At 62.4% G+C, this 57671-nt stretch carries 50 protein-coding genes and 3 pseudogenes; 25 read left to right on the top strand and 28 right to left on the bottom strand.

Features of this window, described 5'->3' with window-relative positions; translation table 11 throughout:
* Positions 1-162 precede the first annotated feature (162 nt).
* Genes K7B09_RS11825 through K7B09_RS11810 form a run of 4 tightly spaced genes read left to right on the top strand, consistent with a single transcriptional unit; the run spans position 163 to position 4615 of the window.
* On the top strand, positions 163-1398 hold the full coding sequence (locus K7B09_RS11825; RefSeq protein ID WP_223629668.1) for an efflux RND transporter periplasmic adaptor subunit: 1236 nt from the start codon (positions 163-165) through the stop codon (positions 1396-1398).
* 26 nt (positions 1399-1424) lie between these two features.
* On the top strand, positions 1425-2114 hold the full coding sequence (locus K7B09_RS11820; protein ID WP_223629667.1) for an ABC transporter ATP-binding protein: 690 nt from the start codon (positions 1425-1427) through the stop codon (positions 2112-2114).
* A 14-nt stretch (positions 2115-2128) separates the two neighbouring features.
* Positions 2129-3286: an ABC transporter permease gene (locus K7B09_RS11815; protein ID WP_223629666.1), complete on the top strand. Its 1158-nt coding sequence runs from the start codon at positions 2129-2131 to the stop codon at positions 3284-3286.
* 21 nt (positions 3287-3307) lie between these two features.
* Positions 3308-4615 carry an ABC transporter permease gene (locus tag K7B09_RS11810; protein ID WP_223629665.1) on the top strand — a complete coding sequence of 436 codons (1308 nt, stop codon included), beginning with the start codon at positions 3308-3310 and terminating at the stop codon, positions 4613-4615.
* A 33-nt stretch (positions 4616-4648) separates the two neighbouring features.
* Here K7B09_RS11810 and rarD read toward each other — a convergent pair whose 3' ends face one another.
* The 11 genes from rarD to trxA all read right to left on the bottom strand — a co-directional run bounded on the left by rarD (position 4649) and on the right by trxA (position 16939).
* A complete protein-coding gene (gene rarD, locus K7B09_RS11805) occupies positions 4649-5557 on the bottom strand; it encodes an EamA family transporter RarD (protein WP_223629664.1) in 909 nt (302 codons plus the stop codon).
* Positions 5558-5570: 13 nt separating this feature from the next.
* Complete coding sequence (gene yedA, locus K7B09_RS11800) at positions 5571-6479, bottom strand: drug/metabolite exporter YedA (RefSeq protein ID WP_223629663.1); 909 nt, start codon at positions 6477-6479, stop codon at positions 5571-5573.
* Between the two features lie 81 nt (positions 6480-6560).
* On the bottom strand, positions 6561-8744 hold the full coding sequence (locus K7B09_RS11795; protein ID WP_223629662.1) for a carboxy terminal-processing peptidase: 2184 nt from the start codon (positions 8742-8744) through the stop codon (positions 6561-6563).
* Between the two features lie 213 nt (positions 8745-8957).
* Positions 8958-9947 carry a lipoyl synthase gene (gene lipA / locus K7B09_RS11790; RefSeq protein ID WP_223629661.1) on the bottom strand — a complete coding sequence of 330 codons (990 nt, stop codon included), beginning with the start codon at positions 9945-9947 and terminating at the stop codon, positions 8958-8960.
* Positions 9948-9978: 31 nt separating this feature from the next.
* Positions 9979-10650, bottom strand: a complete 672-nt coding sequence (gene lipB / locus K7B09_RS11785) for a lipoyl(octanoyl) transferase LipB (RefSeq protein ID WP_223629660.1) — start codon at positions 10648-10650, stop codon at positions 9979-9981.
* Entirely contained in the window at positions 10638-10916 is a 279-nt protein-coding gene (locus K7B09_RS11780) for a DUF493 family protein (RefSeq protein ID WP_223629659.1), read from the bottom strand. The genes lipB and K7B09_RS11780 overlap by 13 nt, the downstream gene beginning before the upstream one ends.
* Positions 10913-12118, bottom strand: a complete 1206-nt coding sequence (locus K7B09_RS11775) for a D-alanyl-D-alanine carboxypeptidase family protein (protein WP_374350022.1) — start codon at positions 12116-12118, stop codon at positions 10913-10915. Before K7B09_RS11775 ends, K7B09_RS11780 begins: the two co-directional genes overlap by 4 nt.
* A 117-nt stretch (positions 12119-12235) precedes the next feature.
* On the bottom strand, positions 12236-13435 hold the full coding sequence (locus K7B09_RS11770; protein ID WP_223629657.1) for a septal ring lytic transglycosylase RlpA family protein: 1200 nt from the start codon (positions 13433-13435) through the stop codon (positions 12236-12238).
* The gene (gene mltB, locus K7B09_RS11765; RefSeq protein WP_223629656.1) at positions 13432-14535 is read right to left on the bottom strand and encodes a lytic murein transglycosylase B; all 1104 of its coding nucleotides are present in this window, start codon (positions 14533-14535) and stop codon (positions 13432-13434) included. The genes K7B09_RS11770 and mltB overlap by 4 nt, the downstream gene beginning before the upstream one ends.
* 109 nt (positions 14536-14644) lie before the next feature.
* A complete protein-coding gene (gene rho / locus K7B09_RS11760) occupies positions 14645-16411 on the bottom strand; it encodes a transcription termination factor Rho (protein ID WP_263296843.1) in 1767 nt (588 codons plus the stop codon).
* Between the two features lie 201 nt (positions 16412-16612).
* Entirely contained in the window at positions 16613-16939 is a 327-nt protein-coding gene (gene trxA, locus K7B09_RS11755; RefSeq protein ID WP_223629655.1) for a thioredoxin, read from the bottom strand.
* Between the two features lie 238 nt (positions 16940-17177).
* Here trxA and rhlB point away from each other — a divergent pair, with 238 nt between their 5' ends.
* Positions 17178-18875 carry an ATP-dependent RNA helicase RhlB gene (rhlB, locus tag K7B09_RS11750; RefSeq protein WP_223629654.1) on the top strand — a complete coding sequence of 566 codons (1698 nt, stop codon included), beginning with the start codon at positions 17178-17180 and terminating at the stop codon, positions 18873-18875.
* Positions 18876-18934: 59 nt separating this feature from the next.
* On the opposite strand, the gene K7B09_RS11745 is transcribed toward rhlB, so the two are convergent.
* Entirely contained in the window at positions 18935-19426 is a 492-nt protein-coding gene (locus K7B09_RS11745) for a hypothetical protein (protein ID WP_223629653.1), read from the bottom strand.
* 13 nt (positions 19427-19439) lie between these two features.
* A complete protein-coding gene (locus tag K7B09_RS13345) occupies positions 19440-19589 on the bottom strand; it encodes a peptidoglycan-binding domain-containing protein (RefSeq protein ID WP_223629652.1) in 150 nt (49 codons plus the stop codon).
* A gap of 283 nt (positions 19590-19872) precedes the next feature.
* Here K7B09_RS13345 and K7B09_RS11735 point away from each other — a divergent pair, with 283 nt between their 5' ends.
* Genes K7B09_RS11735 through K7B09_RS11725 form a run of 3 tightly spaced genes read left to right on the top strand, consistent with a single transcriptional unit; the run spans position 19873 to position 22340 of the window.
* On the top strand, positions 19873-20562 hold the full coding sequence (locus K7B09_RS11735; RefSeq protein WP_223629651.1) for a cell division ATP-binding protein FtsE: 690 nt from the start codon (positions 19873-19875) through the stop codon (positions 20560-20562).
* Positions 20555-21508 (top strand): permease-like cell division protein FtsX, encoded by a 954-nt coding sequence (gene ftsX / locus K7B09_RS11730; protein WP_223629650.1) that lies wholly within the window; start codon positions 20555-20557, stop codon positions 21506-21508. Before K7B09_RS11735 ends, ftsX begins: the two co-directional genes overlap by 8 nt.
* Before the next feature lies 1 nt (position 21509).
* Positions 21510-22340, top strand: coding sequence for a response regulator (locus K7B09_RS11725; protein ID WP_223629649.1), 831 nt, complete (start codon positions 21510-21512; stop codon positions 22338-22340).
* A 97-nt stretch (positions 22341-22437) separates the two neighbouring features.
* Here K7B09_RS11725 and K7B09_RS11720 read toward each other — a convergent pair whose 3' ends face one another.
* A complete protein-coding gene (locus K7B09_RS11720; RefSeq protein WP_223629648.1) occupies positions 22438-24696 on the bottom strand; it encodes a carbohydrate binding family 9 domain-containing protein in 2259 nt (752 codons plus the stop codon).
* 249 nt (positions 24697-24945) lie between these two features.
* Here K7B09_RS11720 and K7B09_RS11715 point away from each other — a divergent pair, with 249 nt between their 5' ends.
* Together K7B09_RS11715 and K7B09_RS11710 are read left to right on the top strand one after the other, a co-directional pair.
* The gene (locus K7B09_RS11715) at positions 24946-26988 is read left to right on the top strand and encodes a M1 family metallopeptidase (RefSeq protein ID WP_223629647.1); all 2043 of its coding nucleotides are present in this window, start codon (positions 24946-24948) and stop codon (positions 26986-26988) included.
* A 15-nt stretch (positions 26989-27003) separates the two neighbouring features.
* Positions 27004-27972, top strand: a complete 969-nt coding sequence (locus K7B09_RS11710) for an alpha/beta fold hydrolase (RefSeq protein WP_223629646.1) — start codon at positions 27004-27006, stop codon at positions 27970-27972.
* On the opposite strand, the gene rodA is transcribed toward K7B09_RS11710, so the two are convergent.
* From rodA to K7B09_RS11685, 5 genes and pseudogenes are all read right to left on the bottom strand, one after another.
* Positions 27969-29096 (bottom strand): rod shape-determining protein RodA, encoded by a 1128-nt coding sequence (gene rodA / locus K7B09_RS11705; protein ID WP_223629645.1) that lies wholly within the window; start codon positions 29094-29096, stop codon positions 27969-27971. The genes K7B09_RS11710 and rodA overlap by 4 nt on opposite strands.
* Positions 29093-31054, bottom strand: coding sequence for a penicillin-binding protein 2 (gene mrdA / locus K7B09_RS11700; RefSeq protein ID WP_425507863.1), 1962 nt, complete (start codon positions 31052-31054; stop codon positions 29093-29095). Before mrdA ends, rodA begins: the two co-directional genes overlap by 4 nt.
* A complete protein-coding gene (gene mreD / locus K7B09_RS11695; protein ID WP_223629644.1) occupies positions 31051-31527 on the bottom strand; it encodes a rod shape-determining protein MreD in 477 nt (158 codons plus the stop codon). Before mreD ends, mrdA begins: the two co-directional genes overlap by 4 nt.
* 77 nt (positions 31528-31604) lie before the next feature.
* A pseudogene (gene mreC, locus K7B09_RS11690) lies at positions 31605-32453 on the bottom strand (rod shape-determining protein MreC); the annotation flags it as partial.
* A gap of 104 nt (positions 32454-32557) precedes the next feature.
* Positions 32558-33601 carry a rod shape-determining protein gene (locus K7B09_RS11685; protein ID WP_223629643.1) on the bottom strand — a complete coding sequence of 348 codons (1044 nt, stop codon included), beginning with the start codon at positions 33599-33601 and terminating at the stop codon, positions 32558-32560.
* A 233-nt stretch (positions 33602-33834) separates the two neighbouring features.
* Here K7B09_RS11685 and K7B09_RS11680 point away from each other — a divergent pair, with 233 nt between their 5' ends.
* On the top strand, positions 33835-34770 hold the full coding sequence (locus K7B09_RS11680) for a carbohydrate kinase family protein (RefSeq protein ID WP_223629642.1): 936 nt from the start codon (positions 33835-33837) through the stop codon (positions 34768-34770).
* Positions 34771-34831: 61 nt separating this feature from the next.
* Here K7B09_RS11680 and K7B09_RS11675 read toward each other — a convergent pair whose 3' ends face one another.
* The 3 genes from K7B09_RS11675 to K7B09_RS11665 all read right to left on the bottom strand — a co-directional run bounded on the left by K7B09_RS11675 (position 34832) and on the right by K7B09_RS11665 (position 38154).
* Positions 34832-35548, bottom strand: coding sequence for a hypothetical protein (locus K7B09_RS11675; RefSeq protein WP_223629641.1), 717 nt, complete (start codon positions 35546-35548; stop codon positions 34832-34834).
* Positions 35549-35626: 78 nt separating this feature from the next.
* Positions 35627-36433, bottom strand: coding sequence for a D-hexose-6-phosphate mutarotase (locus K7B09_RS11670; protein ID WP_223629640.1), 807 nt, complete (start codon positions 36431-36433; stop codon positions 35627-35629).
* Between the two features lie 38 nt (positions 36434-36471).
* Positions 36472-38154, bottom strand: coding sequence for a GspE/PulE family protein (locus K7B09_RS11665; protein WP_223629639.1), 1683 nt, complete (start codon positions 38152-38154; stop codon positions 36472-36474).
* A gap of 91 nt (positions 38155-38245) precedes the next feature.
* Here K7B09_RS11665 and ubiE point away from each other — a divergent pair, with 91 nt between their 5' ends.
* From ubiE to K7B09_RS13340, 6 genes and pseudogenes are all read left to right on the top strand, one after another.
* Positions 38246-39007 carry a bifunctional demethylmenaquinone methyltransferase/2-methoxy-6-polyprenyl-1,4-benzoquinol methylase UbiE gene (gene ubiE, locus K7B09_RS11660; protein ID WP_223629638.1) on the top strand — a complete coding sequence of 254 codons (762 nt, stop codon included), beginning with the start codon at positions 38246-38248 and terminating at the stop codon, positions 39005-39007.
* 3 nt (positions 39008-39010) lie between these two features.
* Complete coding sequence (locus K7B09_RS11655) at positions 39011-39193, top strand: hypothetical protein (protein WP_223629637.1); 183 nt, start codon at positions 39011-39013, stop codon at positions 39191-39193.
* The gene (ung, locus tag K7B09_RS11650; RefSeq protein ID WP_223629636.1) at positions 39193-39897 is read left to right on the top strand and encodes a uracil-DNA glycosylase; all 705 of its coding nucleotides are present in this window, start codon (positions 39193-39195) and stop codon (positions 39895-39897) included. Before K7B09_RS11655 ends, ung begins: the two co-directional genes overlap by 1 nt.
* Positions 39898-40021: 124 nt before the next feature.
* Complete coding sequence (gene rpoH / locus K7B09_RS11645) at positions 40022-40903, top strand: RNA polymerase sigma factor RpoH (RefSeq protein WP_223629635.1); 882 nt, start codon at positions 40022-40024, stop codon at positions 40901-40903.
* 159 nt (positions 40904-41062) lie between these two features.
* Positions 41063-41956: a lysozyme inhibitor LprI family protein gene (locus K7B09_RS13260; RefSeq protein ID WP_223629634.1), complete on the top strand. Its 894-nt coding sequence runs from the start codon at positions 41063-41065 to the stop codon at positions 41954-41956.
* A 146-nt stretch (positions 41957-42102) separates the two neighbouring features.
* Positions 42103-42174, top strand: a pseudogene (locus K7B09_RS13340) (zinc-ribbon domain-containing protein); the annotation flags it as partial.
* Positions 42175-42187: 13 nt separating this feature from the next.
* On the opposite strand, the gene K7B09_RS13205 reads toward K7B09_RS13340, so the two are convergent.
* Entirely contained in the window at positions 42188-42319 is a 132-nt protein-coding gene (locus K7B09_RS13205; RefSeq protein WP_263296841.1) for a hypothetical protein, read from the bottom strand.
* Between the two features lie 20 nt (positions 42320-42339).
* Here K7B09_RS13205 and K7B09_RS11630 point away from each other — a divergent pair, with 20 nt between their 5' ends.
* Together K7B09_RS11630 and K7B09_RS11625 are read left to right on the top strand one after the other, a co-directional pair.
* Complete coding sequence (locus tag K7B09_RS11630) at positions 42340-43437, top strand: hypothetical protein (protein ID WP_223629689.1); 1098 nt, start codon at positions 42340-42342, stop codon at positions 43435-43437.
* Entirely contained in the window at positions 43392-43943 is a 552-nt protein-coding gene (locus tag K7B09_RS11625; protein WP_223629633.1) for a zinc ribbon domain-containing protein, read from the top strand. The genes K7B09_RS11630 and K7B09_RS11625 overlap by 46 nt, the downstream gene beginning before the upstream one ends.
* A 38-nt stretch (positions 43944-43981) precedes the next feature.
* Here the strand turns inward: K7B09_RS11625 and K7B09_RS11620 are convergent, their stop codons facing one another.
* On the bottom strand, positions 43982-44605 hold the full coding sequence (locus K7B09_RS11620; RefSeq protein WP_425507865.1) for a trimeric intracellular cation channel family protein: 624 nt from the start codon (positions 44603-44605) through the stop codon (positions 43982-43984).
* A 26-nt stretch (positions 44606-44631) separates the two neighbouring features.
* Positions 44632-44799 (bottom strand): hypothetical protein, encoded by a 168-nt coding sequence (locus K7B09_RS11615; protein ID WP_223629631.1) that lies wholly within the window; start codon positions 44797-44799, stop codon positions 44632-44634.
* A gap of 123 nt (positions 44800-44922) precedes the next feature.
* On the opposite strand from K7B09_RS11615, the gene mgtA reads away from it, so the two are divergent.
* Positions 44923-47454 carry a magnesium-translocating P-type ATPase gene (gene mgtA, locus K7B09_RS11610; protein WP_223629630.1) on the top strand — a complete coding sequence of 844 codons (2532 nt, stop codon included), beginning with the start codon at positions 44923-44925 and terminating at the stop codon, positions 47452-47454.
* A 1-nt stretch (position 47455) separates the two neighbouring features.
* Here the strand turns inward: mgtA and K7B09_RS11605 are convergent, their stop codons facing one another.
* On the bottom strand, positions 47456-49660 hold the full coding sequence (locus K7B09_RS11605; RefSeq protein WP_223629629.1) for a primosomal protein N': 2205 nt from the start codon (positions 49658-49660) through the stop codon (positions 47456-47458).
* 445 nt (positions 49661-50105) lie between these two features.
* Here K7B09_RS11605 and K7B09_RS11600 point away from each other — a divergent pair, with 445 nt between their 5' ends.
* The gene (locus K7B09_RS11600; protein ID WP_223629628.1) at positions 50106-51470 is read left to right on the top strand and encodes an RNA polymerase sigma factor sigma-70 region 4 domain-containing protein; all 1365 of its coding nucleotides are present in this window, start codon (positions 50106-50108) and stop codon (positions 51468-51470) included.
* A 177-nt stretch (positions 51471-51647) separates the two neighbouring features.
* Here the strand turns inward: K7B09_RS11600 and K7B09_RS11595 are convergent, their stop codons facing one another.
* Positions 51648-52814, bottom strand: coding sequence for a DUF3667 domain-containing protein (locus tag K7B09_RS11595; protein ID WP_223629627.1), 1167 nt, complete (start codon positions 52812-52814; stop codon positions 51648-51650).
* A gap of 65 nt (positions 52815-52879) precedes the next feature.
* Between K7B09_RS11595 and K7B09_RS11590 the strand changes: the two genes are divergently transcribed.
* Entirely contained in the window at positions 52880-54271 is a 1392-nt protein-coding gene (locus K7B09_RS11590; RefSeq protein WP_223629626.1) for an MATE family efflux transporter, read from the top strand.
* A 73-nt stretch (positions 54272-54344) separates the two neighbouring features.
* A complete protein-coding gene (gene sppA, locus K7B09_RS11585) occupies positions 54345-56246 on the top strand; it encodes a signal peptide peptidase SppA (RefSeq protein WP_223629625.1) in 1902 nt (633 codons plus the stop codon).
* 24 nt (positions 56247-56270) lie between these two features.
* Here the strand turns inward: sppA and K7B09_RS11580 are convergent, their stop codons facing one another.
* On the bottom strand, positions 56271-56489 hold the full coding sequence (locus tag K7B09_RS11580; RefSeq protein ID WP_223629624.1) for a hypothetical protein: 219 nt from the start codon (positions 56487-56489) through the stop codon (positions 56271-56273).
* 61 nt (positions 56490-56550) lie between these two features.
* On the opposite strand from K7B09_RS11580, the gene K7B09_RS11575 reads away from it, so the two are divergent.
* Positions 56551-57330, top strand: coding sequence for an SDR family oxidoreductase (locus tag K7B09_RS11575; protein ID WP_223629623.1), 780 nt, complete (start codon positions 56551-56553; stop codon positions 57328-57330).
* Positions 57331-57423: 93 nt separating this feature from the next.
* A pseudogene (locus K7B09_RS11570) lies at positions 57424-57671 on the top strand (hypothetical protein); the annotation flags it as partial.

Below are 57671 nucleotides of genomic sequence, written 5' to 3'. Positions count from 1 at the left end.
GGTGTCATCTTCGGGTTGCACGGGCGCAATACCCATTCCCCACCGTCATCGCAATGACATGACAGTTGTCAGCGGACAACGCCCGCGATGCCGCCTACTCTGGCCACCACTTCGCCACGGGCTGCGTGCACACTGTGCGCAACTTCATCCAAGCATCGACCTATGACCAGCCACGCCGACCTGCTCAATTCACTGAAGATTGACCGCAATGCCGTGCCGCCTGCGTCCTCGCGCAAGGGTCTGTGGATAGGCGTGGCCGTGGCTGCTGCGGTGGCTGTGATTGCCGGCGGCGCATTCGTGCTGCGCGGCGGCAAGGTGATGGATGTACAGGTGACCGAGGCCACCGCGATTGGCGCCGGCGGCAGCGCCAATGCCTCGGTACTGGATGCCACCGGCTATGTGGTGGCGCGGCGCATGGCGACGGTGTCGGCCAAGGTGACCGGCAAGGTGCGCGAGATTCTGATCGAAGAAGGCCAGCACGTTGAGGCAGGCCAGGTGTTGGCGCGGCTGGATCCGGTGGATGCCAATGCGCAGCGCACGCTGTCGGCCGCGCAACTTTCGGCCGCGCAAAGTCAGAGTGCCAGCGTGCAAGCACAGCTCAAACAAGCCGAAGCCGATGCCGTGCGCTTGTCGAGTTTGGTGAAACAACAATTGGTATCGCGTGCTCAGTTTGATCAAGCCATCGCCGCACGCGACGCCCTGCGCGCACAACTGGTCACCAGCCAGCGCAATGCACAGGTGGCGCGAGATGGATTGCAGATTGCCGATAACGGCGTGGACAACACCATCGTGCGGGCACCGTTTGCCGGGGTGGTGATTGCCAAGGCTGCGCAGCCGGGCGAAATCGTGTCGCCATTGTCAGCCGGCGGCGGCTTCACCCGGACCGGGATTGGCACGATTGTGGATATGGCCTCGCTGGAAGTGGAAGTGGAGGTGGGCGAGTCATATATCGGCCGCGTACAGCCGGGCATGGCCACCGAAACCGTGCTCAATGCCTATCAGGATTGGAAAATTCCGGGCAAGGTGATTGCGATTATCCCCGCCGCCGACCGCGGCAAGGCCACGGTCAAAGTGCGGGTGGCGCTGGATGCCAAAAATGACCCGCGCATCGTCCCCGACATGGGCGCACGGGTGAGTTTCCTGGAGGCGGCCAAACCCGCGCAAGCGCAAGCCAAGCCGGGCGTGTTGGTTCCTGCCAGCGCCATCGTGCAGCGAGACAATCAGGATGTGGCGTTCGTGATCCGTGGCGAGAAGGCCGAGCGCCACACGCTGAAACTTGGCCGCACGCTGGGCGATGACCGCGAAGTGCTCAGCGGGATTGCCGGCGGTGAGCAGGTGGTGCAGTCACCGCCAGACAATCTGTCCGATGGCACCAAGGTGCGCATCGCGCAGGAATGAATTCCAATTTCAATCAGGTGAAACCCATGTCCACCCTCGTCAGTATTCGCAATCTGCACAAGACCTATCAGCGCGGGCCGGAGAAGGTCGATGTGCTGCGCGGCATTGATCTCGACATCATCCAAGGCGATTTCGTCGCCTTGATGGGCCCGTCGGGCTCAGGCAAAACCACCTTGCTCAATTTGATTGGCGGGCTGGATTCGCCAAGTTCCGGCAGCATTGAAGTGGCCGGCCAACACATCGAAACCCTGCGCGAAGGCCAACTGGCGCAGTGGCGCAGCAATCATGTGGGCTTTGTGTTCCAGTTCTACAACCTGATGCCCACCTTGAGTGCGCAAAAGAATGTGGAGTTGCCCTTGCTGCTGACCAATCTATCGGCCGCGCAGCGCAAACAAAATGCGGCCATCGCCTTGCAATTGGTGGGCCTGGCCGATCGCGCCAAACACAAACCCAATGAACTCTCTGGTGGTCAACAGCAACGCGTGGCGATTGCGCGGGCGATTGTTTCGGATCCCACCTTGTTGATTTGCGATGAGCCCACCGGCGATCTGGACCGGCAATCGGCGGAAGACATTCTGGGCTTGTTGCAAGAGCTCAACCGCACCCACGGCAAAACCATCGTCATGGTGACCCACGACCCCAAAGCCGCCGAGTACGCCACGCATACGCTGCATCTCGACAAGGGCAACCTGGTCGAACAGTCCGCGCACGCCTGAGCCGGAGACGCCGCATGAAATATTTTCATCTGATCTGGGCCGCATTGGCCCGCAGCAAAACCCGCACCTTGCTGACGCTGATGTCGGTGGTGGCGGCGTTCTTGCTGTTCGGCATGCTGGACTCGGTGCGGGTGGCGTTCAATTCCGGCGGTAGCGTGGCCGGTGCCAACCGCATGGTGACGATGTCGCGCCTATCCATCACGCAGATGCTGCCGTACAGCTTGGATGCGCAAGTGCGCGCGGTGCCGAACGTCAAGAAGGCCGCGTTTGCGGCTTGGTTTGGCGGTATCTACCGCGACCCGAAAAACTTCTTCGCCAATTTCAGTGTCAGCCCCGATTATCTGGACCTGTATCCGGAGTTCAAGTTGCCGGCGGCGCAGAAAAAAGCATGGCTGGCCGACCAACGCGGCGCGATTGTGGGTGAGGCCTTGGCCAAGCAATTTGGCTGGAAAGTGGGCGACACCATTCCCTTGCAGGCCACGATTTTCCCCACCAAGGGCAGCAATGATTGGCAGTTCACCTTGCGCGGCATCTACCACGTGGATGACCCCAAGCAAAAAGCGCAAGAGCGCGTGCTGTTTTTCCACTGGAAATATTTTGATGAAGCCAACGACTACGTGAAAGGCCGGGTGGGCTGGTGGATCGTGGAGCCGTCCAATGGCGGTAGCGCTGACCGGGTAGCCAAGGCCATCGACACATTGAGTGCCAACTCCGACCACGAAACCAAAACCCAGAGTGAAGCGGCCTTCAACCAAAGTTTTGCCAAGCAATTTGCCGATATTGGCTTGATTGTCTCGGCGATCATGGGCGCGGTGTTCTTCACCTTGTTGCTGCTCACTGGCAACACCATGGCGCAGGCCGTGCGCGAGCGCATCCCGGAATTGGCAGTACTCAAGACCATTGGCTTTTCCAACCGCAGTGTGCTGTGGCTGGTGCTGGGTGAATCGGTGCTGCTGGTGGTGCTGGGCGGCGTATTGGGCATGCTGCTGGCGGCGGTGATTGTGCCGATGGTCAGTGCGGCCAGCGGCGGCATGATCCAGCTGCCTGGCTTGCTTGGCCAGACCTGGGGCATTGGGCTGGCACTGATGGTGGGTATTGGTGTGCTGGTGGGGCTGTTGCCGGCACTGCGCGGCATGCGCTTGAACATTGTTGATGCATTGGCCGGGCGCTGAAGGCTCGAAGAGGACACGCACATGAAACGATTTTTTTCGAGTTTGTTGACCGTGCTTGCACTGGCCACCGTACTGATGATCTGGATCAAGTTGCCTTGGTTCGCTGTACTCGGCATTGCCATCGCCATTGCACTGTGGCTGTTGGCGACCCGCAGCGGGCGATTGGCGCGCGAAGCCACCAAACTCGGGATTGCCGGATTGCCGCAGCGTTGGGGCGCATCCAGCGTGATCGTGATCGGGATTGCTGGTGTGGTCGGTGTGTTGGTGGCGATGTTGGCGATGGGCGAAGGCTTCAAGGCCACGCTGGATAAAACCGGCGATGACAGCACCGCGATTTTGCTGCGCGCCGGCTCGCAGGCGGAAACCAATTCGGTGATCACACGTGATCAAACGCCGCTGATCGCCGCCCTGCCCGGCATTGTGCGTGCCGCAGATGGCAAGGCCTTGGTGTCACCGGAGTTGTCGCAGGTGGTCAATCTGGTCAGCCGCAATGATGGTGGCGATGTGAATGTGCAATTCCGTGGTGTGGGCCCGCAAGGCTGGGCGATCCGCCCGCAGATCAAGATCGTGCAGGGCCGCAAGTTCAACCCGGGCTTGCGTGAAATCGTGATTGGCAAAGGCGCGCAAACCCAGTTCCGCGATATGGAGGTGGGCAAGCAATTGAAGCTGGCCAATCAACAATGGACGATCGTGGGTGTGTTTGAGGCCAAGGATTCGCACGACTCCGAATTGTGGACCGATGCCGATGTGTTGGGCCCGTCCTATCAACGGCAAGCGTTCCAGTCGGTGACGGTGAAGCTCACGGGCAAGTCCGGCTTCAAGCAACTCAAGGCGGCATTGGCCAGTGACCCACGCTTGAAGCTGGATGTGGCCACCACCCGCGACTACTACGGCAAGCAGTCGGAAGGCTTGACCAAGCTGATCAAAATCCTGGGCAGCGTGATCGGCGCGATCATGGCCATCGGCGCCGTATTTGGCGCACTCAACAGCATGTACGCAGCGGTGGCCGGGCGCGCTCGCGAAATTGCGACCTTGCGCGCACTGGGTTTCCGTGGCCTGCCGGTGGTGACGGCAGTGATGCTGGAAACCATGCTGTTGGCGCTGTTGGGCGGGGTGTTGGGCGCGTTGATTGCGTGGCTGGTGTTCAACGGCTACACGGTCAGCACATTGGGCAACAATTTCAGCCAAGTGGTGTTCCAGTTCAAAGTCAGCCCGGAGCTGGCGTGGACCGGCCTGAAATGGGCGCTGGGCATTGGTTTGGTCGGCGGGTTGTTCCCGGCGTTGCGGGCGGCGCGGCTGCCGGTCACCGAGGCGCTGCGTGCTGCCTGATGGCACCCTCTCCTTCCCCTTGAAGGAGAGAGGTTAGCCACGCCGCCGCGAACGCCACAGCCCCTCACCGGCATACAGCGCCAGTGCGATCCAGATAAAGCCAAAGCCAATCGCACGCTCGCGGCCAAACGGTTCACCCAGCACCAGCACGCCCATCAGCAATTGCAACGTGGGCGAGATGTACTGCAGCAGGCCCACCAGCGAATATGGAATGCGCTGCACGGCGGCGGCAAATCCGATCAACGGCAGTGCGGTGAGCACACCACCGAACACCAGCAAGCCGATCACGCCGGCACCCCACGCGGGGGTTTGGCCGTGCGCCAGCAAGTGGCCCTGCCCGCTGCGTTCCGCCCACAGCAAAAACGCCAACGCGGGCAGCAACAGAAACAGGCTTTCCACCCCCAAGCCGCGCACCGGTGGTGCGCCCAGCAGTTTGCGCACCAGACCATAGCTGCCGAACGAGATGGCCAGCGCCAACGCAATCCACGGGAAGCTGCCGTAGTTGCGGGTCAGCCACAGCACACCCAGCGCGGCGATGGCCACCGCGGCCCATTGCACACGGTTCAGCCGTTCGTGCAGCACCAGCACGCCCAGCACAACGTTCAGCAACGGGTTGATGAAGTAGCCCAGCGCCGATTCCACCACGTGGCCGGCATTCACCGCCCAGATGTACAGACCCCAGTTGAATGCGATCAGTGCGCCGCTGAGCGCCAGCATGGGTGCGGCATGCGGGCGTGCCAGGGTGTCCCGCAGCCAGCTGCGGCCGTACTTGAGGCCCAGCCAACCGCACACGAACAGCGCGCTCCACACCACCCGATGCGCGATGATTTGCAGCGATGGCACCACTTTCAGCAAATGCCAGTACAGCGGCATCAGGCCCCACGCCACATAGGCCGCCACCGCGATCCAGACTCCGCGCCGGTCCAGCGTGCCCGCACTCATCACGTCGCCCACATCATGCGGCCTTGGGCGCGCGGGTTTTGGCCAGTGTGATCACCACCACGCCCAGCAAAATCACGCCCATCGCCGCCAATTCGCGGCCACCAAATTGTTCATGCGCCAAGGCCGCGCCCAACAGCACGGCAATGGCCGGGTTGACGTAGGCATAGCTGGTGGCCAATGCGGGCCGCACATGGTGCAGCAGCCAGATGTAGGCGGAAAACCCGAACAAGGATCCCATCACCACCAGATACCAGAATGCGCCGATGGCGTGGGCCGATGGCAGCTGATGGAAGCGTTCACCCACCAGCGTCCCCACCACGCACATCGCCACGCCGCCGCACAGCATTTGCCCGGCCGAGGTCATGAACGGCGAAGGCAAGTCGCGGCCTTTGCTCCAGATCGAGCCATACGACCACGCGACCGAGGCCAGCAACAGGGCCGCCAACCCCATCGGGGTGCCCGCCAGACTGCCACCGGCGCTGAGCCAAAGCACGCCCAAAAATCCGATACTCAAACCCAGCCATTCCAACCGGCTGGGCCGATGCCCGCGCAGCGCGGCAAACACCCCCATCCACAATGCTGACGACGACACGATCACCGCCGTCATCCCCGATGACACGGTTTGTTCGCCAACATTGACCAGGCCATTGCCCATCAGCAACAGCAGCACGCCCATCATCGCCACGTTGCGCCATTGCACCCGGCTGGGTGCGGGGACCCCGCGCCAGCGCAGGAAGGCGTACATCAAACTGCCGCCGACTATGAAGCGCACGCCGCCCAGCAGGAACGGCGGGAAGCCACCCTGCAGTGCAAATCGAATCGCCAGATAGGTGGAGCCCCAGATGATGTAAAGCGCGGTTAATGCGGTTGCAATTTGGGTCGAGGTGGCGGCTGATGATGCGGTTGAATGTGAGGCAGACATCGAACGTGTTCCAAACAGCGCGGGCACCAAGGTGAGCCCAAGGTGCCCGCGGATAAACGGAAGGGGTTTGCGCTTGGTGGACTAATCCGCCCAATGCCCGGCAGCGTTATGGGTCGCAGGCAGTACTTGCGCGGCCAGTTTGGCATCCTTGCCCAGCATGCCGATGGCATCGCCCAAAATGGCAGCCGATTCACGCAGTAGCGGGTCGGTTTGCTTCTTCGCCGCTTCCTCACGCGCGACTGAATCGGCGACGTTGCGCTCATCGGCCGCCAACCCATCATCGGCGCGCGACTCCAGCAGCGGGTCCTGGTTGATGCCAAGCCGCTTGCGTTCCTCGGCGCGCTGTTGCCGCTGCGCATCGAACTTGTCGCGCTCGGCGCGGCGCTCGGCTTCATTCAGCGAGATGGATTTCTTCGCCGTTTCCGCGCGGAATTTGCGCACATCATCCACCCACCATTGGTATTCCACATCTTTGGCCGAGCGTGCCTGATGCAGTGCATCCAGCTGCGCCAGCAATGGTGCGAAATTGCCGTAACGCAGATGCGATGCGGCGGCAATGCGCGTCCACGGCAGGGCATTGGGATAGGTGCTTTCGCCAAATTCGCTGGCATCCACACTGACGGGGAACGCCACATCCGGCTCCACGCCCTTGTTCTGGGTGCTGCTGCCATCCGGGCGGAAGAATTGCGCCACGGTCAATTTGACCTCGCCAAAGCGTGGCGTTTCATTGGCTGGCCAGCGATCCAGATCGACCATGGTTTGCACGGTGCCCTTGCCGAAGGTGGTTTCACCAATGATCAGGCCGCGGCCGTAATCCTTGATCGCGCCCGCCACGATTTCCGAGGCCGAGGCCGACCCACGATTGACCAACACCGCCAGCGGCCCGTCCCACGCCACACCGGCATCCTGGTCGTATTGCACGTTGACCTTGCCACCGGATTCGCGCACCTGCACCACCGGGCCCTTGTCGATGAACAATCCGGTGAGCTCCACCGCTTCGCTCAATGAACCACCGCCATTGCCGCGCAAGTCCAGCACCACACCATCGACCTTCTGGGCGCGGAAGTCGGCCAGCATCTTGGCCACATCGCGGGTGGCCGAGGCATAGGTTTTATCGCCACGCCGACGGGCTTCAAAGTCCTGATAGAACCCGGGCAGCTTGATCACCCCAATCCGCCGCGCAGGCTGCGCGCTGGCGGCCGGCAGCACAATCGTTTCGGCCTTGGCACGCGCATCTTCCAGGCGCACTTTGGCACGCGTGATGGTGACCAGTTGCGGCTTGCTGTCCAACGGCGCTTCGGCCGGCACCACATCCAAGCGCACCTGGGTATTGGCGGCGCCGCGAATCAGCTGCACCACATCATCAATGCGCCAGCCAATGACATCTTTCACCTCGCCGCTGACACCTTGGCCCACGCCCACGATGCGATCGCCGGGCTTGAGCCTACCGCTGCGTGCCGCCGGGCCACCGGGCACCATTTCCCGCACCACCACCACATCGTCCTGACGGAACAACACCGCACCAATGCCCTCCAGCGAGTTCGACATCTGCATGTTGAAGTTTTCCGCGCTGCGCGGATTCATGTAGTCGGTATGCGGATCAATGCTGCCGGTGTAGGCATTCATGAAGCTCTGAAACACTTCATCGCCCTTCAACTGCTGCACGCTGGTCAGCAAGTTGGCGTAACGCTTGTCCAATGTCTTTCGAATCTCATCAGCCGGCTTGCCGGCCAACTTCAAGCGCAGCCAGTCGTTCTTCACCGACTGCCGCCACAGCGTATCGAGACCCGCAGCATCGGCCCATGGCGCATCCTTGCGGTCGTAAGCATAGCGTTCGTCCTTGCTGAAATCGAAATCAGCCTTGAGCTGTTTGCGCGCAAAACTGATCCGCTCGTCCACACGGCGTCGATACACATCGAAAATCGCCCATGCCGGATCCACCTGACCACTCTTGATCGCATCGTCCAGTGTGGTGGCGTATTTATCGAAACCGGCCACGTCCTGTGCGGTCAAAAACACCTTGCCCGGATCCAATGTCTTCAAGTATTCGGTCAGGATTTCGCGCGAGAGCGCATCGTCCAACGCCCGCGGGCGATAGGCGTAACGGCTGTCGGACAGCAAGCCATACACCATCCGCGCGGTGGTGGACTGGTCTTTGGTGGGGGCCGCGGACAGGGCGATATCGCCACTGCCAGCCAGCAGCGCCAGCGGCGCGGCCAATGCCAAACCAAGGGACAGGGCGAGCAGGGTGCGATTGCGCTTCATCGAAATTCCACGGCGTGGGGCCGCATGGGGGTGGTGGTGAGAATGAACGCGGTTGTGACCGCGCACCAGTGCTAGAAGTTGCACAACAGTGTTGCATCCACTGTACCTGTCGGCGTCGGCGCTGTGTGAATGCCGCGCTAGCACGCTACGGCATGCCGACATCACGCGGCTACCCTGCGCCGGGATGGCGCAGGGCCGCCGCGCGCACGCCCCTCAGGCAATCCCAGCGGCTTGGCGGTCGGCGTGGTAGCTGGAACGCACCATCGGCCCCGCAGCCACATGCGCAAAGCCCAGCGCGTGACCGTAATCGGCCAGCGCCTGAAACTCGTCGGGGGTCCAGTAACGCAGCACCGGGTGATGGTGGGCGCTGGGTTGCAGATATTGGCCGATGGTGACCATTTCCACGTCATGCGCACGCAGGTCGCGCAAGGTGGCTTGCACTTGTTCCATGGTTTCGCCCAACCCCAGCATGATTCCGGATTTGGTGGGGATACTCGGGTGCTGTGCCTTGAATTTCTGCAGCAGGGTCAATGACCATTGGTAATCGGCACCCGGGCGGACATTGCGATACAGATCGGGCACGGTTTCGATATTGTGGTTGAACACGTCCGGCGGACCCGCCGCCAGAATCTCCAGCGCCCGCTCCATGCGGCCTTTGCCGCGAAAATCCGGGGTCAGGATTTCAATCTTGGTCTCCGGCGTGAACTCGCGGATGGCCTTGATGCAATCGACAAAATGCCCGGCACCGCCATCGCGCAGATCATCACGATCGACACTGGTGACCACCACATAGCGCAGCCCCATATCCTTGACCGTTTGCGCCAGCCGCAAGGGCTCGGCCGCATCGGGCGGCTTGGGACGGCCGTGCGCCACATCGCAGAAGCTGCAACGGCGCGTGCAGACTTCACCCAGAATCATGAAGGTGGCGGTGCCGTGGCCAAAGCATTCGTGGATATTGGGGCAACTGGCTTCCTCGCACACGGTTACCAGCCGGTTTTCGCGCAATTTGGATTTCAGCGCCTGCACTGCATTGCCAGACGGAATGCGCACGCGGATCCAACTGGGTTTGCGCAGAACTGGCACATCGGCAAACTGCACCGGCGAGCGTGCGATTTTCTGATCGGCCACTTGCCGTGCACCGGGTTCTAACGAGGCTGCACCATCCACGATGGCCAGCGGAATATTGCGAGAGGGGGTGTCCATCCGGCAATTATCGCGCACATCGCCCCGGCTGTTAGTCCCGGTGTTGCGGTTCGCCCGCCAAGAGCGCAGGCAAGGTGGCCGCCATTTGCCACGTCAACCCGAATTGCTTGCCCAACTGCGCCAACAAGACCGGCTTGACGGCATCCAGACTGGAGGGCCCGCCCAGATCAGCCAGCGCCACCACTTGCAGACCGGCATAGCCGCAGGGATTGATGCGTGCAAACGGCGGCGTGCTTTCACCGGTGATGTTGAAAGCCAGCCCGTGGAAGGCGCAGCCACGACGCACGCGAATCCCCAACGCGGCGATTTTGGCGCCGTTGACATACACGCCCGGCGCGCCGGCTTGGCGCGCCGCACCGATATTCCACATGTCCAGGCTGTCAATGATGGCTTGCTCGATTTTGCACACGTACTCGCGCACCCCGATTTTCAGGCGCTTGAGATCCAGCAGCGGGTAGGCCACCAACTGCCCGGGACCGTGATAGGTCACCTGCCCGCCACGATCCACATGCAGCACCGGGATGTCGCCAGGCATCAGCACATGCTCGGGCTTGCCAGCTTGGCCGAGGGTAAAAATCGGGTCGTGCTCGGCCAACCACAGCTCGTCGGGCGTGCGGTCACTGCGGGCATCGGTGAACGCCTGCATCGCCCGCCACACCGGCGCGTAGACGTGCCGGCCCAGGTCGCGAACTACAGCGTCCACTTCACTTCAGGATGGTCGCGCAGCGCGGCGTGGGCGCGGTCGTAGTCCTCACGCGAGTTGGCGCGGAAGGAAATCCGCACCGACACGTATTTGCCATTGGCCGAATGTCGCCACGTGACATCTTCGTGCAGGACGTCAATACCGGCGGCGAGCAAGTGTTGCGGCAGGTCGGATTCCAACCGTTTGTCCGCCGCACCCATCGCCGACAACTCGAAGGTGCCGGGAAACTGGAAGCCGTGCTCGGGATTGTCCGAATGCACACTCATCCTTGCCACCACATCAGCAGGTCATGCCACAGGCGCTTGAAGAAGCCACCCTCTTCCACCGCTTCTTGCGCCACCAGGGGTGCCTGTGCAATCAGCTTGCCATCGAACATCACTTTCACCGTACCAATGCGCTGGCCTTTGGCAATCGGCGCTTGCAAGGATTTAGGCAGGTCCATGCTCGCCTTCAAATGTTCGTACTTGCCGCGCGGGGTGGACACCAGCAAGGGCTGGGTGACGCCGACCTTGACTACATCGGCCTGGCCTTTCCATAGCTTCAAGCTCTGCAGCGGCTTGCCTGCTTCATACAGCTTGTGGGTTTCATAAAACCTGAAGCCCCAATTGAGCAGCGCCTGCGCATCCACGGCGCGCTGGTTTTCGCTGCTATCACCCATCACCACGCTGATCAGTCGCTGGTCACCGCGCATCGCCGAGGCCATCAAACAATAGCCCGCACTGGAGGTGTGGCCGGTCTTGATGCCATCCACCGAGGCATCGCGCCACAACAACAAATTGCGGTTGGGTTGGGTGATCGGGCCAACCGTGAATTCCTTGATTTTGTTGTAAGCGTAGGTGGCCGGATAATCACGGATCAGCGCGCGCCCGAGCAAGGCCAAATCATGCGCGGTGGTGGTATGTCCTTCGGCTGACAAACCGGTGGGATTGACGAAGTGGGAATGCTGCATGCCAATTTTCTTGGCATAGGCATTCATCAATTGGGCGAAAGCTTCGGAACTGCCGGCCACGTGTTCGGCCAGCGCAATCGCGGCGTCATTGCCCGATTGCACCACCATGCCTTTTTCCATTTCCACCAACGGCGCGGTTTTGTTGACCTCAAAGCCGCTGTAACTGCCATCGGTGGCAGCGCCACCTTCGCGCCAAGCGTGTTCGCTCATCATCACCGGGTCGGTCGGCTTGATCTTGCCGGCGGCCATTTCCGCCGCGATGACATAGCTGGTCATCACCTTGGTGATACTGGCCGGCTCCACCTGTGCATCGACATTGTCACCGGCCAATACCTGGCCGGTGGCGGCATCCATCAGCACCCATGCTTTGCTGACTTTAGGGGCCGGGGCATCCGGGATCGGCAGTGCGTCACTCAATGCCGCCTGCCTGGCCGGCGCGGCGGTCGGTTTCGGCGTCTGCGCACTGACCCAACCTGAACCCAAAGTAATACCGGCCGTAGCCAGCGCGACAAACAACACAGAACGTGGGTGCATCAACGAAAACTCCAGAGAGCCGCGTACGCGCGGCACGAATCAATCAAGCCAACAGTTTAAGCCGCCACCTACAGCATCGGGATGACGGCGGTGTCATTCACCTTAGTTGCGCACGCGCTGCGGCTGGCCAAAGCCCAGACCCACAATACGTGCCGCAAGTTCCGCAGTGGCGGCCTCGGCCACCGGGCCAATGCGCAGCCGCCAGATCTTCTTGCCACCGATGTCCGCGTCCTGCAATTGCGCCTGCGCGATGGCCGCGGCCTGCAACAAGGACAGCGCGTGGCGGGCATTTTGCACATCGCTAAAACTGGCCACCTGCAGGGTCACTGGATTGGCGATCCGGGGGGCCACGAGCAGCTCACTGGCTGTGCCGGCGGCGTTTTCCGCCAACAGATCACGGGGCGGGGCGGTGACAGCCCCCCCCGACTGACCCGTGATTGCGCTTGGCTTGCCGGTCGCAACGCGGATCTTGCGCGCCTGCATCCAACCATCAAATTCGTCGGCGCTCATGGTGCGCCCGTCTTGGTGCATATCGAAACGGTTGCTTGGCGGCTCGGCCGCAGGTGCTGGCAAGGCGGTGAGCAATTTGTCCATCGCCGAAGGCTTGGCTGCGGCGGTCTGTGCCGTGGCATCGCTGGCATCGTCATCGGGCTGCAAGGCTTCTACCCGCACCCGTGCACTGCCCTTGCTGCGGTAACCCAGTTTGACCGCTGCGGCATAGCTGAGGTCGATCACTCGTCCCGGGTGAAACGGACCACGGTCGTTGATCCGCACGATGATCGATTTGCCGTTTTCCAAGTTGGTGACCCGCGCAAAGCTGGGCAAGGGCAACGTTTTGTGGGCCGCAGTGAAGGCGTACATGTCATACACCTCTTGGCTGGAGGTGCGGCGGCCGTGGAACTTGTTGCCGTAATACGAGGCCATGCCTTCTTCGACAAACCCGCTGTGGTCATCCAGCACGTGATAGCGCTTGCCCAACACCGCATAATCGCGATTGCCGGTACGCGCACGCGGTTCGTCACGCACTTCCGGTTCCGGGATCGCATCCACGTCCGGAATGTCAACCGGCACGCTATCGGCCACATCGGGGCGAAACAGCCCGCCAGCCACATAGTCACCGCGCTTGCTCAGGTCTTCTTGTGCAGGCGCATATGGTGAAACTTTGGGTCTGTGATGGCTTATCGACGGTGCTGGCAGCGGCACATGGGTGACAGACGCCGATTTCGATGTCGGCCCGGTGCTGACACAGGCTGCCAACACCCATGGCAAGCCCACCAGCAGCAAGCGCAGGTGCGGACTCATGCGCCGCCTGCCTCATGCCCACCGATAGCCTCGGCAAGCTGATACACCGCGGTCGCATACAGCCGCGAGATGTTATAGGTGGTGATCGCCTTGAAGTTATTGAACACCACCCAGTATTCCGGGCCAGCTTTGCCGTCCAGCGTGATCAAGGTGGCTGGTGTTGCCGCATCCCCCGTATTGGTGGTGCGATAGCCCAACTGCGACAACCCCGGTAGCGTTTGATCCAAATTCACCGCATTACCGGGATTGGCGAAGTCAGCAGCACTGGCATCACGCAGCGCCGGCTGCATCACCGGGCCACCGCGTTGCCACTTGCCTTTTTGGGCGAAGTAATTGGCCACCGAGGCGAACACATCGTCGAGATCATTGAACAAATCACGCTTGCCATCGCCATCACCATCCACCGCGTACTGACGATAGCTGGACGGCATGAATTGGCCGTAGCCCATCGCCCCGGCATAGCTGCCTTTCAAGGTGGTGATGTCGAAACCTCCTTCCTTGCCCAGCGCAAACAACTGCGCCAATTCATCGCGGAAGAACGCCTCACGCTTGTCTTCGTAGGCCACTTTCTCGGGGTTGCCGCTGCGCGGATAGGCAAACGCCAGCGTGTACAGCGCATCGATCACCAGATAGCTGCCCTTGTTGCCACCGTAGCTGGTTTCCACGCCCAGGATCGCGGTGATGATTTCCTTCGGCACCCCGTACTTGTCTTCCGCACGTTGCAGCGCTTCCCGGTTTTTTTCGAGGAACGCACGTCCACCATCAATGCGGGCTTGCTGGATGAAGATCGGACGGTAATCCCGCCACGGTTTGGCTTCCGCCGGGCGCGCCATCGCCTTGATGATGGGCTCGCGAATCTGCGCGCGCGCCAGCACCGCCTCGATGTCGGCCGCCGGGATGTTGAAGCGCTGCGCCGTGCTGCGCACGAATTCGGCGCGCGCTGCGCTGATATCGCGAACCGGCGTGACCGTGGCCACCGGTGGTACGGTGGCAGGCAATGGCGCAACCGGCGCTGCAGTCACAGGAACCGTCTTCGGCGGTGTGGCAGCACACGCAGCAAGCAGCAGCGCGGCGAATGGGGGCAATAGGCATCGGCTCATCGGCGCGAGGGTAGCACGCGATGCAAGCCGGATTGGAGTGCCCTGTTCAGGTTTATGGGCGTGACAGTGCCGATGAAGCACTGCCGCGCCATGTACCACAAGCCGCGTGTCAGCGCTTCATCGAGCCGAAGAACTCGTCGTTGGACTTGGTGTTCTTCATCTTGTCGAGCAGGAACTCCATCGCCGCGATCTCGTCCATCGGGTGCAGCAACTTGCGCAAGATCCAGATCTTCTGCAGCAGGTCGGGGTCGATCAGCAGGTCCTCGCGGCGGGTACCGGAGGCGTTGACGCCAATCGCCGGGTACACGCGCTTTTCGGTGATGCGGCGATCCAGATGCACTTCACTGTTGCCGGTGCCCTTGAACTCTTCGTAGATCACCTTGTCCATCGCGCTGCCGGTATCCACCAGCGCGGTGGCGATGATGGTCAGGCTGCCGCCTTCTTCTACATTGCGTGCGGCACCAAAAAAACGTTTGGGCCGGTGCAGTGCGTTGGCATCCACACCACCGGTCAACACCTTGCCGCTGGACGGCAGCACGTTGTTGTAGGCGCGTGCCAGACGGGTGATGGAGTCGAGCAGGATCACCACGTCCTTCTTGTGTTCGACCAAACGCTTGGCGCGCTCGATCACCATTTCCGCAACCTGCACATGGCGCGCGGCCGGCTCGTCGAAGGTGGAGGAAATCACTTCGCCGCGCACCGTGCGCTGCATCTCGGTCACTTCTTCCGGGCGCTCGTCGATCAGCAGCACGATCAGGTGCACGTCGGGATGGTTGTAGGTAATCGCGCTGGCGATCTGCTGCATCATCATCGTCTTGCCGGCCTTGGGCGGGCTCACGATCAGGGCGCGCTGGCCCTTGCCCTGCGGGGCCATCAAATCCAGGATGCGGCCGGTGATGTCCTCGCTGGAACCGTCGCCACGCTCCAGCTTGAAGCGTTTGCGCGGGAACAACGGGGTGAGGTTTTCGAACAGGGTCTTGTTCTTCGAGGCTTCGATCGGCTCGCCATTGATGGTGTCGACGATGTTCAGCGCGAAGTAGCGCTCGCCGTCCTTCGGCCAGCGGATGCGGCCGGAGACGTGGTCGCCGGTGCGCAGGTTGAAGCGGCGGATCTGCGACGGGCTGATGTAGGTGTCGTCCGGGCCGGCCAGATAGCTGGCCTCGGCCGCGCGCAGGAAGCCGAAGCCGTCCGGCAGGATCTCCAGCACGCCGTCGGCCTGCACGCCTTCGCCGTGGCGGGTCAGCACCTTCAGGATCGCGAAGATGATGTCCTGTTTGCGCGCGCGGGCCACGCCCTCGCTGATTTGCAGCTGCTCGGCAATTTCCAGCAGCTTGTGCGCGGGCATGCGCTTGAGGTCGCCCAGCGAGTAGGTGGGGAAGCCTTCCGGCACCTGCGGATTTGCGCGTGGCACAAAGGCTTCGCCATTGCCGCCGCCCTCGTCGGGCATACCGCCCTCGCGATAGCGCTCACGCTGGCGGTCGCGGCGGTTCTTGAAACGTTCACGGCGGTTATTGCGCGGGCCGCCGTCATGCTGCTGGCCGCCCTCTTGGCCGCCCTGCGCGAATTGGCTCTGGCCGGACTGGCCGAACTGGCCGGAGCCTTGCTGGCCTTGCGTGCCCGCGGCATCCCGTGGCTCGGCGTCGGTGGCAGGCGCTGCGACCACCGGGCTGGCAACCGGCGCTGGTGCTGGCGGTGCAGGTACAGAGGCCGGCGCTGCTGGCGGCGGCGCTGCTGGTGGCGGCGTTGCAGTGACGGCAGCCGGTGCGGGTGGCAGTGCGATTTCGGGCTGCTCGGGGCTGCGGGCTTTGGCCACGCGGGGTTTGCGCACGCGCTTTTCGGCGACTTCGCCGGGGGCGTCGTTGGTGGGTTCGGACAAGGGAAAAACCTCGCTTGCGTTGCAAGCGCCCACGATGCGTGGGCGGGATCAAAGGGGAGTACATCAGAAGGGGTGCGGCGCGCCGAAGTGGCCCAAAGGGCAAGCTTTCAGCGCCGGAGCGTGCTAAACGCTAGCACCCCTGCGGGGGGGCGTGCAAGTGTCGTCAAACCCGCCCCGGTCAATCGGGACGGGTGGGGTACATCAAAGTGCCTTGTCGATCAGCTGCGCCAGCTGGGCCTTGCCCACCGCGCCAATATGGGTGTTCTGCACCTGGCCATTCTTGAACACCAGCAGCATCGGGATGCTGCGCACGTGGTACTTCATTGCGGTCTGCTGGTTCTGATCCACATCCACCTTGACGATCCTGGCCTTGCCGGCGTACTCGACGGCCAGTTGATCCAGGCTGGGTGCGATCATCTTGCACGGCCCGCACCACGGAGCCCAGAAATCGACCAGCACCGGCTGGTCGGAGGCCAGCACTTGGCTGTCGAAATCGGCGTCGGTGGCATGCAAAACGGTATTGCTCATGATCTCTCCAAAGGCAAAGCGCTACGAAACAACGCGCGAGTGATAAACTTGGGGGACTTACCTTGACTTTCAAGCGCTCTTTCGAGCACTTTCAAGCGCTTTTCAAGGCAACGTGCCGGGAACGACCAGCCCCGGAGTCCTCCCGGCAGTCTGCGTGGCTGCCCTCCATTCATGCAAGTGGCACAGTGCAACGCGGCGTTCTGGACCCGTGTGCCTGCCACCTTCCGAGGCATACACCGTGTCCGATAAACCCCTGACCGACATCACTTTTTCCACTTTCGAACTGCACCCTGACCTACTGGCTGGGTTGGAAGGCGCGGGTTTCACGCGCTGCACGCCTATTCAAGCGATGACTTTACCGGTGGCACTACCCGGCGGCGACGTGGCCGGGCAGGCCCAGACCGGCACCGGTAAAACCCTGGCCTTCCTGGTCACGGTGATCAACCGCCTGCTGACCCGCCCGGCGCTGGCCGACCGCAAGCCGGAGGACCCGCGCGCGCTGATCCTGGCGCCGACCCGCGAACTGGCCATCCAGATCCACAAGGACGCGGTGAAGTTCGCCTCCGACCTCGGCCTGAAGTTTGCGCTGGTGTACGGCGGCGTGGACTACGACAAGCAGCGCGAGCTGCTGCAGGCCGGTGCCGACGTGATCATTGCCACCCCCGGCCGCCTGATCGACTACGTCAAGCAGCACAAGGTGGTCAGCCTGCACGCCTGCGAAGTGTGCGTGCTGGACGAAGCCGACCGCATGTTCGACCTTGGCTTCATCAAGGACATCCGCTTTTTGCTGCGCCGCATGCCCGAGCGCACCACCCGCCAAACCCTGCTGTTCTCGGCCACGCTCAGCCACCGCGTGCTGGAGCTGGCCTATGAACACATGAACGAGCCGCAGAAGCTGGTGGTCGAAACCGAGCACATCACCGCCGCCCGCGTGCGCCAGAAGCTGTATTACCCGGCCGACGAAGAGAAGCTGCCACTGCTGCTGGGCCTGCTGTCGCGCAGCGAAGGCGCACGCACCATGGTGTTCGTCAACACCAAGGCGTTTGTCGAGCGCGTGGCGCGCGCGCTGGAAAAGGCTGGCTACCGCGTTGGCGTGCTGTCCGGTGATGTGCCGCAGAAGAAGCGCGAATCGCTGCTGAAAAAATTCCAGGCCGGACAACTGGAAATTCTGGTGGCCACCGACGTGGCCGCGCGCGGCCTGCATATCGACGGCATCAAGTACGTCTACAACTACGACCTGCCGTTTGATGCCGAGGACTACGTGCACCGCATCGGCCGCACCGCACGCTTGGGCGAGGAAGGCGACGCGATCAGCTTTGCCTGCGAACGCTATGCGATGAGCCTGCCCGACATCGAGGCGTACATCGAACAAAAAATCCCCTCTGAACCGGTGACACAAGCGCTGCTGACTGCATTGCCGCGCCCCGAACGACCCAAGCCCGAGGCCGGTGCAGACGGCGACAGCATTGGCGAAATCTTCAAGGAAGTGCGCGAAGCCCGCGCCGCCGAGGACGCCAAGCGCGGTGGTAGCGGTCGTGGAGGCCGCAGCAACGGCAATGAACGTCCCGGTGCACGTCGTGGCAATGGCTCAGACAGTCGCGGGCCGCGCCCACCGCGCAAGCCGCGCGTAGAAGTCACCACCACCTCGCCTGCGGCACCCGCAACGGAACACGCTAACGCTAAGCCGCAAGAGAGGCCACAAGACAGCCAAGCCGAAGGCGAACGCGGCGAGCGTAAACGTCGTCGCCGGCGGCGTGGGCAGCCGCTGGACGCTGGCAATGTCGCTAGTGTGGCAGCACCGCCCACCACCACCGAGCCACGCTTCGTGCCGGCCAAATCCGCCCCCCCCACCGCCGCCGTGCGCCCTTCGCTGCTGGTGCGCATCGGCCGTGGCTTGAAATCGCTGGTGACCCGCTCACCCAACAAGCAGCACTAAAGCCTGGCATTAGATATCGCGGGGCCCCAGCAACGCAGGGGTTCCGCGGCGACGTGTGTTCAGCCCGTTATTCCACGCGCATTGACGGCAAACCCAGCAGCGGTTTGCCTGGCCGCGTCTTTCGCAGACTGGGCGGTATCGCGCAAATGCGCCACTGCGACCTCGACCACTGGCATGCAGCCCGCAATAACGCGCTGAAACCGGGCGATGACCTGCGCGGCAACCGCAGGAATGGCCGCCAGTCGCTGCAACGCAAATTTGATCGCCGTCACTGCTTGCCCAAAGATGGCGCGAAGCTGTTGACCGAAGATTCCCGCCACATCTTGTCCCGCGTGAACGGTCATTTTCACCGCACCCCGCACCCCCGCTACAAATGCATGGAATGCCGCGTTGACCATTTCATGCATTTGGCCTGCGACAGCACGCGGCAATGCAGACGCCGGGCCGGTCATCACCAACACCGGCGGCGGCACCAACTTGAACCCTTCAATGACCGCATCGGCCACGACGCCGCATAGCGATAAATCGACTACCCCGCCAGCGGCGGGCACAGGGGGCCCGACATTACCGGGCCCGCGGCAGAGCCTCCCAGTGACACCCCCAGTACTGCTGCTGTTTTTGATCCACCACACCCGTCATCACCAGCCCCATGCGCTGCTGGAATGCGCAAACCACCTGCTGGGTTTTCATCCCCAAACGGCCATCGGCAAGCACCGTGGCAACCCTACCAGCACCACATTGAGTCTTGACTGTCGCTGCGAAACACTGGGGCCTTGGCTACCTAGCTGTAACGTTGAACGCTGCATTGCGGCGCCCTGTCTTGATTAATTGTGCTGCGCACAGTGCGGCAGTGCGCGTTGCAGCACGCCGTTCAACGCGGTTGGGGCGCAATGCCGGACACCTGCGATTAACCAGTGTCGACGGCCGGCGCTAGCCGTTCCGCTGGCAACGGGCGATACTGCTATACCTTCGCCACACGCCTGAACACATCGCCACCATGCCGGTTCTGCGTTTTGACACTGTCAGCAAGACCTATCCCGGCGGCCACACTGCGTTGGCCGAGGTGAGCTTTGCGGTGGATGCCGGTGAGATGCTGTTTGTCACCGGCCATTCGGGCGCTGGCAAAAGCACGTTGTTGAAATTGATCCAGTTGGTCGAACGCCCCAGCCGCGGTGCGGTGCTGTTTGATGATCGCAACCTGCTGAAGGTGCGCAGTGGCGGCATCGCCGGACATCGCCGCCAATTGGGTGTGGTGTATCAAAACCACCAATTGCTGATGGACCGCAGCGTCGCCGACAACGTGGCGCTGCCATTGGTGCTGCGCGGAATGAAGCGCGTCGAAATCAACAAGCGGGTGCGCAGCATCCTTGACAAACTCGGCCTGGCCGCACGCGAACGGGCCCTGCCCTCGCAACTGTCAGCCGGCGAGCAGCAACGAGTGGGGATTGCGCGGGCGGTGGTCGCCGAGCCCGCCCTGCTCATTGCCGACGAACCCACCGGCAATCTGGATCCGGGTTTATCGGCCGAAATCATGGGCCTGTTTGCCTCGCTGCCCGAACGCGGCACCAGCGTGTTGGTAGCCAGCCATGATTTACGGCTGGTCAAGCACATGCGCAAACGGGTGTTGGTGCTGGACAAAGGCCGCCTGCAAGATGACATCGCACCGGAGGATCTGGTCGATGAATGAGCGCAGCACTGCCACCCATTCCAGCCGCATCGGCGCGTGGCTTGCCCATCACGGCTTCAGCCTGACCGCCAGCCTCGGCCGGATGTTGCGCACGCCGTGGGCCAGCTGTCTGACGATTGCGGTGATGGCACTGGCGCTGGCCCTGCCGCTGGGGCTGTGGCTGGTCCTGCAGAATGTGGCCACCCTGAGTGGACAGGTGGATGCCAGCCATCGCGTGACGCTGTACCTGAAACCCGGTACCGACGTCGCACAGACCCAAGCCGTAGTGCACTCCCTGCAGCAGCGTGCGGATGTGGCAAAGGTCGTAACCATCAGCCCCGAGCAAACACTGGCGGACATGCAAAAGCGCGAAGATCTGGCCGCGGCCATCGACATTCTGGGTGCGGATGCCGCTCGCGCTGCATTGCCGCCCGTGTTGCAAGTGACCCCGCGCACAGGAAATATCAGCGCGCTGATCACCACCGCACAAGCCCTGCCCGAGACCGACCGCGTGCAATTTGACGCCCAATGGCGCGGCCGCTTGCAGGCATGGCTGGCGTTTGCCCTGCGTACAGTGCAAGTCCTGGCTGTGCTGCTGGGCTTGGGCGCACTGTTGGTGGTGGGCAATACCGTGCGGCTGGATATCCAGTCGCGCCGCGAGGAGATCGGTGTGCTGCAACTTCTTGGTGCCAGTGATGGATTTGTGCGTCGCCCCTTCCTGTATCTGGGGGCGTGGTACGGGCTTGCCGCAGGCGGCTTGGCGCTGGCAATTCTGACTGCGGCACAATGGGCGCTACGGCAACCACTGGCCGATCTGGCCTCACGCTACGGCAGTCGCTTCGCATTGCAGGGGCTAGACCCATTGGCGATTGCCGCCGTACTGGTGGGGGCCAGCCTGTTAGGCTGGCTGGGGGCTGGGCTGGTCACCGGCCACCAATTGCGGCAAAACCGTCCAAGGAGGGCATGAAATGGCGGACAAGCACGATCTGCGCCATGTCGTCAGCGACGCCCCCCGGGTAATGGTGGTCGATGGCAGCAAGCTGGTACGCAAACTGATTGGCGACACTCTGCGCAAGGAGTTGCCCAGCGCCGATGTGGTGGGCTGCGCCGGATTGACCGAGGCGCGTGCCGCCCTGGCCGAGGGCAGCGTGGATCTGGTCACCACCGCACTGGTGTTGCCCGATGGTGATGGCTTGGCGCTGGCACGGGTGGTGCGCGAAGCTGCGGGCCAAGCGTATGTCCCCGTGATCGTGGTGTCCGGCAATGCGCAGGAAGCATTGGAAACCCGCGCTTTCACCGAAGATATCACCGACTACTTTGACAAATCGCTGGGGCAAGAAGCCTTGGCCGCGTTCATTCGTGGCTATGTGCAACCCGCCCCCATCGACGGTGCGCGTGTACTGTACGTGGAAGATAGCCGGGTGGTTGCGGTGGCTACCAAGCGCATGCTGGAGCGGCAATCCCTACAAGTGCTGCATGTGGTCAGCGTGGAGGAAGCGCTGGATCATTTGCACAAATACATCGGCCGCAGCGATGGTGACGTGGGTGCCGACCTGATCCTCAGCGATGTATATCTGAAAGGCCTGCTCAGTGGCCGCGATCTACTCAACCAGATTCGTGCCGCGTTCCGCTATGGCAAACGCAAATTGCCGATGGTGATGATGACCGGCGACGATAATCGCGATAACCAGGCCGCGCTATTGCGCGAGGGCGCCAATGACCTGGTGCTCAAACCCATCGAAGAACGCCTGTTGGTGACCAAGGTGCTGTTCCAGTTGCGGTTGTCGAAGTTGGGATGATGCTGTGTCGCCACGGTGGGCGCGGCCAAGGGCCGCGCCTGCGGGGCTTCGGATTTCCCGTACGGGCACGCCATGCGTGCGACCTATCGGTGCAGACTCACGGCTGCCAGCCGTAGCTCATCTTCAAAAATACGCTGCGCGTATTGCCGAACAGCTCGTGGTGGTCATCGTCCATGAACGCGCCATACGCAGCCCCTGCATACAACGCCGTGTGCGGGTTAAGTTTGTACGAATACACCACCTGCGCCGCCCAGTCGCGCGCGCGCTGGTTGACGGTATCCACATACAACGCCTGATCGCGTTGAATCTGGCTACCTTGCAAGGTCAGCCGCAGGCGTTGATGCGGATCCAATTGCCAGCTGCCGCCGGCGTTCAGCACCTTGGCGGTGAAGGCGATACCGCCATCACGGCGCATGCGCTGCAAAACCACATCCCAATTCAGTGCCACCCCGCGCCCCAGTTCGGCATTGCCGAAGACTTCCAGCATGCTGCGCCGGCCGGTTTTTTCGGCAGTCAAATCCAGCAGCGTCCCCACTTGCAGATTCATGCCCACCTGCACGTTGCCGAGTGGCCGGAAGCTGCCGCTGAAATCAGCGTAATGCTCATCAAACAACCTGCCCTTCCAAAACCGCGAGCGGGTCAATGCGTGCAGGGTCAGCCCACTTTGCATGGGTCCTTGCACGTTGACCTTGCCTTCCAATTCGCGCTCCAGCAACTGCCCATCAAAGCGATGGGTGATGTCGAAGTCGGCATAGACATTGATGCGGTTGAACGCCTTGTCATCGCGATACCAATTGTGGCCGCCGCCGAGCAGTGATTTTTCGTAGCCTACCTGGCCCATGAACCCCAAATCCGCACGGAAGCCCGGGCTGATCGCCATATGCCACGCGGTGAGATTCCAGTTGCGGTTGCTGAATGCATACTGGGCGCGCCACGCATTGCCGGACGGCGTGGCATCGTTGCCCAATTCATCCTTATAACCATCCACGATGCTGGCCGGGTATTCGGACTGGCTGTGCAAAAACTGCGCTGATGCGGTGTGCGGGCCTTGCTGCCAACGTGCATCGACCCCCGCCACGTTATTGGCATAGTCATCGCCACGGCGGAAGGTGCCGATCACACCCACGCTCAATTGCTTGTTGAAGTCATGCCGATAGCGGCCGACCACAACGCTGGCTGTTTGATCCAACTGCTCGAAGGCGGAGCCCTGCACACCCGGCACCAACAGCAAGGTGGTGGCATCACGCGCCACGATGGCACCATACGCGCCGCTACTGCTGCGGCCGGTCAGGCGCAGACCAAAATCCGGATCGGCAATCTGGCGGGTGTAGAGCACATTGAACTGGCTGCTGAAATAGTCCGCACCCTCCAGAAAGAACGGGCGCTTTTCCTGGTAGAACAGCGCAAAGCCATCATTGAAATTGAGCTGCAATTGGTCAGTTTCAACCTGTGAAAAATCCGGATTGAGGGTGGCGTTCAAGGTCATTGCCGGCGACGGTGCCCAGCTCACATCCAGCCCCGGCTCGATATTGGTTTTGCCACTGTCCCAGCGCGCACCGGCGGTATCCCGGGTTTGGGTTTTGCCCACCGTCAGCGTGGGTACCACTTCCAGATTGCGGCCCTGATGTACGCCGGCCATGCCCTCGTATTGGCCCCATTCGCATTGGAAGCATTTGGAGTCACGCGGGACTTTGTGGCTGGCCAGTTGATGGCGCTTGTCACGCGGCCAGTTGCGAAACAGCGAGATGCCCCAATGCTGATCGCTGCCACCGGCAGGAAAGCGCAGGGTGGAAAACGGAATCCTGATTTCAACGTCATATCCATCGGCGGTGCGCTGGCCAGCGCTTTGCCACATCCCGTCCCAGCTCGGGTCTTCCTGGTTGTCGGCATTGGTCTCATCGCGAATCAGATCGGCCTGTACGCCCAGTGGATTGACGATCAGTTCGTAGCCACGGCGATGGTCGTTGAAGGTATCCAGGAACACGCCCACCCAATCGTCATTGAACGCGGTATCACGATCACCCAGATGGGCACGAATCCTGGAGGGGTCGGTGTCCAGTGCATGAAAAGCGACATACAACGCGTCAGTGGTGTAGCCAATCCGTACCGTGGTCTTGACCGGTGCGGGGCTGTTGTCACCTGGCTGGATTTCATAGGCAATCTCCTGCACCAGCGCGCCTTGCCATGCGGCATCGTCGAGCTTGCCATCGATGCTGATGTCGCCTTGCAACAGTGGAATCCGCCCCCCAGCAATGGCCACTTCGGGATCGACAGCCGTCACCGCTTGGGGTGCTTTTTTTGCTTGTGCGAACGGGCAACACAACAACAAGGCAGCGGTCAGTGCATGCAGTTTCAAGCGGATTCTCCAAACCAGATCGAGTGTTCAATCGGATGCGGCGCTTGCGCGCAGGGTTGCCATGACTGATGGCAGGGGCGGCCACGCATCCGGAGTGTTTTGCGGGCATCCACACTGCGTTTGCGCCTGGCTACGGGGTAGTGCCGAAGGCGGTCATGACAACCGGCAGGGGGGCTTGCCGACAAGGCGAATGCGACGAATACCTGCCAGCGGCGATAAACTCGGCATTTCCGCTACCGGATTGTGCCCATGCGCCAGCTAATTCTCAGCGTCTCCATCACCGCCGCGCTCGGCTTGGTTGCCAGTGGCTGCCAAGGCAATCAAGCCCCGCAATCTGCAACCCAAGCACAGGCCGGGCCTGCCGCCAGCGTCGAGAGAGTGGTGGATGAGCATTCCTACGCGCAGCCAGAGAAAGTGCGCATCACCGATATCGCACTGGATCTGGCGCTGGATTTCGACAAGAAAGAACTCAGCGGCAGCGCAACCTACACGCTGGACTGGTTGGACAAAACCGCCACGCAACTGGTGTTGGACACGCGTGATCTGACCATCGCCAAAGCCGAAGCACTCGGCAGCGATGGCACATGGATGCCGCTGAAATTTGTGCTCTCGGACAAAGACAAGATCCTGGGCAGCGCACTCACCATCGAAACTCCGTCGCGCCCGGCCAAGGTGCGTGTCACCTATGTGACATCGCCCGATGCTTCTGGCCTGCAATGGCTGGCACCGGCGATGACCGAAGGCAAGCAGCAGCCGTTCATGTTCAGCCAGTCGCAGCAAATCCACGCACGTTCGTGGGTGCCGCTGCAAGACACGCCGCAGGTGCGCTTCACTTACAGCGCGCACATCACCGCGCCGAAAGACGCGATGGTGTTGATGAGCGCCGACAACGACCCCAACGCGGTGCGCGATGGCGATTACAGCTTCAAGATGCCGCAAAAGATTCCGTCGTATTTGCTGGCGATTGCGGCCGGTGATTTGGTGTTCAAGCCGATCTCCGCACGCAGCGGCGTGTGGGCGGAACCGGCGATGGTGGACAAGGCCGAGCACGAGTTTGAAGACACCGAAAAAATGATCACCACCGCGGAAGGCCTATACGGGCCGTATCGCTGGGGCCGCTATGACTTGCTGGTGCTGCCACCCACCTTCCCGTACGGCGGCATGGAAAACCCACGCCTGACCTTCGCCACGCCCACCGTGATCGTGGGGGATAAATCCCTGGTGTCGCTGGTGGCGCACGAGTTGGCGCACAGCTGGTCGGGCAATCTGGTGACGTTTGCCACCGACAAGGACAGCTGGCTCAACGAAGGCACCACCACCTATGTGCAAAGCCGCATCACCGAAGCGCTGTATGGCCGCGACATGGCCGACATGGAAGAAGTGATCGACCGCGACGAATTGAAGGCCGAATTCAAGACCCTCGACCCCAAGCTGCAACGGCTCTCGCTCAAACCCGGCACGCTGGCCGATCCGGATGACCAGTCCAGCGCGACGGTCTATACCAAGGGCGCGTGGTTCCTCGAATTTCTGGAGAAGCGTTTTGGCCGTGAGGTGTTCGATCCGTGGCTGAAAAGCTACTTCAACCACTTCTCGTTCCAGAGCATCACCACCCAGCAATTCCGCGACTATCTGAAGACTAATCTGATCGACAAACACCCGAATGTGGTGACGATGCAGGAAGTCGACCAGTGGCTGTATGAACCGGGCATTCCGGGCAATGCACCGCGGGTGGAATCAGGCAAGTTTGCCACCGTCAATGCGGCGCGGATTGCGTGGCAGGGCAGTGCCAAATTGCCCGACAAGAGCATCACCGGTGCATGGAGCACACAGGAATGGGTGCACTTTCTGGAATCGATGCCGGCTACGCTCAAGCCCGAACAGCTGACCCAACTGGATGAAGCCTATCACTTCACCGGCACGCCCAACGGCGAAATCGCGATGCGCTGGTATCCGCTGACAGAACGCAGTGGCTATACCGCGGCGCGCGAAGAAATGGGCAAGTTCATCGAACGTGTGGGCCGGCGCAAATTGATTCTGCCGATCTACAAAGCGCTGGTGGTGACGCCGGATGGATTGGCGTTTGCCGAACAAGCGTTCGCCAAGGCCAAGCCCGGCTCGCACCCGATTACCGCAGGTTCCGTGCAAACCATCCTGGACACCGCCAGACACATGCACCCGGCCGCGACGGCACCTTCTGCAGACAAACCTGCCGTGGTGGGTGGCCCGGTCAAGGCACCGATGATCGAAGACCCGGCCAAGCCACCGGTGCAGCCGGCACCTGCCAGCAAGTAAGCCGGTGTTTGCCTGATGTTGACCCTGCACGGTGGCGTCATCGCTGCCGCCGTGGCCAGCACGGTGGCGATTGCCGCCATCTTGCTGTGGCGCCAGCGCTGGTGGCTGATTCGCGCCGAATTCACGCGCCTGCGCCGCGCCGCAGGCCTTCGACGCGCAACGGTCACTGCGGCAGGGCATCGTTGGGTGTATGCCAGCCGCGAGGGCGAAGCTGGCGACGCCCTCACCGTGGTGATGCTGCACGGTTTCACCGGCAGCAAGGAAAATTGGTACCCGCTGGCGCGAGTATTGGACACCCGCTATCGCTTGCTGATCCCGGATTTACCCGGTTGGGGCGAGTCCGAGCGCAAGCCCGGTGCGGTGTACGGGTTTGCCGAACAGGCCGCGCATGTGGCTGCCTTGATCGCGGCGCTGTCACCGCAACAGCCGGTGGTTTTACTGGGGCATTCGATGGGGGGGGGCATTGCTGCGTTGGTGGCGGCGCGTTACCCGCAACAGATTGCCCGCGTGGGCCTGTTCAATGCTGCTGGCGTGCGATTTGCCGACAATCACTTTGGGCTTGCGGTGTTGGCCGGCGAGAATCCGTTTGCGGTCAGTGATGCCGCATCGTTGCGGCGCTACATCGATACCGTGTTTCATTGCGCCGATGCCAAGCCATGGATCCCGTGGCCAGCGTCGAGTGCTCTGATCCAGCAGCGCCGCAATGATGCTGATTTCGAACAGTCGGTATTGGAAAAAATCGGGCGTACCGATGACGCGATGTTGCCCGGTGCAGAGGCCTCGCAGATCCACCAACCTGCCCTGTTGCTGTGGGGGCGACAAGACGCGGTGATCGACCCCAGTGCAATGGCGATATACGCCGCACAAATCCCGCAAGCCGAACAAGTACTGCTGGACAATTGCGGGCATATGTCGATTGCGGAACACCCGCATGAAGTTGCGCTTGCGGTGACTCGCCTGATCACCACCAACAGCACAACTTAGCGATGCACCGGCCTGTGCGCGCGTAGTGCCATCACCACGCCGAAACCCAGCAATATGGTGACCGCCGATGTGCCGCCGTAGCTGATTAACGGCATCGGTACACCCACCACCGGCAACAGGCCGGAAATCATGCCGCCGTTGACCATCACATACACGAATAACGATAAACCAATCGCACCCGCCAGCATCCGCGCATAGCCATCGCGCGAATCCGCAGCGATCCACAAACACCGTCCGATCAGGAATACATACAGCGCCAGCACCACCATTACGCCAACCCAGCCAAAATCCTCGGACAATACCGAGAACGCAAAATCGGTGGTGTGCTCGGGCAGGTAATTCAGATGCGATTGGGTGCCCTGGCCCCAGCCCTTGCCGGTCATGCCGCCGCCGCCGATGGCGATTTGCGATTGCAGGATGTTCCAGCCCGCGCCCATCGGGTCGTTGTCGGGATTGCGGAAGGTCAGGATACGGTCTTGTTGATAGGGGCGCAGGAACGACAGCCATTCGATCGGTGCCAGCTTGGCAAACGCAAACCCGCCGCCGCCCAACACTGCCGCGGCTCCCCACCACCACCATGAGGTACCGGCCAGAAACAGCACAAACACGCCGGTGGCCATGATCAGCACGGCGGTGCCCAAATCCCGCTGCAACAGGGTCAAGCCTACCGGCAGTGCGATGATCGCCACCCCACCCAGCAGCACCATGAAGCGTGGCGGCAGGCGGAAACGATCGAAATGCCAGGCCAGCATCATCGGCAGGCTGAGCTTGCACAGCTCGGCTGGCTGCACATTGAAAAATCCGAGCTTGATCCAGTGATTACCGTACTTTCCGCCACCGATGAACAGCACCAGCACCATCGGCACCAACGACAATACAAAAATGGCCGGGGTGGCTTGTTTGAGCAGGTGCATGGGGACTCTGGAACTCACCCATAACGCCAGCAAGCCGACGAAATAGAACGCGCCCTGCATCGTCACGCCACGCACGGACTCATTGCTGGCGCTGTATTGGGTGGCCAAGCCAATCACCATCAAGGCCAACAACACGGCCAGCATCGGCAGGTCGAGGCTGCGGGTAAAACGCAGCAACAATTCCAACAACCATCGCAACAGGAATTTCATCGCGCAGGCTCCTCCGGTGCTGGCGGTTGGGCATCAGGGCTGCCGCGCACATTGGAAAAATCCGGTGGCGCGGTTGCAGCTGACACAACCCCCGCCTCCGGTACCGGCGGGATTGGCTTTTTACCCAGCAACCACGCATCAAACACCTTGCGTGCAATCGGCGCCGCCGTGGAAGCCCCGTAACCACCCCCTTCAATCGCCACCGCGATCGCAATGGTCGGCGCATCGGCCGGCGCAAACGCGATAAACAATGCGCGATGGCGCAGATGCATGGGCAGGTTGCGCGGATTGATGGCGGCATCTCCGCGTCGGCTGACGACCTGCGCGGTACCGGTTTTACCGGCGATCAAATAGGTCAGGCCCGGGCGGATATTGGTGGCGGTGCCCGGGCCATGCACGGTGCCGATCATGCCCTCGCGCACTGCTTGCAGATGCGCCGGGTTATTGGTCATGCGCACTGCCGGTTTCAGCGGTACCGGTTGCCACGGCGCATCGAAATCGGCGCGCATGTCTTTCACCAGATGTGGTGGCCGCAGCCAACCACTTGCCAAACCACCGGTGGCCTGTGCCAGTTGCAATGGGGTGACTTTCCAGAAGCCTTGACCGATGCCGGTGATCACCGTATCGCCGGGGTACCATTTGCCTTGCTTGGGCGCGTTTTTCGCCTTCCACTCGGGTGAGGGCAAGATTCCGCCAATTTCGCCAGCCAAATCCACGCCAGTCGGCCGGCCAAATCCGTAGTGCCCCATGTACTGGTCAACCCGGGCGATACCCATATCCAGAGCCAGTTTGTAGTAGTAGGTATTGACCGAGTCGTAAATGGATTTGCGCAAATCGGTCAAGCCGTGGCCACCCCGGTGGGAGTCGCCATAGCCACGTTTTTGTCCGGGCAGGTAGAACATGCCGGTAGATAAAATCTTGTCTTCCGGACGCCGCAGGCCACTATCCAACCCGGCCAGCCCCAGCATTGGCTTGACCGTCGAACCGGGGGCAACGCCACCTAGTACCACGCGATTGAACTGTGGCCGCGAAGGGTTGTTGTTGAGTGCTTCGAAATCTGCGTGACTGATGCCATTGACGAACAGGTTGGCGTCGAAGGTGGGCAGGCTGACCATCGCCAAGATCTCGCCGGTGCGCGGATCGACCGCCACTGCCGAGCCCTCCAACTCACCGAAGGCATCGGTCATCGCTTGCTGCAAGTCGGCGTCGATCGACAGCCGCAAATCGGTGCCGGGTGTGGCCGGTACCGTGTCCAACGTTCGCACGGTACGCCCCGCCACATTGGTTTCCAACCGCCGGTAGCCGGGCTTGCCGCGCAACTGCGCTTCGTAATAGCGCTCCAGACCGGACTTGCCAACATGGGTATATGCACCGCCGGCATCCCCCAATCCCGCCAGATCTTTTTCATCGGCGCGTCCGACATAGCCCACCACATGCGAGAACAGTGCGCCATATGGGTACACCCGCCCTAGGTACGGCACCAAATCCACACCCGGGAAGCGCCAGCGGTTGACCGCAAAGCGTGCGGCCTCGTCGTCACTGATACGCAGTTTGAGGCTGACTGGCTTGAATGGGCGCGCCGACTTGTACTCGCGCAGAAAGCGTGCTTGCTGCTCGCCATCCAGCGCTACCACACCTTGCAAACTGGCCAACAAGGCCACGCCATCCCCGGCGCGCTCGGGCACCGCATCCAACCGCCAAGTGGCGATGTTGTCGGCCAAAATGCGACCTTTGCGATCGTAGATCAAGCCACGTGCCGGGGCCACCGGCACCAATCGCAAGCGGTTGTTTTCCGATCGCGTGGCGTACAAATCGTGCTGCACCACTTGCAGATGGAAATACCAAGCACCCAATCCGGCCAGTCCCAGCAACGCTGCGACAAAACCCACCAGCGCGCGCCAGCGAAACTGCGCAGCTTCGGCGATGTGGTCTTTGATCAGGCGGGCACGGACCTTCATTGTCGACGCAGACGCAGGCTGTCCAGCAACAGATGCAGCGGCGGCCACAACAGCATGCCCAGCAGCGGTGCCAGCCAATAGGCAGGGGCTGGTTGTGGCACCCCCATCACCACATGGACCACGCCGCTGATCACGCGGTCGTTGAGCAACAGCACGCCCAGCGTCAATGCTTGCTGCGACATCGGGAAAAACCGCAGGCGTGGCCTAAACCGTTCCATGATGAAGGCCAATACCACCAGCCGCAGCGCCTGCTCGCCCAGCAATCCGCCAAACGCCAGATCTGCCAGTAGCCCGAGCCCAAATGCCACACCCAGTCCGACTCGATCAGGCACTTCCAGCAGCCAGTACGCCAGCACCAGCGCCAACCAGTACGGCCGCAACGGTTGCAACCAATCCGGCAACGGCACCACCCCCAGCAACAAGGCCAGCAACAAGCTGACCGGCAACACCCAGCCATTGCGTTGGCGGCTCATGACGCAGGGGACCGGGTCGGCTGACTCGTCGTTCTGGGCACGACCACATTGGACGCCGGCGGTTTGGGTACGCTTTGCACTGCCACCGGCTTGTAACCGCGCAATAGCAACACATCACGGCCACGATCGAGCTGGGCCGCGGGCCGCACATCGGCCCTGAGGAAGGCACGACTATCATCGGCGCGCAAGGCTTGCACAGTACCGACCATAAACCCTTGCGGAAAGCGCCCACCCAGACCCGAGGTCAACAGGACATCTCCGGTGCGCACATCCGCCGACAGCGGCACATCGGCCAATTCCAGCGCATCACTGCGGCCAGTGCCATACACCATCAAGCGCACGCCAGTACGTGCCACCATCACCGGCACGGCGTGGTCGGGATCGGTCAACAGCAGCACGGTGGCAGTAGTGGGGGTCAGCGCAATCACTTGCCCCATCAACCCGCCGGCATCAATCACTGCTTGCCCCACGCGCACACCGCTGTTGCTGCCAGCGTCCAGTATCAGGCGTTGGCGCGTGGGGTCCAGATCCAGATCCAGGACCCCTGCCAATTGCACATCCAACCGCGCACGCTCGGCGCTGTCCAACAATCCGCGCAGGCGCGCGTTTTCAGCCGCTGCGGTGCGCAATCGAGCATTGCGGGCTTCGGTCAACAACAGGGCTTGGCGCAGCCGCGCATTGTCATCGGCCAATTGCACATGGGTGACCGCGTTTTCGCGCAAGACCGTGCCAATCCGCGCCGGTTGCCCGGCCAGCCACCACAACGGCTGCACCACCGCCTCGGCTTGCACCCGCAGGCTGCGTAACCAGCCGCCGCGATGATCCAACACCATCAAGGCAGTGGCCAGAATCAGAAACACCAGCAACCGCAACACACCGGCGACTTCACCGGGACGGGCAGCAGGGGAACTGGCGGGGCTGGGCACGGTGGTGGCGTCGGTGAAAGCAGCGGTGAAAGTAGCAAGATCCGCCCACTTTTGCGGGCAACACGGATGTGCACATCACGCACGCATCCGCCCGGCGAACACGGTCACTCGGGTGCAAAGAACTCGTTGCCATGCATATCCACCAACTCCAGCGCACGCCCGCCACCGCGTGCCACGCAAGTCAGCGGGTCATCGGCGACCTGCACGTGCAGGCCGGTTTCCTCTGAAATCAGCTTGTCCACATCGCGCAGCAGTGCACCGCCACCGGTCAGCACGATGCCGCGCTCGGCCACATCGGCGCACAGCTCCGGCGGGGTCTGTTCCAGCGCCAAGCGAATCGCCGAAACAATCCCCGCGAGCGGCTCACGCAGCGCTTCCAACACTTCGTTGGAATTGATCGTGATGATCTTGGGCACGCCTTCCGCCAAATGGCGGCCAGAGATTTCCACTTCACGTACCAGCTGTTGCTGGTAAGCATTGCCCAGTTCCATCTTGACCCGCTCGGCGGTGGCATCACCAATCAGCATGCCGTGATGGCGGCGCACGTAGGCGATGATGGATTCGTCGAAACGGTCGCCACCAATGCGCACCGACTGCGAATACACGATGCCATTCAGCGCGATCACCGCCACTTCGGTGGTGCCGCCGCCGATATCCACCACCATCGAACCACGCGCTTCGGTCACCGGCATGCCGGCACCAATCGCCGCGGCCATCGGCTCCTCGATCAGGTAGACCTCGCGCGCACCGGCTTCTTCCGCCGACTCCTTGATCGCGCGGCGCTCGACCTGGGTGCTGCCGGCCGGCACGCACACCAGCACGCGCGGGCTGGGGCGCAGGAAGCGGCTCTTGTGCACCTTGCGGATGAAGTGCTTGAGCATTTCTTCGGTATAGGTGAAGTCGGCAATCACGCCGTCCTTCATTGGCCGCACCGTGGTCATATGGCCGGGCGTGCGGCCCAGCATCTGCTTGGCCTCGCTACCGACCGCCGCCACCGCGCGCGCGCCACCGCCACGGTCCTGGCGCACCGCCACCACCGAGGGTTCGTTGAGGACGATGCCCTGTCCACGCACATAGATCAGCGTGTTGGCGGTACCAAGGTCAATGGAAAGGTCACTGGAGAAATAGCCCCGGAGGAACTTGAACATGCGAATGGGTGCCGGAAAAGGAGGGGCCGCGAGGGGGAGACGCGGAGCCTGACGGTCGGAGACAGGCCCGAACCGCCGTGGAGGACAGCAAATAGTTTGCTAGCCTAACAACGCCCCCCCGTTCGGGGCAAGAAATCGTGTGCGTGCCGTTCAGCCCGGTGTCAAGCACCCAACCAATAGCGCAAGCCAGGCAGTATCATGGGCGGCCTTGCATTCGCCCTGTTGAGGCTTCGATGGCTGCCCTGATCTGTGGTTCTTTGGCCTACGACACCATCATGGTGTTCCCCGACCAGTTCAAGAACCATATCCTGCCAGACAAGGTGCATATCCTGAATGTGTCGTTCCTGGTGCCGCGCATGCGCCGCGAGTTTGGTGGCTGCGCCGGCAATATCGCCTACAACCTTAAACTACTCGGTGGCGATCCCATCCCGATGGCCACCGTCGGCGGCGATTTCGGTCCATATCGCGAATGGTTCAACGAACAGGGCATCACCCTTGCGCATGTGAAAGCCATCGACGAGCTATTCACCCCGCAGGCGTTCATCACCACCGATCTGGACAACAACCAGATCACCGCCTTTCATCCCGGCGCGATGATGCGCAGCTATGAGAATCACGTGAAGGACGTGCCGAACGTGAGCATCGGCATCGTCAGCCCCGACGGCTACGAGGGCATGTTGCAAAACGCGACGGAGTTCCACGCCGCCGGCATTCCTTTCATCTTCGATCCCGGCCAGGCGATGCCGTTGTTCAACGGTGAAGAATTGCGCAACTTCATCACCCAGGCTGACTACGTGACGGTCAACGACTACGAATCCAACTTACTGCAGGAGCGCACCGGCTGGAGCGCACAAGATATCGCCGGCAAGGTCAAGGCCTACATCGTCACGCGCGGCCCCAAAGGTGCCGAGATCCATGCCGATGGCCAACTGCACAAAGTGCCGCCAGCGCATGAACGCCGCGTCACCGACCCCACCGGCTGCGGCGATGCATTCCGTGCCGGGCTGATCTTCGGCATCGAAAAAGGCTATGACTGGATGACCATTGGCCGCCTGGGCAACCTGATGGGCGCACTCAAGGTGGAGCACCCCGGCACCCAGAACCAGCGTTTCGACTACGACGAATTTGCCGAACAATTCCGCCAGCAGTTTGGGTACGCGCTGACATAAGGCAAGCGTGGATGGAAGACATCAAGCATGCCTGATGTCTTCCGCCCCTGATTGAGCAAGCTCAATTCCACTTCGGCAGTTTTTCTGACTGCAAACCACTCACCTCAAACTGCGCGGTGCGTTTGCCCACGGCTTTGGTGGGAAATTCAATGGACAGTTGCTTGCCGGTTTTAGCGAGCTTCCACAACGCTTTGTGGTCATCAACAAACATCGCGATGGCCTCGTCGGTCTTCGGCCGTGAGCCGGGCAAGCTCACCACTTTGCCATCCAGTGTGACCTTCAATTTGCAGCCGCTATAACAGTCGAAATCACCCGCCTGCAACACCAGATAAGCGCTGCGGCCCCAGCTGGGGTGATCGCGAAAAATCAAACGAATCGGATGGGCACCACCACCATCGGTGTCCACCGGCTCTTGCGAATAAATCGCCGCCGACAGTTGGTGCCCATTGGGCTTAACCAACTCATCACCATAATCCCATAGCGCCGCCAAACGTTGCTGCTGGGCTTCGGCCTCGGCCTTGGCACGCACATCACCCAGCTGATCCTTGACCCGCGCTGCCGCATCGGTGGTGGGGTGATCGACCTGCAGGACTTCGCCATAACCCTTGGCCAAGCGCCAGTTATGTGCGGCCACCGCGTCTTCAAACTGCTTTTCCATCACCCCTGCTGCCTGTTCTTGCGCGGCTTTCTGTGCGGCGGCAGCCTTGCCGGCGGCCTCCGGATCTTCACCCTTGCAAGCACTCAGGGCCAGACACAACGCAATCGCAATGGATTTCATTGGAATTCTCTGTGCAACAAAACGGCAAGCCAGTATTTCAACACGCCCGCACATCCAGCGCACCCTGCCACCGTAATATCAACCCAGCTGCTGCCGACCTTGCCATTGCTCACCCGCCTGCAACAGCACCGGCTGCGCCGCCTGCGCGGCCTCGATGCAGACAAAACGCTGCCAGTCGCCGGCCTCCAAATCTGCAATCCCGGAGGCCAGACGCGCGCCCGGGTTCCATACCACCACATCGGTAAAACCTTGCTGTTCGATGCCAAGGCGCTGGGTGCCATCGACCAATGTGAGCGGCGCCACCACATCGCTGTAGATGCGGTCGGTTTCGTCCACAAATGCCACCGCATAATCACTTTGCCGATGCAAGGTGCCACCGTTGGCACTGTCTTCGTAGTCGCAACCTTGCAGACCTTCCACGCGCACCTGCGCGATGTCGCCCACGCCCAGATAGGTATGCAGCGCAGCGGTGAAAGCGAACGCCGTATCGCCGGTATTTTCGATTTCCAGTGTCACCGCGAGCCGTGTGGCGGTCAGGCCAATTCGCAGGCAGGCCACGAAAGGATATGGCCAATGCACATCACCATCACCGCGCAGCTCGAATACGGCCGCACCGCACTCCACACCCATGAAGCGCCACCCGCAGTTGCGGGCAAACCCGTGCTTGCGCAATGCCCCGCGCTCACCAAACTGCGGAAAGATCACTGGGATACCGCCACGAATCGCCGCCCTCCCATCGAAGACAGTACGTTTGGACAGGAACAATCGCTCTCGCCCATCGGCGGGGATCCACGACAAGACGTGCGCACCATGTAGAGCAACCAAGGCGCTGGCACCTTCCGCGTGCAGGGCAATACATTGCGTATCGAAAGCGGTGATGGGCATGGCATGCATGCTTGCCAGTGTCGCACACGGCGGCATCGTCAGTCCGCACGCACCCGCCATGCTTCGGCCAGTGCAATCGCGCCACTGCGCGCCAGGATTACCGCCGCCTGCGTGATCGGCGTCATCCCCTCCTCCATTGCAACCCGATGGATCGTATCGGCCTCTGCACCAGGGACAACCAACTCACGCAGGCGCGGGGTCATCATCAGCAACTCATACACCGCCTGCCGCCCATAGACCCCCAAACCTTCGCACTGCACGCAGCCACGCCCGCGATAAAACACCTCCGCGGCATGGATGCCCAAGGTTTCACGCATATGCGCCGACACATCTTCCACTTCACGACAATGCGGGCAGGTCAAGCGCACCAAGCGCTGCGACATCACCGCCAACAAACTGGCACGCAACAGATATGGCTCCACTCCCAGATCCAGCAAGCGGGTCACCGTGGTGGCGGCGGTATTGGTGTGCAGTGTGCTCAGGAGCAGGTGCCCGGTTAGCGCGCTTTCCACCGCGATGCCTGCGGTTTCACGATCCCGGATTTCACCGACCATGATCACATCCGGGTCGTGCCGTAAGAAATTACGCATCGCACTGGCAAAGGTGAAACCAGCCGCGCGATTGACCTGCATCTGCTGAATATCTGCAATATGAAATTCCACCGGATCTTCAATCGTCAGGATATTGATGCGTTGCTTGCGCAGCTCCAGCAGCATTGCGTAGAGCGTGGTGGATTTCCCGCAGCCGGTGGGCCCCGTGGTCAGGAACATGCCATGGCTCCGCGCCATCACATCTTCCACCCGTACCCGGTCTGCTTCTGTCAGCCCTAGCTGATCCAGATCCCATAAGCTTTGCCGGCTATCCAGCAAGCGCACCACCGCACTTTCACCAAACACCGTCGGCAAGATGGAGATGCGCAGATCCACACGGGTGCCATCGTCCAAGGTGAAGCTGGTCCGCCCATCCTGTGGGGTGCGGTGTTCGGCCAGATTCATTCCACCCAACACCTTGATTCGGCTGACTGCGGCCGGATGCAGCGCGCGCATCAGGCTGCGTACCGGCACCAATTCATCGTCGATCCTGTACAGCACATCGGTCGCATGTTCACCGGGACGCAAATGAATGTCGGAGGCACGCCGCACCACTGCATCGGCAATCAGATCGTGCACCAACCGCACCACCGGCTGCTCGCGGGCCAGACGGCGGGCTTCGGCTTCGTTGTCCGCTACCGTCGCCAGTGGGTCAAGCCCCAGCTTGCGTACGGTTTCCCGATCTTCCACTTGGTCGTAACAGCGGGCGATAGCTTCGCGAATACCACGCCCGGTGGCCACCAGCGGCAACACGTGGCGGGTGGTGGCAAACTCCACAGCCGCCAACGCTTCCGCATTGGTGGGGTCTTCCATCGCCACCGCCAACAGCCCGTTGTGCAGCCGCATTGGCACCACCCGTAAGCGGCGCGCCTGCTGCGGGGGCAACAGGGCCGCAGTGGCGGAATCCACCGCTACATCAGGCAGCCGCAGCAGCGGCAGGCCCAATCGCTGCGCATCTTGGAAGCTGCGTTCATCCGCATCTTCGCCGCTGGCCAGCCAAGTAGCCAGATCGACCCCGCCGCTCTCGACATGCGACGCAAAGTTCTTGCCGTGGATGTCCAGCAAATAGCGATCCAGTGCGGGATCATCGGCGATCAACAACGGCGCCGTGACGCTGGGTGGTGGGACCATGGGACACTCCAATGGGATGTCTTCCCATTTTGTACGTGATTACACGGGCTGTATTGATCGCCATCAATCCCGACGGTGCGATAATCCCGCCATGAACCCGCAACAGACCCCGTCCGACACCACCCACTTCGGCTTTCGCGATGTGCCGGTGGCCGAAAAACAAAAATTGGTGGCCGAGGTGTTTTCCTCGGTGGCCGGCAACTACGACTTGATGAACGATGCCATGAGTCTGGGCATCCATCGTGTGTGGAAGCGCTTCTTCGTGGCCACCTGCCAAGTGCGCAGAGGCGCACGGGTGCTGGACCTGGCCGGCGGCACCGGCGACATCGCTGCACTGCTGAAAGACCGTGTGGGCGATACCGGCGAGCTGGTATTGGGCGATATCAACGGTGACATGCTGCGCGTGGGCCGCGACCGCATGACCAACCGCGGCAATGTGCGCGGGTTTGACTATGTGCAGTGCAACGCGCAGAGCCTGCCGTTTCCGGATGCCAGTTTCGACTTGGTGACGATGGCGTTTGGCCTGCGCAACGTCACCGACAAGGACGCCGCGCTGCGCGAAATCCAGCGCGTGCTGAAAGTGGGCGGGCAGGCGCGGGTGCTGGAGTTTTCGGAGGTGCAGGCGCAGTGGTTCAAGCCAATCTACGACTTCCATTCGTTTCATGTGCTGCCCAAGCTGGGCAAGCTGTTTGCCGGTGATGCCGACAGCTATCAATATCTGGCCGAATCCATCCGCAAGCATCCGCCGCAAGCAGAATTGCAAGCGATGATGGAAGCCGCCGGCCTTGCGCGCTGCAGTTATCGCAACCTGAGCGCTGGCATCGTGGCCATTCATACCGGCTACAAGGTGTAAGCGATGGGCGAGCTGAAAAGTTTCCGCGAAAGCCGCTGGCGCTATTCGCAATTTGTCATCCTGGGTCTGATCGCAGCAGGTCTGGCGTATTGGCTTAGCCCGCTGGGTGGGTTGCTGTCGCTGGGTATCGGCGGCGCAGTCGGCATCGGGTATCTGCTGCTGGAAAAAAAACGCGGCGTGATCTGATGGCCGCGTTGCAATTGGAGCCCAGCTGGAAGGCGCGCATCGGTGACTGGTTTGCGCGCGAGGACATGCAGCAGCTCGCCCATTTCCTGCGTCAGCGCAAAGCGGCCGGAGCCACGGTGTATCCGCCCGGGCGCGACATCTTTGCCGCTTTCAATGCCACTCCGTTCAATGCGGTGAAGCTGGTCATCCTTGGGCAAGACCCTTATCACGGGCCGGGCCAGGCGCATGGGCTGTGCTTCTCGGTGCTGCCGGGTGTGCCGGTGCCGCCGTCACTGCTCAATATTTACAAGGAATTGGAGGCCAGCACCGGCTTCACCCGCCCCGATCACGGTTATCTGCTGCCGTGGGCACAGCAAGGCGTCTTGCTGCTCAATGCGGTGCTCACCGTGGAAGACGGCAAGCCCGGCAGCCATCAGGGCAAGGGTTGGGAAGGCTTCACCGACCATGTCATCGATGTGCTGAACCGTGAGCGCGACGGGCTGGTGTTTTTACTGTGGGGCAGCTACGCACAAAAGAAGGGCGCAGTGATCGACCCGCGCCGCCATCGCGTACTGAAAGCACCACACCCTTCGCCGCTATCGGCACATCGCGGGTTTCTGGGCTGCGGGCATTTTTCATCAACGAATCAATACCTTGCCCGGAATGGCCAATCCCCTATCGAATGGGCATTGCCGCCACTGGCGAACCTCGCTGCAGGCTTGTAATCGGCCTGGGCGGCCGCATATCAACTCACTGTGTCGGAAGCACCCGCATCATTCCATGAATGGAACGCAAGGGAACTCTTCAAGCAGTTAGCAGTCAAAGATGGCGACTGCTAGAATCCAAGGCATGAGGGACACCACCATGACATCCACCGCACTTGTTGCCAACAACCTGCCGATCCCCAGCGCGATCGGCTCGCTGGAAGCCTACATCAGCGGCGTGCACGAAATTCCGGTGCTCACCGCCGAAGACGAACATGCCTTGGCCGTGCGCCTGCGCGACCACAATGACATTGGCGCTGCGCAAGATTTGATCCTCTCGCACCTGCGCTTCGTGGTGCACGTGGCGCGCGGCTACAGCGGCTACGGCTTGCAGTTGGGCGACCTGATCCAGGAAGGCAATATCGGCCTGATGAAAGCAGTCAAACGCTTCGACCCGGCCGTGGGCGTGCGTTTGGTCAGCTTTGCGGTGCATTGGATTCGTGCCGAGATGCACGACTACATCATCAAGAACTGGCGGATCGTGAAAGTCGCCACCACCAAGGCGCAACGCAAGTTGTTCTTCAACCTGCGCAAGTCAAAAAAGCGCTTGGGCTGGCTCAATGCCGCCGAAGTCAGCGCCGTGGCCAAGGACTTGAACGTGTCCGAGCGCGAAGTGCTGGAGATGGAAGCGCGCCTGTCTGGCCGCGACATCGGCTTTGACGCCCCCGATGATGCCGACGACGACCACGCCCCGCCCGCCCCGGCCAATTACTTGGTTGCACACGACGCCGACCCCGCCAGCGTTTACGAATCGGCCGACAGCGAAGCCGACCAACTGGACGTGCTGCGCGAGGGCATGGCCAAACTCGACGCCCGCAGCCGCGACATCATCAAGCGCCGCTGGCTGGACGCCGACAGCAAGGTGACCCTGCAGGAATTGGCCGACGAATACGGCGTCTCCGCCGAACGCATCCGCCAGATCGAGGCCAATGCGCTGAAGAAGATGAAGGCGCTGTTCGCGGCCTGATCCGCACGCGCCCGCGTCAATCCGAACGGCCCGGCACAGCCCGGGCCGTTTGCGTATTGACAACTGGCGCGCGCTCCCGTCAACCTTCCTGAACGAAACTGGATTTTTCGTTCATGGAATCGACAACAGGGGGACAGGATGCATAGCACTACACGTTCGGTGGCCATCGCCATCGCCATGCTGGCCATGGTCGGCTGCGGAAAACAGAAAGCAGCTTGCTCGGGGACGGACGAACTCGCCGTGGTCAAGAGCATCGTCATGGACGAAGCCGAGAAATCGATCACCAAGGAAAAGCATGATGACGGCAGTGCCGTATTCAATGCCGCCTCAGCACGCGCCACGCTCAGCAAGCTCACCCTTGCATTCGAAAACGTCCGCACCGCAAAAGAAGACCCCAACAGCACCAAAGTATTTTGTGAGGGTACGATCAAGCTGGTTGTCCCGCCAGATTTGCTGCAATCTGCCGAAGAAGGCCGCAAATTGGCTGGTTTCGGAACGGTGTCCGCACTGGCCAGCACCAGCTCGATGGAGCAAGCCGCGAACGCGTTCACCAAGTCCATCGAATACAGCGCACAACCCACCGACGACGGCAAGAAGGTTTACGCCGAACTGACAGACGCCAAATCGATCGCTGATTTCATCAGCGAAATGGTGGGCTCTTCGCTACTGAAACCGATGATCGAAGCGAAGAAAATCCAGGAAGCCAAAGCCGCCGAGGCTGCCAGCCAGGCAGCCGAAGCGCAGCGTATGCAAAACGAGCAACAACAAGCACAACTAAAAGCCGAACAAGGCGCTGCCAACCTGAGCGTGGCCCAGGAGCAAAATACTCTCGCCAATCAAGCGATCAATGAACTCTGGAAGGGCCTTTCAGAAGAAGACCGCGATCGCCTACAAGGGGCGCAGCGTGCATGGATCAAGAAAAAGGACGTGGACTGCAAGGTGGAAGCAGCGGGGCGCAGCACGGATCCGACCGAGATTGAAATCTACCGCCTGAACTGCGACACCACAGCAACCAGGGCACGCATCGAGGAATTCAGGCGCGCCATGTATTGATTCAGTACCCTCAAGCAACCCAACGGCCCGGAGCGATCCGGGCCGTTGCCGTTTACGGGCGGAAATTCCCTGGGGTTTACAACCGTCTTGCTAATTGTGCATCCTGAACCGGGGATTGGATCGCAGTGATTCGGGGGGAGCTCAGGATGGCGCATGCCTTTTGCAGAAACTGCGGCAAGCAAATCGATGCCGCTGCTGCGTTCTGTACGTTTTGTGGTGCCGCGCAAGCTGTCACCTCGCCTGTAGCAGAACCTGCGCTGCCAACTCCTCCTCCAACTCCTCCTCCAACTCCTCCTCCAACTCCTCCTCCAACTCCTCCTCCAACTCCTCCTCCAACTCCTCCGATCGCGACCACTCCGGCACGCCAGCTGGATCAATATGGGTTGCCGGTAACCAAGAAATCCGTGGATGACCGCCAGCAGGCGGACATGGCGCGCGCATTGTTGCCGCGCCCGCCGTCCTTGCATTGGGCACTCGTGCTGCTGTTCACGCTGCTGTCCTGCGGAATCTTCGGTTGGGTCTGGTATTTCATCCAGGCCAGCTGGGTGAAGAAGATCGACAGAGGTAGCAATGCGACCGTTTATCTCGTCTGCGCATTGGTCGGGATGCTATTGATCGTGCCACTGGGTATCGTCAATGCGGTGGCCAACAACGGGCAACCTCGCTTGGGAACCAGTATTGCGGTGCTGCTGCTGGAACTTGCGATGGTCGTGTTCCTGTATAGCGCCTTCTTTTCGATGGCAGCCTCGCTGCGCGACAAGATGCCCAAGCATGGCGTCCGCATGCACATCGGTGGAATCACCCTGTTTTTCTTCACGGCCTTGTACCTGCAAGGCCAGTTGAGTTGGCTGGCACATTGGAAAGACACCGGGCAGAAAGCACCGTTGCCGCCGAAGGGCGTCTTCTGGGGCTTATTTGTGGCACTTTGGGGGTTGATCTTGGTGGGACTGATTTTCGTGGCCGCCCTGATCGGCATATCCTTGCCCGGTTTCAAAAAAACGCAGGACAACAGCCAGTCCACGATGCAACCTGCGGCCCTCCCGCAGGACGTGCTTCCTGCAACAAGCCCCAGCGTGGCCGACGCCGCGGCGGTGACGGGTATGGCTACCTCATCGGACGCGCCCACACAGGCGGCGGATGCGGCGGCGGTCAATCAGTACCCGGGCAATGATTCGGTAGAACTCGCACAGCAACGCGCACAGGCAGAGATCGAACAGCAACGCGAAGCTTTGCAGCTGGAGCGTGACCGTCTGGACGAACAGCGGCGACAGATGGAAGAGCGAGAGCAACAACATGCAGAAGCGGCACGGCAGCGTGAGGTCGAGCAACAACCGACTGCCGATGAACAGTACGAAAACCGCCGCAGCGAATGCTCAACCGGCTTCTTGGGCAGCGCTTGCCGCAACCGGATCCGCATGGAGGTGTGCGAGGGCCATTGGTCCAGCAACCCGCCACCTGGCTATCAGAACTGCAGGCGCTGATCGGTATGCATTTCTGCCCTGCTTGTGGTTGTGCGCTTTCCAGTGGCGGCAGGTTTTGCGCCGCCTGCGGAACCGCCCTGCATCCCCCCGTAAACGCGCAGGTCACGCACCCCGCCACTCGCGATGACGTCGATACGCCGATGCCGGGCCATGACGTGGGCGAACAGACGCTCAGGCGGATCGCCGATTACGAACGCATCTCCGGCATCCTGTGGCTGATCTTGGGGATCGTGCAGGTACTGATGATCGTCACGATCATCGTCGGCATCTGGAACATCTACGCAGCAACGACCAGGATGAAGTTGCAACCACTGATCTTGGCACGGGATTCACGCGTCCCTGCTGCGTATGAGGGAGTTGGCCAGCTGATCGTCATCGGCGTCCTGAACCTGTTGCTTGGCGGTATCATCGGCGTGGTATTCGTTGTGTTCGATTTCATCATCCGCGACATGGTGTTGAGCAACCGGCACCTATTCAACAACGCGACGAACGGCGTGCAAGCCTGATCCGTGAAGCCGGTTCACCTCGGCAACTTGTTTCGCGTTCAGCGCCCGTCTGATCCACCCGCCACCGGCAATTTCCAGCCCCGACGGATGCTCATGAAACGCAGGCCGAAGCAGGCCAAGGCACCCAGCACCATCGCTGGGTGTTGCGGCAGATGGAAGGCGGCCGCCAGTGCCACGATGCCGCTGCCGACCAGCGCCGCCATGGCATATAGCTCGGTTTGCTGCAATACCACGGGTGTACGCACCACCAGCAAGTCACGGGCGATGCCGCCACCAATGCCGGTGATGATGCCGAGCAGCATGGCTGCGAATGGCGACAGCCCGAACGCCAAGGCCTTGCCGGTGCCCAGCACCGCGAACAGCGCAAGGCCAGCGGCATCAAATAGTTGTACCGGATTGCGCAGCCGCTCGATCACGCCGTGCCAGCGGAAAGTGACCAGCCCGGCCGCCATCGCCACCACCAGGTAGCGCCAGTCGGCCAGCGAGGCGGGCGGATGCGCGCCGATCAACACATCGCGCACGATCCCGCCCGACACCGCCGCCGCGCACGCCAGCACCAGCACGCCGAACAGATCCAGCTGCTTGCGCACCGCCAGCACGCCGCCGCTGAGCGCGAACACGAAGGTGCCGATCAAGTCGAACGTGAGCAGCGCAACCTGCACCCACTCGCTATCCACGCGCATCGCACTTACCCCAGTTCCGCTGCCAGCAAGGCTTCAAGCTTGTGCTGGTCGATGGCGAATTTGCGGATCCCGCCGGTGACATCCATTGGCATGCAGCGGGCGATGGTCTCGCTGGCACCGGGATCGGCGCCCACGGCGGAATGCATGCGGAGCTGGTCGAGGCAGTTGGCCACGGTGGGTCCGTTTGTGGTGGATTGGCCCGATTGTCGCCGATGTCGCCGCCGCTGCGCGAGCGGCCTACCTGCCTGTGCATCCATCGACACGCATCGCCCGTCGGCTGGTGCCATCATGCGCGGATGGACAAGATCGCCGGCACAGTATCGCCATCCGCTGCGGGCCTGACCGGCAGCGAGGCCGCGGCGCGGCTGGCGCGCTTCGGCCCCAACGTGCTGAAACCGCACCGGCGCAGCGTCGCACTGCAGTTTCTGGCGCGCTTTGGCAACCCGCTGGTGATCGTGCTGCTGGTTGCCTGCGCGATCTCCGCCGCCACCGGGGATGCGACCAGTGCGGCCGTGATCGCGGTGATGGTGCTGCTGAGCGTGGTGCTGGACTTCGTGCAGGAGTACCGGGCCGGCCAGGCCGCGGAGCAGCTGTCGCAGCAGGTGGCGCTGAACGTGAGCGTGCTGCGCGATGGCGCGCGCGCTGAGATTCCCGCCGAGCAGCTGGTGCCCGGCGATGTCGTGTTGCTGTCGGCCGGCGACCTGGTGCCCGCCGATGCACAGGTCCTGCTGGCACAGGACTTCTTCGTCAACCAGGCGCTGCTGACCGGTGAGGCTTTCCCTGTCGAACGCCATGCCGCCACCGCGCCGGTGGATGTCGACCGCATCGACACCGAGACCGACGGCCAGGTGTTCATGGGCAGCAACGTGGTCAGCGGCTCGGCGCAGGTGCGGGTGTTGCGCACCGCCAAGGCCACCGCGATCGGGCGCATCGCCCAAGATCTGGAGAAGCGTCCGCCGCCCACCGCCTTCGAGATCGGCACGCGCCGCTTCGGGCTGCTGATCATGCGGCTGACGCTGTTGCTGGTGTTGTTCACCATCCTGGTCAACGCGATGTTCCACCGGCCCCTGCTGGAATCGTTCCTGTTCGGGGTGGCGCTGGCGGTCGGGCTGACCCCGGAGCTGCTGCCGATGATCGTGTCGGTGACGCTGTCGCGCGGCGCACTGCGCATGGCGCGCAGGCAGGTCATCGTCAAGCGCCTGTCGGCGATCCAGGACATGGGCGCGATGGACGTGTTGTGCACCGACAAGACCGGCACCCTGACCGAGGCGAGAATCCGGTTGGAGCAGCATCTGGATCCGGCCGGGAACGACAGCGCGCGGGTGCTGCGGCTGGCCTTCCTCAACAGCGCCAACGAGAGCGGCCTGAAGAGTCCGCTGGACGATGCCATCCTTGCGCACGGCGAGGTCGATGTCTCCGGCTGGCGCAAGCTGGACGAGGTGCCGTTCGACTTCGAGCGCCGGCGGGTGTCGGTACTGGTGGAGGACGCCACGCAGCGCCTGCTGATCGTCAAGGGCGCGCCGGAGGACGTGCTGCGCGTCTGCACGCAGGTGGAGGACGGTACGGATGCCGACGGATCGCCACGCACCGACGCGCTGGACGATCGCCGCCGGCAGGCCTGCACCAGCCTGCTTGATCGCCTGGCCGACCAGGGCTTCCGCGTGCTGGCGGTGGCCTGGCGCGCCGAACCGGGTGATTTCATTGACGCCACCGCCGCCGACGAAACCACGCTGGTGCTGGCGGGCTTCGTCGCCTTCCTCGACCCCCCCAAGCAAAGCGCCAAGCCAGCGCTGGCAGCGCTGGCGGCCAGCGGCGTGGCGGTCAAGATCGTCACCGGCGACAACGAGCTGGTGGCGCGCCACGTCTGCGGCGAACTGGGCCTGGCGGTCACCGGCGTGCTCACCGGCGCGCAGATCGAGGCGATGAACGATGATGCCCTGCGCGCGGGGGTGGCGAGCGTCAACCTGTTCGCGCGTGCCAACCCGCAGCAGAAGACGCGCGTGCTGCTGGCGCTCAAGGCGCGCGGGCACGTGGTCGGCTACATGGGCGACGGCATCAACGACGCGCCCTCGCTGCATGCCGCCGACGTCGGCATTTCGGTGGAAAGCGGCGTGGACGTGGCCAAGCAGGCGGCGGCGATGATCCTGATGCGCTCGGACCTGGGCGTGCTGCATGACGGCATCATCGAAGGCCGGCGGACCTTCGGCAACGTCATGAAGTACATCATGATGGCCACCAGCTCCAACTTCGGGAACATGTTCTCGATGGCCGCAGCCACGCTGTTTCTGCCGTACCTGCCGATGCTGCCGCTGCAGGTGTTGCTCAACAACTTCCTCTACGACCTGTCGGAAACGCCGCTGCCGCTGGACAACGTGGACGATGCCGACCTCGCCCGCCCGCGGCGCTGGGACATGGCCTTCATCCGCGACTTCATGGCGACCATCGGTCCGATCAGTTCGCTGTTCGACTTCCTGACGTTCTATGTGTTGCTCAAGGTGCTGGAGGCCGGCGAGCGCGAGTTCCACACCGGCTGGTTCGTAGAATCGCTGGCCACCCAGGTGCTGGTGATCTTCATCATCCGTACCCGCGGCAATCCGCTGAAAAGCCGCCCGCATCCGCTACTCGTCGCCACCTCGCTGGGCATCGTCGCGCTCGCCGCCATCCTGCCGTACACGCCGCTGGCCGCGATGCTGGGCTTGGTGCCGCTGCCGCCGGAGTTTTTCGCCATCCTCGGCGCGATGGTGGCGGCCTACCTGCTGCTGGTGGAGCTGGTGAAGCGCTGGTTCTTCCGGCGCTGGGAGCGGCGCCATCCACCAGTGGCGACCTGATTCAGTACAGATCCACCGGATCCACATCCAGCGACCAGCGCACCCGGCGCGCTTGCGGCGTGGCATACAAGACTGCAACCGCGGCCGCCAACGCCGCGTGCAGCGCGCGTCGGTGCGGTGACGACACAATCAGCTGATGCCGAACAAACCCGGCGCGGCGCGGCATCGGCGCGGGCAGTGGGCCGTGCAGTTGAATGCCATGAGGCAGCAACAACGCCTTGGCCTGTTGCAGAAACTGCAGTGGTGGCTCGGCGTGTTTGGCTTCGGCACGCAGCAATGCCAAATAGGCGAAAGGCGGAAACCCGGCGGCCTCGCGCAGCGCCAGATCTTCATCGGCAAAGGCGTGGTAGCCACCGCGTACCAAAATGTTCAGCAAGGCATGATCCGGGTGATGTGTCTGCAATAACACGGTGCCGGGTTTATCGGCACGGCCGGCACGGCCAGCCACTTGAATCAGCAACTGCGCCAATTTTTCACTGCTGCGGAAATCGGCAGAAAACAGCCCTTCATCAATCCCCACCACGACCACCAGGGTGAGGTTGGGCAAGTCATGGCCTTTGGCCAGCATTTGCGTGCCCACCAAAATGCCCGGTTGCGCGCCGAGGGTGTCGAAGTGGTGCTGCAAGGCATCGCGATGGCCGCTGCTGGCGCGGTCGATGCGGATCACCGGCACATCGGCAAAGCGCGTTTGCAATTCGGCCTCGATGCGCTCGGTGCCATTGCCCTGCGGCTGCAAGCCTAGGCTGGCGCAGTCGGGGCAGGCCGGCGGCGCGGGCTTTCGGTGCCCGCAGTGGTGGCATTGCAGGCGCTTGCCGTGCGCGTGCACGGTCATCGGCGTGGGTTTTTCCGGCGTGCTGCAGCGCGGGCAATGCGCGCTCCAGCCGCAGTCGTGGCACAGCAATACAGGTGCATACCCGCGCCGGTTGCGAAACACCAACACCTGCCCACCGGCGTCCAGTGCGCTGCGGATGGCGTGCAGGGTGTCATCCGACAACCCCGCGTGCAGCGGTCGCTTGCGTACATCCTGCACACGCACCTGCGGCGGCTGGGCTGCACCTGCGCGCTGGCGCAAACGCAGCCCGGTGAACTTGCCCGTGCGGGCGTTGTGCAAGGTCTCCAGTGATGGAGTGGCGCTACCCAGCACAATGGGAACGGCTAACGCACGCGCACGCAGCAGGGCGAAGTCGCGCGCATGGTAGCGAATGCCGTCGAACTGTTTGTAGCTGCCGTCGTGTTCTTCATCAATCACGATCAAACCGGCCTGCGGCAGCGGCACGAACACCGCCGAGCGCGTGCCCACGATCACCCGCGCCTGTCCGCTGGCGGCTTGCAGCCACACCTTGGCACGCTCGCTATCGTTCAAGCCCGAATGCAGGGCATGCACCGGCACCCCCAAGCGCGCCCGAAAGCGCGCCAGTGCTTGCGGGGTCAGGCCAATTTCCGGCACCAGCACCAAGGCCTGTTGGCCACGCGCCAAACACGCGGCAATCGCCTGCAGATAGACCTCGGTCTTGCCGCTGCCGGTCACGCCATCGAGCAAAAAAGGCGCGAAGCCCTGCGCCGCCAGAATGGCGTCAATGGCGGCCTGCTGCTCGGGATTGGGAGAAACAGAGGGGGATGCATTTTTTTCAGTTGCCGGACGCAAACCTGGCCCGGTTTCGGTATCGGCAGCAATCTCGATGCGCTCCACCAGCCCGCGTTCGCGCAGCGTGCGCAACGCTGCACGCCAGCCCGGTTGCTCGACGTCGAGACTGTCTTCATCCCGCAGCTGATCCAGCCACTGCGCCAGCGCCTTCGGCTTGCCCGCCCGCATCGACGGCAAGGCCATGTGACCCGCTTCGTTCAAGCACCAGCCGTATTGCGCAATCTCTGGCAGCGGCTCGCCACGCCGCAGCAGCGCCGGCAGCGCGGTGGCCAGCACTTCGCCCAAGGGTGCGTGCAGATACCCGGCCAGCCAGCGCAGCGAGGCCAGCAATTCGCCATGCAACAGCGGCGCGTCATCCAAACCCGCCAACACGCTTTTCAAGGCAACGCCCGGCTCGACCTGCGCATGTTCGATCACCAGGCCGCACAGCTCACGCGGCCCAAACGGCACCCGCACCCGCTGCCCCACCGCCACGGGTTTTGCATCCGCAGGCGGCAAGTAGTCGAACAGGCGCGGCAGCGGCACCGGCAGCGCCACGCGCAAGATGGGAAATGGGTGCATCGAACCAGTCTAGCGGGCTTGTGGCCCCTGCCGGGAGCAGCCGCAGTCGAGGTTGCTGCCTATTGCTCAGTCTTGCCTGACGTAAACGCGGCAACTCGTTGTTCTCTATGGGAATCCATCGTTATCCACACAAGCTGTGGATAAGTCTGTGAACTGACCACAGTCAGTGCCGCGCAAGCGCCACAGAACGTGCGCGCTGTCATCTTGGTGAAAAAAACGCCATGACCTTGGATTCCATATAAATCAATATCTTACGCGTGAAACATCGTCCGGAAAAAACGCGAACATCATGTGGAACATGCGCGAACGAGCAAATCATGCCGCTGTGCACAACTGCGATATCCACAGCCCGCATGGCTGCTTGCGGAGCCGACCATTGGCGCGCTGTCAAGCCGATATTTCACGGTATGTCCACGCTAAGATGCATCATCGCCAATGACTTGACATGACCTCCCCAGCCCCCACGCCCCCACAGTCCACGGCGATTGCTGCGTTTCTGCGCGGCCTGGAACGGCGTGCACAGCTGTTGGCGCGAGTGCAGACAGGCGACCCTGCCGCAACGCAACGGGCCCTGGCCGTCACCCAGCAGGTGTTTGCCTCGGAAGCCGAGCAATGGCCGATTGCGCAATGGCCGCTGCAGTACTGGCGGCTGCTGCTCTCGGTGCCAGCCATGGGGCAGGCCACACGGGCATCCACCAATACTCCTCTGCCAGCAATTGCCCAGCTGCCACCCGCGATCCGCGCTGCCGTGTTGCTGCATTTGGTGGTTTGCCTGGATGAATCCGAGGCCGCGGCGGCACTGGATTGCGAAGTTGCAAGCTATCAGCAGCGGATTCGCGATGCACTGCCGCGCGATGCGCACGGCCAGCCGGACATCGCGGTATGGCGGCAGTGGCGCGATGCCGTGCAGTTGGCACTGGACGTCCCGGATCCAGACGCTCAGGAAATGGTTGACGCAATGCCACAGGCACCGCCGCCCCCGGCACCGCCTCCACACGCCGCGCAGACGACCGCCAGTGCACCTTCCACCGGCACCGGCACAGCCGACCCGCCGCCGCATCCCCATCGGCACCTATTACGCTGGCTGTGGCTGGGGGTGGTCCTGGGGCTGCTGGCGCTGACGGCCACCTTCTTCCTGCATCCACGCGGGCGGGTACTGTGGAATGAATGGCACAACCGGGTGCGGGTGGAAGCACTGCCCGCTGCCGCTGCACCCAAGGCCCGCTTTGACCCCGCCGATACCGCCAACGACCCCGATCGTGCCCTGTTCGCCGCGCCGCAGGAGTTGGCGTTGGCCACCGACCTGCCCCTGCTGGCGTGGCTAAGCACACAAGCCGAACCACTACCGGAAACCACCGCCAGCGCGCCGCTGCCACATTGGAACCGCGCCAATCTGCGACAAACCGCGTGGTTGCGCGGAGTGTGGGCCGAATGGCAAGCCCTGCCCGAGTCCGAACGCGCCAGCCTGCGCACCACCGCCGCCCACTTCTTCGCCTTGCCCGCGCAGCAGCAACATACACTGCGGCAACGCTATGCAACGCAAAGTTTTGACGCGCATCGCGGCTGGCATCTGGGCCCAGTGCTGGGCCGCAACTGGCCGCGCATCGCCGCACTGTTTGCGTATATCGACCCCGGCGAACAGCAGCCCGTCGTGCACATGCTGCGCCAGGCCTCGCCGGATGACCTGGACACCCTCGCCCGTCTGGCGCAGACCACTCCACCCGAGCACCGCGCCGCGCTGCGGCAAAGCCTGCTGGCACTACCGGCGGCGCAGCGCTCGACGTGGTTGCAAGCGCAACTGCATCAATGAATCCGCGCGCAATGCCCGGCAGGCACCCGTCGACCGGCACTGAATCTGCCACCCAAACGCGCCACACCATCTTCACGCATGCGTGACGCGTGCTGATCGAAACAGGCTTGCAGCGCCTCAGCGTCGCGTCAGACATGCTGCGTGCGCAGCGCAATGCACCCGTACCCGTCAGGCCGCTTACATTTCCACCAAGCCAATCAAGGCCGCAGCGGTAACGGCGAAAGCCAGCAGCACCGAATACAGCACACCCAGCACGCCAAACTTCAGCACGGTGATCGGCCAGGCCTGGGCGTACACGCGCTTTTGCATCCACAACAAATGCACCGGCACCCACAGCAGCAACAGCGCGATCACCCAATCGAACACGCTATTGAGCCACGTGCCATCGGGTGCGAACGTTTCTGCCGGCACCGCCGCCAACAACACCAGCAACAGCGACAGGCACATGAAGGCATGGCTGTGCAGGGCCACGATCAGGTGCTCCATGTACAAGCGCCGTTGCAACAAAAATGCGCCCTTCAACATCAGCGCAAACACCGGCACCAGCACGAACAAGGTGGTGGGAATGACACTGAGCACCGCGTCCTTGAACGCGCCGGGATCACGCTTCAGGCGCTCCACGTTGTCACTGCCGCGCTTGACCTGATCGTTGAGCCAGCGGTTGCCAAATGCTGGTAGCCAGCTAATAGTGACCGGGTGCTTGTCGGCATCCCAGACTTGCCCATTGATCACCAGACCAGGCTGCGTATCGGCAGGCTTGCCGGCCTTCGACACGGCCTTGCCCGCGCTATCGGGCTTGCCTTGCAGCTCGCGAATGCGCGCATCGGCGGCCTCGCGGATGCGCTGTTCGCCGGCCTCGATGCCGACGATGCCAGCCGCCGCTGGGGTACCCGTCATCTCGCGTTTGGCTTGCGCCATCTGCGCCAATTGCGCATCGCGCGCCTGCTCGACCGCCGCCACGGTGGTGGCCTTGGCGAATACCTGCGGCGGCTCGCCCGCGCCCGCACCATCCACATGCACGGTCAACCGCGCCACAAAAAACGCCAATACCGCCAAAAAGAAAAACAGCCGGAACGGCGTGACATAGCGCACCTGCCGACCAGCAAAATACTCCAGACTCAAAAACCCCGGACGCAGATACAACGGCTTGAGCGTGCGCACAATCCGCGCATCGAAATCAAACACGCTGTCCAGCAAATCACCCAACACGCTGCCCAACGGCCGCATCAGGCCTTTGACCGGCTGCCCGCAGGCGTGGCAGTGGGGGCCATGCAAGGCCTCTTTGCAATTACGACAGACGGCCGCCACGGAGGTGTCATCGGCGGGATTGGGCGTGATATTCATTTGCATCCCGATAAAATGACAGGCCGCGCGCTGCAATGCCAGCGCCCATCGACACCTCCTTCCGCATGCCCACGCCCACAACGCCTTCCCGCTTCCGCCACGACGTGAGGCGCACCGCCACGCTGGCCGCGCCATTGGCCGCAGGCCACCTGGCCAGCGGGCTGGTGAGTCTGGTCGATGCGGTGGTGGCCGGCCATCACGGCACGGCCACACTGGCGGCGGTGTCGGTAGGCGCGGCCTTGTTTTGGCTGCCGATGCTGGCCCCGATGGGCACCTTGATGGCGCTGCCACCGGCGGTCTCGCAATTGGATGGCGCAGGCCGCCGCAGCGAGATTGGCCCACTGTTCCGGCAGGCGCTGTGGCTGGCATTGGCACTGGGTGCGCTGCTGTTTGGCTTGGTCAGTGCGACGCCGCTGTTGCTGGTGCCGATGGGCATCGCGCCTGACATCGTGCCGGGCGTCACCGCGTTTTTGCATGCACTGCGCTGGGGGGTGCCGGCCTTCACCCTGTACTTGTGCATGCGCTACCTCAGCGACGGCCTGCATTGGTCGCTGCCCACCATGCTGCTGGGCTTTGGCGGGCTGTGTGTGCTGGCGCCGCTGGCTTATGTGCTGACCAATGGCTTGCTGGGGTTTTCCGAACTGGGCGTGGCCGGGATCGGGATTGCCACCAGCGTGATGTTTTGGGCGCAAGCATTGGTGTTTGCGCTGTATCTGGCAATGAGCAAGCGCTTTGCCGATTTGCAGCTGTTCACCCACTGGCACTGGCCAGCGGGCCCGCGTTTGCGTGAATTGATTCGAACCGGTTTGCCGATTGGGGTGACGGTCACCATGGAAGGCGGTTTGTTTGCCGTGACAGCGCTGTTGATTGGCCGCTTGGGCGAAGTGCCGGCGGCGGCGCATCAGGTGGCGCTGAATGTGGCCACCTTGTGCTTCATGCTGCCGTTCGGGATTGCCGAGGCCACCACCGTGCGGGTGGGGCATGCGCTGGGGCGCGGCGATGCGCCAGGCGTGCGGCGTGCGGCGTTTGCAGGGCTGACCCTGGCCATGTGCACGCAAGTATTTTCCGCCAGCACCATGCTGCTGGGCCATCACGCCATCGCCTCGCTCTACAGTGCCGACCCCGCCGTCATCGCACTGGGTGGCAGCCTGCTGCTGTATGCCGCGCTGTTTCAATTGCCCGATGGCGTGCAAGTGGTGTCGGCTGGTGCACTGCGTGGCCTGAAAGACACCCGCGTACCGATGTGGCTGGCGGTGCTGGCGTATTGGGGCATCGGCATGCCGGTCGGCGCGTGGTTGGGGCTGGGCTGGGGCTGGGGCCCGCGTGGCATGTGGCTGGGGCTGACTGCAGGCCTGCTGGTGGCGGCCATCCTGATGGCCCGGCGGTTTTTGCGCAGCAGCCAACCGCAGCGCCTTACCAATACGTTTCCGCATTTACCCATGACCGACGGCGCATGAAGCACACCACCGCGTCCTTTACCATACACATCCCCACTGCCGCACCACGGCTTTGCGTTTCCCGGAGTTTTTCATGAACGAACCGCGCCGCCGCGGCCCCATCGCCAGCCTTGTGATTGGCGTTTGGAATACGGTCAATTTCACCCGTCGCCTGGTGTTGAACCTGCTGTTTTTGCTGGTGCTGCCGGTGCTGGCCCTGTTGCTGCTGGCAGCACTGTTTGGCGGTCGGCTCACCCCGCTGGAGAGCCGCACCACGCTGGTGTTTGCCCCCGAAGGCCGGCTGGTGGAGCAATACACCTGCGACGCCTTCAGTCGCAGCCTGGCGCATGCCACGCATAGCCACGACTGCAAGGAAGTGCGCCTGCGCGATGTGTTGAGCGCACTGCATGCCGCCCGCACCGACAAGCGCATCGAGCGCGTGGTGGTGAACGTGCAAGACATGGAACCCTCCGGCTTTGCCTCGCTGCGCGAAGTGGGCGCGGCGCTGGCCGCGGTGCGCGCTGCCGGCAAGCAAGTGGTGGCCTATGGCGATGGTTTCTCGCAGGGGCAATACCTGCTGGCCGCGCAAGCCAATGAAATCTATCTGGACCCGATGTCCTCCGGCGGGGTGATGCTGGACGGGCTGGCCTCGTACCGCCAGTTCTTCCACACCGCGCTGCAAGACAAGCTGGGCGTGGACGTGCACCTGTTCAAGGTAGGCACCTTCAAGTCCGCCGCCGAGCCGTATATTCTGGATGCCGCATCGCCCGCATCGAAAGAAGCCGATCTGTATTGGATGGGCGATATCTGGCAGCGCATGCTGGCCGATATCGGCAAGGCACGCGGCATTAACCCTGCGCTGCTGTCCAACTACGCCAACACGTTGCCGGATGCAGTGGCCGCTGCGCATGGCGATTTGGCGCAACTGGCACTGCAGCAAAAACTCGTCACCGGGCTGAAAACCGAAGAGGAAGTGGACACCCTGCTGACCCAGCGCGGCGTGGCCGATGACAATGCCGACGGTGGCTACCGGCAAGTGCCGCTGGATGCCTATCTGCAACATATCAACAGCGCACTGCCGCAGGCCGACAATCGCCCGCAAGTGGCGGTGGTGGTGGCGGAAGGCGAAATCGCCGGTGGCAAATTGCCCGCCGGCAAAGTGGGCGGCGAATCCACTTCTGCACTGCTGCGCCAGGCGCGTGACGATGACGATGTGAAGGCGGTGGTACTGCGGGTGAACTCGCCCGGCGGCGAAGTGTTTGCATCCGAACAAATCCGCCGTGAAGTAGCCGCACTGAAAACCGCCGGCAAACCGGTGGTGGTGTCGATGGGCGATGTGGCCGCGTCTGGTGGCTATTGGATCAGCATGAATGCCGACCGCATCTATGCCGATCCGTCCACGATTACCGGCTCGATCGGCATCTTCGGCTTGTTCCCCACGCTCGATCGCAGCCTGGACAAACTCGGGGTGCATACCGATGGCGTGGCCACCGCCAAATATGCCGGCGCGTTTGATTTGACCCGATCGCTGGATCCGGGCGTGGCCACCACCGTGCAGGCCGTGATCGAAAAGGGCTACCGCGACTTCACCGGCCGCGTGGCCAATGCGCGCGGCAAGAGCGTGGAGCAGATCGACAGCATTGCCCAAGGTCGCGTGTGGAGCGGCGCACAAGCCAAGGACCGTGGCTTGGTGGATGCATTCGGCAGCCTTGGCGATGCCGTGGCCGACGCCGCCAGCCGCGCCAAGCTGGGCAAGCCCGATGCCTGGCAGACGCGCTATATCGAAGACAGCACCACCCCGCTGTCGCAACTATTGGGCGGCATGTTGCAAAGCCGCGCCGGCATCGCCCTGCTGCAACACAGTGGCAGTGCCGAGTTGCTGCTGGCCCGCCACGTGCAGGAACAGCCGGTATTCCGCTTCGTGCAGGACGCACTGGCCAAACCCGGCAACCAACGCGTCAAGGCGCTGGCGTATTGCTTCTGCACACCGCAGTAAGGGTTTGATCGAAGCGGTGACGCGCTACTGCGTCGCCGCATCCGCCTGCTTGGCCTGCTCCGCCGCCTGCGTTTGCGCGGTCTCCGCGGCGGTGTGTGCCGCATCCTTGTAGGTATTGGCGGTGGTGGTGATCGGCGATGGCGTTGCCGCCTTCGGCTCCGGCCGCTGCGCGGGGTCCGGCGGTGGCGGGGCCGAACACGCGGCCAGCATGCACAGCAATGGCAACAACACAGTGGCGCGCATCAGGGTTTCTCCGCAGAGTGCTTGGCCTATCCTACGCTGAACCTCATTGATGGAGCTGCCCATGCCCTCGTCCCGCTGGAATCTGGATGGCCAACGCGCCCTTGTCACCGGCGCCAGCGCCGGCATTGGCTTGGCCATTTGTCGCGAGCTGCTGGGCTTGGGTGCGCAGGTGTTGATGGTGGCGCGTGATGGCGCATTGCTGGAGTCTGCGCGGGCCGAATTGGAAGACGAATTCCCCGGGCCCGAAGACGCGGTACTGGCCCTACCCGCCGACGTGACCGATGATGAGCAACGTGCGGAACTGATCGACTGGGCCAACGACCAAGGCGGCCTGCACATCCTCGTCAACAACGCCGGCGGCAACCTCACCCGCCCGACACTGGACTATGGCGAAGACCAGTGGCGCACGATCTTCGAAACCAATCTGTTCTCGGCGTTTGAACTGTGCCGCTTGGCGCATCCGCTGCTGAGCAAACATGCGGCATCGAGCATCGTCAATGTGGGCAGCGTGTCCGGCATCACCCATGTGCGCAGCGGCGCCCCCTACGGCATGAGCAAGGCCGCGCTGCATCAGATGACCCGCAACCTGGCCGTGGAATGGGCCGACGACGGCATCCGCGTCAACGCCGTGGCCCCGTGGTACATCCGCACCCGCCGCACCAGCGGCAAATTGGCCGACCCCGACTATCTGGACGACGTGCTGCTGCGCACCCCCATGGGCCGCATCGGCGAACCCGAAGAAGTGGCCAGCGCCGTTGCCTTCCTGTGCCTGCCTGCATCCAGTTATGTCACCGGCGAATGCATCGCCGTGGACGGTGGCTTTTTGCGGTATGGGTTTTGAGGCTGGCACCGTCTCAGTCGGTGCGACAGCGATCCGCTACAAAAGACAAGGGCCGGCTAGGCCGGCCCTCAGATTTGGTGCATCTTTCAGCAAATGCGCCGCCGTCACGACTGCGTGTTGAAGCGACAAGCACGCTTCATGGATGGGTTGGTTCGTTTTGGCTTGATGCCAAATGACGGCGGTGGAAGACTCGCGCTGTCAGCACTCGAACCGTACGAACTGCGCGCCGACCACGTGGTGCTGGCCTTGGGCCACAGCGCGCGCGACACCTTCGCCATGCTGCACGCCCGCGGCGTGTATCTGGAGGCCAAGCCGTTCTCGCTGGGTTTCCGCATCGAGCA

The sequence above is a fragment of the Thermomonas beijingensis genome, assembly GCF_020034655.1.
Taxonomy (GTDB): Bacteria; Pseudomonadota; Gammaproteobacteria; order Xanthomonadales; family Xanthomonadaceae; genus Thermomonas; species Thermomonas beijingensis.
The sequence above is the reverse complement of the archived record's forward strand: the minus strand, read 5'-3'. Positions and strand labels throughout refer to the sequence as shown.

Coding starts and splice junctions, on each gene's coding strand:
- K7B09_RS11725 (WP_223629649.1), top strand. CDS start 21,510: ATGGCGGACAAGCACGATCTGCGCCATGTCGTCAGCGACGCCCCCCGG.
- K7B09_RS11780 (WP_223629659.1), bottom strand. CDS start 10,916: ATGAGTGTGCATTCGGACAATCCCGAGCACGGCTTCCAGTTTCCCGGC.
- rpoH (WP_223629635.1), top strand. CDS start 40,022: ATGAGGGACACCACCATGACATCCACCGCACTTGTTGCCAACAACCTG.
- K7B09_RS11580 (WP_223629624.1), bottom strand. CDS start 56,489: ATGCGCGCCACTGTGTTGTTGCCATTGCTGTGCATGCTGGCCGCGTGT.
- rodA (WP_223629645.1), bottom strand. CDS start 29,096: ATGAAATTCCTGTTGCGATGGTTGTTGGAATTGTTGCTGCGTTTTACC.
- K7B09_RS11605 (WP_223629629.1), bottom strand. CDS start 49,660: ATGCACCCATTTCCCATCTTGCGCGTGGCGCTGCCGGTGCCGCTGCCG.
- mltB (WP_223629656.1), bottom strand. CDS start 14,535: ATGAGCCGATGCCTATTGCCCCCATTCGCCGCGCTGCTGCTTGCTGCG.
- K7B09_RS11575 (WP_223629623.1), top strand. CDS start 56,551: ATGCCCTCGTCCCGCTGGAATCTGGATGGCCAACGCGCCCTTGTCACC.
- K7B09_RS11595 (WP_223629627.1), bottom strand. CDS start 52,814: ATGAATATCACGCCCAATCCCGCCGATGACACCTCCGTGGCGGCCGTC.
- K7B09_RS11825 (WP_223629668.1), top strand. CDS start 163: ATGACCAGCCACGCCGACCTGCTCAATTCACTGAAGATTGACCGCAAT.
- K7B09_RS11655 (WP_223629637.1), top strand. CDS start 39,011: ATGGGCGAGCTGAAAAGTTTCCGCGAAAGCCGCTGGCGCTATTCGCAA.
- mgtA (WP_223629630.1), top strand. CDS start 44,923: ATGGACAAGATCGCCGGCACAGTATCGCCATCCGCTGCGGGCCTGACC.
- K7B09_RS11715 (WP_223629647.1), top strand. CDS start 24,946: ATGCGCCAGCTAATTCTCAGCGTCTCCATCACCGCCGCGCTCGGCTTG.
- K7B09_RS11685 (WP_223629643.1), bottom strand. CDS start 33,601: ATGTTCAAGTTCCTCCGGGGCTATTTCTCCAGTGACCTTTCCATTGAC.
- K7B09_RS11590 (WP_223629626.1), top strand. CDS start 52,880: ATGCCCACGCCCACAACGCCTTCCCGCTTCCGCCACGACGTGAGGCGC.
- K7B09_RS11670 (WP_223629640.1), bottom strand. CDS start 36,433: ATGCCCATCACCGCTTTCGATACGCAATGTATTGCCCTGCACGCGGAA.
- K7B09_RS11735 (WP_223629651.1), top strand. CDS start 19,873: ATGCCGGTTCTGCGTTTTGACACTGTCAGCAAGACCTATCCCGGCGGC.
- K7B09_RS11815 (WP_223629666.1), top strand. CDS start 2,129: ATGAAATATTTTCATCTGATCTGGGCCGCATTGGCCCGCAGCAAAACC.
- K7B09_RS11680 (WP_223629642.1), top strand. CDS start 33,835: ATGGCTGCCCTGATCTGTGGTTCTTTGGCCTACGACACCATCATGGTG.
- ftsX (WP_223629650.1), top strand. CDS start 20,555: ATGAATGAGCGCAGCACTGCCACCCATTCCAGCCGCATCGGCGCGTGG.
- K7B09_RS11820 (WP_223629667.1), top strand. CDS start 1,425: ATGTCCACCCTCGTCAGTATTCGCAATCTGCACAAGACCTATCAGCGC.
- mreD (WP_223629644.1), bottom strand. CDS start 31,527: ATGAGCCGCCAACGCAATGGCTGGGTGTTGCCGGTCAGCTTGTTGCTG.
- K7B09_RS11795 (WP_223629662.1), bottom strand. CDS start 8,744: ATGAAGCGCAATCGCACCCTGCTCGCCCTGTCCCTTGGTTTGGCATTG.
- K7B09_RS11600 (WP_223629628.1), top strand. CDS start 50,106: ATGACCTCCCCAGCCCCCACGCCCCCACAGTCCACGGCGATTGCTGCG.
- K7B09_RS11675 (WP_223629641.1), bottom strand. CDS start 35,548: ATGAAATCCATTGCGATTGCGTTGTGTCTGGCCCTGAGTGCTTGCAAG.
- lipA (WP_223629661.1), bottom strand. CDS start 9,947: ATGGACACCCCCTCTCGCAATATTCCGCTGGCCATCGTGGATGGTGCA.
- ung (WP_223629636.1), top strand. CDS start 39,193: ATGGCCGCGTTGCAATTGGAGCCCAGCTGGAAGGCGCGCATCGGTGAC.
- sppA (WP_223629625.1), top strand. CDS start 54,345: ATGAACGAACCGCGCCGCCGCGGCCCCATCGCCAGCCTTGTGATTGGC.
- K7B09_RS11770 (WP_223629657.1), bottom strand. CDS start 13,435: ATGAGTCCGCACCTGCGCTTGCTGCTGGTGGGCTTGCCATGGGTGTTG.
- yedA (WP_223629663.1), bottom strand. CDS start 6,479: ATGTCTGCCTCACATTCAACCGCATCATCAGCCGCCACCTCGACCCAA.
- K7B09_RS11665 (WP_223629639.1), bottom strand. CDS start 38,154: ATGGTCCCACCACCCAGCGTCACGGCGCCGTTGTTGATCGCCGATGAT.
- K7B09_RS11810 (WP_223629665.1), top strand. CDS start 3,308: ATGAAACGATTTTTTTCGAGTTTGTTGACCGTGCTTGCACTGGCCACC.
- rarD (WP_223629664.1), bottom strand. CDS start 5,557: ATGAGTGCGGGCACGCTGGACCGGCGCGGAGTCTGGATCGCGGTGGCG.
- ubiE (WP_223629638.1), top strand. CDS start 38,246: ATGAACCCGCAACAGACCCCGTCCGACACCACCCACTTCGGCTTTCGC.
- mrdA (WP_425507863.1), bottom strand. CDS start 31,054: ATGAAGGTCCGTGCCCGCCTGATCAAAGACCACATCGCCGAAGCTGCG.
- K7B09_RS11710 (WP_223629646.1), top strand. CDS start 27,004: ATGTTGACCCTGCACGGTGGCGTCATCGCTGCCGCCGTGGCCAGCACG.
- trxA (WP_223629655.1), bottom strand. CDS start 16,939: ATGAGCAATACCGTTTTGCATGCCACCGACGCCGATTTCGACAGCCAA.